Annotated in this window: 53 protein-coding genes and 1 other RNA gene (2 of these 54 running past the window's edge); 36 read left to right on the forward strand and 18 right to left on the reverse strand. The window is 63.1% G+C overall.

Annotation, left to right across the window (positions count from 1 at the left end; all coding sequences use genetic code 11):
• The 5 genes from QLG02_RS07205 to QLG02_RS07225 all read left to right on the forward strand — a co-directional run.
• Window positions 1-447: the 3' portion of a nucleotidyltransferase family protein gene (locus QLG02_RS07205; RefSeq protein WP_282464846.1), read on the forward strand. The gene continues 174 nt to the left of window position 1, outside the view; only the last 447 of its 621 coding nucleotides appear in the window; its start codon lies beyond the left edge, outside the window; the stop codon is at window positions 445-447.
• 70 nt (window positions 448-517) lie between these two features.
• Window positions 518-2,341 carry a SulP family inorganic anion transporter gene (locus tag QLG02_RS07210; RefSeq protein ID WP_011705399.1) on the forward strand — a complete coding sequence of 608 codons (1,824 nt, stop codon included), beginning with the start codon at window positions 518-520 and terminating at the stop codon, window positions 2,339-2,341.
• Between the two features lie 146 nt (window positions 2,342-2,487).
• Window positions 2,488-3,834, forward strand: coding sequence for an MATE family efflux transporter (locus tag QLG02_RS07215; RefSeq protein ID WP_039213156.1), 1,347 nt, complete (start codon window positions 2,488-2,490; stop codon window positions 3,832-3,834).
• 11 nt (window positions 3,835-3,845) lie between these two features.
• Complete coding sequence (locus tag QLG02_RS07220; protein ID WP_282464847.1) at window positions 3,846-4,436, forward strand: hypothetical protein; 591 nt, start codon at window positions 3,846-3,848, stop codon at window positions 4,434-4,436.
• 286 nt (window positions 4,437-4,722) lie between these two features.
• On the forward strand, window positions 4,723-4,938 hold the full coding sequence (locus QLG02_RS07225) for a DUF465 domain-containing protein (protein WP_011705396.1): 216 nt from the start codon (window positions 4,723-4,725) through the stop codon (window positions 4,936-4,938).
• A gap of 76 nt (window positions 4,939-5,014) precedes the next feature.
• Here QLG02_RS07225 and QLG02_RS07230 read toward each other — a convergent pair whose 3' ends face one another.
• A complete protein-coding gene (locus QLG02_RS07230; protein ID WP_282464848.1) occupies window positions 5,015-6,130 on the reverse strand; it encodes an AraC family transcriptional regulator in 1,116 nt (371 codons plus the stop codon).
• A gap of 187 nt (window positions 6,131-6,317) precedes the next feature.
• On the opposite strand from QLG02_RS07230, the gene QLG02_RS07235 reads away from it, so the two are divergent.
• Window positions 6,318-8,819, forward strand: a complete 2,502-nt coding sequence (locus tag QLG02_RS07235; RefSeq protein ID WP_282464849.1) for a penicillin acylase family protein — start codon at window positions 6,318-6,320, stop codon at window positions 8,817-8,819.
• A gap of 75 nt (window positions 8,820-8,894) precedes the next feature.
• Here the strand turns inward: QLG02_RS07235 and nifJ are convergent, their stop codons facing one another.
• Together nifJ and QLG02_RS07245 are read right to left on the reverse strand one after the other, a co-directional pair.
• The gene (gene nifJ, locus QLG02_RS07240) at window positions 8,895-12,470 is read right to left on the reverse strand and encodes a pyruvate:ferredoxin (flavodoxin) oxidoreductase (RefSeq protein ID WP_282464850.1); all 3,576 of its coding nucleotides are present in this window, start codon (window positions 12,468-12,470) and stop codon (window positions 8,895-8,897) included.
• A complete protein-coding gene (locus QLG02_RS07245) occupies window positions 12,467-14,113 on the reverse strand; it encodes an NAD(P)-binding protein (protein WP_282464851.1) in 1,647 nt (548 codons plus the stop codon). The genes nifJ and QLG02_RS07245 overlap by 4 nt, the downstream gene beginning before the upstream one ends.
• Window positions 14,114-14,503: 390 nt before the next feature.
• Here QLG02_RS07245 and QLG02_RS07250 point away from each other — a divergent pair, with 390 nt between their 5' ends.
• Together QLG02_RS07250 and QLG02_RS07255 are read left to right on the forward strand one after the other, a co-directional pair.
• On the forward strand, window positions 14,504-16,318 hold the full coding sequence (locus QLG02_RS07250) for a hybrid-cluster NAD(P)-dependent oxidoreductase (RefSeq protein WP_282464852.1): 1,815 nt from the start codon (window positions 14,504-14,506) through the stop codon (window positions 16,316-16,318).
• 222 nt (window positions 16,319-16,540) lie between these two features.
• On the forward strand, window positions 16,541-18,253 hold the full coding sequence (locus QLG02_RS07255; protein WP_282464853.1) for a methyl-accepting chemotaxis protein: 1,713 nt from the start codon (window positions 16,541-16,543) through the stop codon (window positions 18,251-18,253).
• Between the two features lie 59 nt (window positions 18,254-18,312).
• Here the strand turns inward: QLG02_RS07255 and htpX are convergent, their stop codons facing one another.
• From htpX to bioB, 5 genes are all read right to left on the reverse strand, one after another.
• Window positions 18,313-19,185: a protease HtpX gene (gene htpX, locus QLG02_RS07260; RefSeq protein ID WP_011705391.1), complete on the reverse strand. Its 873-nt coding sequence runs from the start codon at window positions 19,183-19,185 to the stop codon at window positions 18,313-18,315.
• 112 nt (window positions 19,186-19,297) lie between these two features.
• Window positions 19,298-19,978, reverse strand: a complete 681-nt coding sequence (bioD, locus tag QLG02_RS07265; RefSeq protein ID WP_282464854.1) for a dethiobiotin synthase — start codon at window positions 19,976-19,978, stop codon at window positions 19,298-19,300.
• A gap of 82 nt (window positions 19,979-20,060) precedes the next feature.
• Entirely contained in the window at window positions 20,061-20,861 is an 801-nt protein-coding gene (gene bioC / locus QLG02_RS07270) for a malonyl-ACP O-methyltransferase BioC (RefSeq protein WP_282464855.1), read from the reverse strand.
• Entirely contained in the window at window positions 20,854-22,050 is a 1,197-nt protein-coding gene (bioF, locus tag QLG02_RS07275) for an 8-amino-7-oxononanoate synthase (RefSeq protein ID WP_282464856.1), read from the reverse strand. Before bioF ends, bioC begins: the two co-directional genes overlap by 8 nt.
• Entirely contained in the window at window positions 22,047-23,135 is a 1,089-nt protein-coding gene (gene bioB / locus QLG02_RS07280; RefSeq protein WP_282464857.1) for a biotin synthase BioB, read from the reverse strand. The genes bioF and bioB overlap by 4 nt, the downstream gene beginning before the upstream one ends.
• Before the next feature lie 191 nt (window positions 23,136-23,326).
• Here bioB and bioA point away from each other — a divergent pair, with 191 nt between their 5' ends.
• Together bioA and QLG02_RS07290 are read left to right on the forward strand one after the other, a co-directional pair.
• Window positions 23,327-24,601 carry an adenosylmethionine--8-amino-7-oxononanoate transaminase gene (gene bioA, locus QLG02_RS07285; protein ID WP_282464858.1) on the forward strand — a complete coding sequence of 425 codons (1,275 nt, stop codon included), beginning with the start codon at window positions 23,327-23,329 and terminating at the stop codon, window positions 24,599-24,601.
• Between the two features lie 135 nt (window positions 24,602-24,736).
• Window positions 24,737-25,570, forward strand: a complete 834-nt coding sequence (locus QLG02_RS07290; RefSeq protein ID WP_282464859.1) for a HAMP domain-containing protein — start codon at window positions 24,737-24,739, stop codon at window positions 25,568-25,570.
• On the opposite strand, the gene QLG02_RS07295 is transcribed toward QLG02_RS07290, so the two are convergent.
• Window positions 25,567-25,917, reverse strand: a complete 351-nt coding sequence (locus tag QLG02_RS07295) for a hypothetical protein (RefSeq protein ID WP_026080362.1) — start codon at window positions 25,915-25,917, stop codon at window positions 25,567-25,569. The two genes, QLG02_RS07290 and QLG02_RS07295, sit on opposite strands and share 4 nt — an antisense overlap.
• Before the next feature lie 193 nt (window positions 25,918-26,110).
• Between QLG02_RS07295 and asnS the strand changes: the two genes are divergently transcribed.
• The 3 genes from asnS (at window position 26,111) to QLG02_RS07310 (ending at window position 30,023) form a co-directional block, all read left to right on the forward strand.
• Window positions 26,111-27,511: an asparagine--tRNA ligase gene (gene asnS / locus QLG02_RS07300; RefSeq protein WP_073349576.1), complete on the forward strand. Its 1,401-nt coding sequence runs from the start codon at window positions 26,111-26,113 to the stop codon at window positions 27,509-27,511.
• Window positions 27,512-27,887: 376 nt separating this feature from the next.
• Window positions 27,888-29,231, forward strand: a complete 1,344-nt coding sequence (locus QLG02_RS07305) for an anaerobic C4-dicarboxylate transporter (RefSeq protein ID WP_282464860.1) — start codon at window positions 27,888-27,890, stop codon at window positions 29,229-29,231.
• Between the two features lie 135 nt (window positions 29,232-29,366).
• Window positions 29,367-30,023 carry an adenine nucleotide alpha hydrolase gene (locus QLG02_RS07310; protein ID WP_282464861.1) on the forward strand — a complete coding sequence of 219 codons (657 nt, stop codon included), beginning with the start codon at window positions 29,367-29,369 and terminating at the stop codon, window positions 30,021-30,023.
• Window positions 30,024-30,114: 91 nt separating this feature from the next.
• On the opposite strand, the gene QLG02_RS07315 is transcribed toward QLG02_RS07310, so the two are convergent.
• Together QLG02_RS07315 and dcuC are read right to left on the reverse strand one after the other, a co-directional pair.
• A complete protein-coding gene (locus QLG02_RS07315) occupies window positions 30,115-31,254 on the reverse strand; it encodes a M20 family metallopeptidase (protein ID WP_282464862.1) in 1,140 nt (379 codons plus the stop codon).
• Between the two features lie 84 nt (window positions 31,255-31,338).
• On the reverse strand, window positions 31,339-32,715 hold the full coding sequence (dcuC, locus tag QLG02_RS07320) for a C4-dicarboxylate transporter DcuC (RefSeq protein ID WP_282464863.1): 1,377 nt from the start codon (window positions 32,713-32,715) through the stop codon (window positions 31,339-31,341).
• A 286-nt stretch (window positions 32,716-33,001) separates the two neighbouring features.
• Between dcuC and QLG02_RS07325 the strand changes: the two genes are divergently transcribed.
• The 9 genes from QLG02_RS07325 to QLG02_RS07365 all read left to right on the forward strand — a co-directional run bounded on the left by QLG02_RS07325 (window position 33,002) and on the right by QLG02_RS07365 (window position 41,428).
• Window positions 33,002-33,316, forward strand: coding sequence for a hypothetical protein (locus QLG02_RS07325; protein WP_024943845.1), 315 nt, complete (start codon window positions 33,002-33,004; stop codon window positions 33,314-33,316).
• Window positions 33,317-33,631: 315 nt separating this feature from the next.
• Complete coding sequence (locus QLG02_RS07330) at window positions 33,632-34,543, forward strand: LysR family transcriptional regulator (RefSeq protein WP_005298997.1); 912 nt, start codon at window positions 33,632-33,634, stop codon at window positions 34,541-34,543.
• Window positions 34,544-34,738: 195 nt separating this feature from the next.
• On the forward strand, window positions 34,739-35,089 hold the full coding sequence (locus QLG02_RS07335) for an ArsC family reductase (RefSeq protein ID WP_282464864.1): 351 nt from the start codon (window positions 34,739-34,741) through the stop codon (window positions 35,087-35,089).
• A 22-nt stretch (window positions 35,090-35,111) separates the two neighbouring features.
• Window positions 35,112-36,239 carry a succinyl-diaminopimelate desuccinylase gene (gene dapE / locus QLG02_RS07340; RefSeq protein ID WP_282464865.1) on the forward strand — a complete coding sequence of 376 codons (1,128 nt, stop codon included), beginning with the start codon at window positions 35,112-35,114 and terminating at the stop codon, window positions 36,237-36,239.
• Window positions 36,236-36,925: a M15 family metallopeptidase gene (locus tag QLG02_RS07345; RefSeq protein ID WP_282464866.1), complete on the forward strand. Its 690-nt coding sequence runs from the start codon at window positions 36,236-36,238 to the stop codon at window positions 36,923-36,925. The genes dapE and QLG02_RS07345 overlap by 4 nt, the downstream gene beginning before the upstream one ends.
• The gene (locus QLG02_RS07350) at window positions 36,922-37,068 is read left to right on the forward strand and encodes a hypothetical protein (protein WP_005298986.1); all 147 of its coding nucleotides are present in this window, start codon (window positions 36,922-36,924) and stop codon (window positions 37,066-37,068) included. Before QLG02_RS07345 ends, QLG02_RS07350 begins: the two co-directional genes overlap by 4 nt.
• Window positions 37,069-37,311: 243 nt before the next feature.
• Window positions 37,312-39,039 (forward strand): potassium/proton antiporter, encoded by a 1,728-nt coding sequence (locus tag QLG02_RS07355; protein WP_011705375.1) that lies wholly within the window; start codon window positions 37,312-37,314, stop codon window positions 39,037-39,039.
• A 42-nt stretch (window positions 39,040-39,081) separates the two neighbouring features.
• The gene (locus QLG02_RS07360) at window positions 39,082-40,185 is read left to right on the forward strand and encodes a beta-N-acetylglucosaminidase domain-containing protein (protein WP_282464867.1); all 1,104 of its coding nucleotides are present in this window, start codon (window positions 39,082-39,084) and stop codon (window positions 40,183-40,185) included.
• Window positions 40,186-40,219: 34 nt separating this feature from the next.
• Entirely contained in the window at window positions 40,220-41,428 is a 1,209-nt protein-coding gene (locus QLG02_RS07365) for a cation:proton antiporter (RefSeq protein WP_282464868.1), read from the forward strand.
• A 90-nt stretch (window positions 41,429-41,518) separates the two neighbouring features.
• On the opposite strand, the gene QLG02_RS07370 is transcribed toward QLG02_RS07365, so the two are convergent.
• Complete coding sequence (locus QLG02_RS07370; RefSeq protein ID WP_282464869.1) at window positions 41,519-42,307, reverse strand: DUF1460 domain-containing protein; 789 nt, start codon at window positions 42,305-42,307, stop codon at window positions 41,519-41,521.
• Between the two features lie 254 nt (window positions 42,308-42,561).
• On the reverse strand, window positions 42,562-43,194 hold the full coding sequence (locus QLG02_RS07375) for a LysE family translocator (protein ID WP_011705371.1): 633 nt from the start codon (window positions 43,192-43,194) through the stop codon (window positions 42,562-42,564).
• Between the two features lie 164 nt (window positions 43,195-43,358).
• Here QLG02_RS07375 and QLG02_RS07380 point away from each other — a divergent pair, with 164 nt between their 5' ends.
• The 3 genes from QLG02_RS07380 to QLG02_RS07390 all read left to right on the forward strand — a co-directional run bounded on the left by QLG02_RS07380 (window position 43,359) and on the right by QLG02_RS07390 (window position 46,015).
• On the forward strand, window positions 43,359-44,981 hold the full coding sequence (locus tag QLG02_RS07380) for a methyl-accepting chemotaxis protein (protein WP_282464870.1): 1,623 nt from the start codon (window positions 43,359-43,361) through the stop codon (window positions 44,979-44,981).
• A 178-nt stretch (window positions 44,982-45,159) separates the two neighbouring features.
• Window positions 45,160-45,690 (forward strand): DUF1523 family protein, encoded by a 531-nt coding sequence (locus QLG02_RS07385; RefSeq protein WP_016350163.1) that lies wholly within the window; start codon window positions 45,160-45,162, stop codon window positions 45,688-45,690.
• Window positions 45,691-45,718: 28 nt separating this feature from the next.
• On the forward strand, window positions 45,719-46,015 hold the full coding sequence (locus QLG02_RS07390) for a winged helix-turn-helix domain-containing protein (protein ID WP_029303501.1): 297 nt from the start codon (window positions 45,719-45,721) through the stop codon (window positions 46,013-46,015).
• Between the two features lie 178 nt (window positions 46,016-46,193).
• Here the strand turns inward: QLG02_RS07390 and QLG02_RS07395 are convergent, their stop codons facing one another.
• Both QLG02_RS07395 and rihA read right to left on the reverse strand, forming a co-directional pair.
• A complete protein-coding gene (locus tag QLG02_RS07395) occupies window positions 46,194-46,664 on the reverse strand; it encodes a hypothetical protein (RefSeq protein ID WP_016350162.1) in 471 nt (156 codons plus the stop codon).
• A 34-nt stretch (window positions 46,665-46,698) separates the two neighbouring features.
• Window positions 46,699-47,634: a pyrimidine-specific ribonucleoside hydrolase RihA gene (gene rihA / locus QLG02_RS07400; RefSeq protein WP_282464871.1), complete on the reverse strand. Its 936-nt coding sequence runs from the start codon at window positions 47,632-47,634 to the stop codon at window positions 46,699-46,701.
• A gap of 151 nt (window positions 47,635-47,785) precedes the next feature.
• Here rihA and QLG02_RS07405 point away from each other — a divergent pair, with 151 nt between their 5' ends.
• Window positions 47,786-48,550, forward strand: a complete 765-nt coding sequence (locus tag QLG02_RS07405) for an RluA family pseudouridine synthase (RefSeq protein ID WP_282464872.1) — start codon at window positions 47,786-47,788, stop codon at window positions 48,548-48,550.
• A gap of 117 nt (window positions 48,551-48,667) precedes the next feature.
• Here QLG02_RS07405 and udp read toward each other — a convergent pair whose 3' ends face one another.
• A complete protein-coding gene (gene udp / locus QLG02_RS07410) occupies window positions 48,668-49,423 on the reverse strand; it encodes a uridine phosphorylase (RefSeq protein ID WP_011705364.1) in 756 nt (251 codons plus the stop codon).
• Window positions 49,424-49,815: 392 nt separating this feature from the next.
• On the opposite strand from udp, the gene yiaY reads away from it, so the two are divergent.
• The 3 genes from yiaY (at window position 49,816) to QLG02_RS07425 (ending at window position 52,237) form a co-directional block, all read left to right on the forward strand.
• Window positions 49,816-50,967: an L-threonine dehydrogenase gene (yiaY, locus tag QLG02_RS07415; RefSeq protein ID WP_282464873.1), complete on the forward strand. Its 1,152-nt coding sequence runs from the start codon at window positions 49,816-49,818 to the stop codon at window positions 50,965-50,967.
• Between the two features lie 135 nt (window positions 50,968-51,102).
• Complete coding sequence (locus QLG02_RS07420) at window positions 51,103-51,441, forward strand: outer membrane protein assembly factor BamE (RefSeq protein ID WP_011705347.1); 339 nt, start codon at window positions 51,103-51,105, stop codon at window positions 51,439-51,441.
• 160 nt (window positions 51,442-51,601) lie between these two features.
• A complete protein-coding gene (locus tag QLG02_RS07425) occupies window positions 51,602-52,237 on the forward strand; it encodes an NAD(P)H-binding protein (RefSeq protein ID WP_269384030.1) in 636 nt (211 codons plus the stop codon).
• A 90-nt stretch (window positions 52,238-52,327) separates the two neighbouring features.
• Here the strand turns inward: QLG02_RS07425 and QLG02_RS07430 are convergent, their stop codons facing one another.
• Window positions 52,328-52,675 (reverse strand): RnfH family protein, encoded by a 348-nt coding sequence (locus QLG02_RS07430; RefSeq protein ID WP_017410004.1) that lies wholly within the window; start codon window positions 52,673-52,675, stop codon window positions 52,328-52,330.
• The gene (locus tag QLG02_RS07435; RefSeq protein ID WP_011705344.1) at window positions 52,668-53,102 is read right to left on the reverse strand and encodes an SRPBCC family protein; all 435 of its coding nucleotides are present in this window, start codon (window positions 53,100-53,102) and stop codon (window positions 52,668-52,670) included. Before QLG02_RS07435 ends, QLG02_RS07430 begins: the two co-directional genes overlap by 8 nt.
• A gap of 169 nt (window positions 53,103-53,271) precedes the next feature.
• Here QLG02_RS07435 and smpB point away from each other — a divergent pair, with 169 nt between their 5' ends.
• From smpB to QLG02_RS07470, 7 genes are all read left to right on the forward strand, one after another.
• Entirely contained in the window at window positions 53,272-53,760 is a 489-nt protein-coding gene (smpB, locus tag QLG02_RS07440; protein ID WP_011705343.1) for an SsrA-binding protein SmpB, read from the forward strand.
• 119 nt (window positions 53,761-53,879) lie between these two features.
• Window positions 53,880-54,239, forward strand: a transfer-messenger RNA (tmRNA) gene (gene ssrA, locus QLG02_RS07445).
• Between the two features lie 178 nt (window positions 54,240-54,417).
• The gene (locus tag QLG02_RS07450; protein WP_282464874.1) at window positions 54,418-54,969 is read left to right on the forward strand and encodes an integrase arm-type DNA-binding domain-containing protein; all 552 of its coding nucleotides are present in this window, start codon (window positions 54,418-54,420) and stop codon (window positions 54,967-54,969) included.
• A 39-nt stretch (window positions 54,970-55,008) separates the two neighbouring features.
• A complete protein-coding gene (locus QLG02_RS07455; protein ID WP_282464875.1) occupies window positions 55,009-55,335 on the forward strand; it encodes a hypothetical protein in 327 nt (108 codons plus the stop codon).
• A 170-nt stretch (window positions 55,336-55,505) separates the two neighbouring features.
• A complete protein-coding gene (locus QLG02_RS07460) occupies window positions 55,506-55,988 on the forward strand; it encodes a hypothetical protein (RefSeq protein WP_282464876.1) in 483 nt (160 codons plus the stop codon).
• A gap of 161 nt (window positions 55,989-56,149) precedes the next feature.
• Complete coding sequence (locus QLG02_RS07465) at window positions 56,150-56,329, forward strand: AlpA family transcriptional regulator (protein WP_348994622.1); 180 nt, start codon at window positions 56,150-56,152, stop codon at window positions 56,327-56,329.
• Between the two features lie 116 nt (window positions 56,330-56,445).
• Window positions 56,446-56,515 carry the 5' end (the start) of a helix-turn-helix domain-containing protein gene (locus QLG02_RS07470; RefSeq protein ID WP_282464937.1) on the forward strand. Its footprint extends 170 nt past the window's final position, so only the first 70 of its 240 coding nucleotides appear in the window; its start codon is at window positions 56,446-56,448; the stop codon falls past the right edge of the window.

The following is a 56,515-nucleotide window of genomic DNA, read 5'->3' on the forward strand; positions in this document are numbered from 1 at the left end:
GGTTTTATCCGCAACCTCATCTGGGATCACCTGCACCACAAAGCGGTGCCGACCGCCCTCAACGACATCGATCTTATCTATCTGGACAGTGCTGATCCCACTGGATTGCAGGAGGCCGATCACGAAGCCTGGCTCGCCGCCAGGACGCCGGGCCAGCAGTGGGAGGTACGCAACCAGGCCCGCATGCATGTGCGTCAGCTGGTGCCCCCGTTCACCAGCTCGCTCTCGGCCCTCAGCCACTGGGTGGAAGTACCCACCTGCATCGGAGTCCGGCTGCTGGCTGACGATTCATTCGAGTGGCTGGCCCCTTACGGCTTTGCCCCCAACTGGTCCCTGCAGGTGGATCCCAACCCGCGCTGCCGCCAGGAGAGCCGGGTCTTTACCGAGCGGGTCAAGGCCAAGGGGTGGCAACGGCTGTGGCCTGACCTGGTAGTGAACTGGCCATAACCTGATTGCAATGTTTCGATAACCTTGGGCACACTAAGGAAAAGCTGTTTGTAACTCAATGGGTTAAATAATGCGCGACTTCTTCTCACTCGAACGCTGGCTACCGGGCCTCGCCGCCCTGCTGCAATACCAGCGGGCCTGGCTGATGCCGGATATGCGCGCTGGATTGTCGGTGGCCGCCGTGGCCCTGCCCGTGGCCATCGCCTATGCGGAGCTGGCCGGGGTGGGGCCGCTGGTGGGCCTCTACTCCTGCATCCTGCCCATGCTGGTGTACGCCCTGTTCGGCACCTCCCGCCAGCTCATCGTCGGCCCGGACGCCGCCACCTGCGCGGTGATCGCCGCCGTGGTGACCCCGCTCGCCGCCGGGGATGCCACCCGCCACTGGCAGCTGGTGATGACCATGACCGCCATGACCGGCTTCTGGTGCCTCATCGCCAGCCGCTTCAAGCTGGGGGTGCTGGCGGACTTTCTCTCCCGCCCGATCCTGATGGGGCTGCTCAACGGGGTAGCCATCACCATCATGGTGGGCCAGCTCTCCAAGATCTTCGGCTTCACCTTCAGCGAACGCTACCTCATCGAGCGGATCGCCGGCGGCGCCAGCTACATCACCCAGACCCATCTGCCCACCCTGGCCATGAGCCTGACCGCCCTGCTCACCCTGCTGCTGGCCAAGCGCTTCAAGCCGGCCTGGCCCTCCTCCATGGTGGCCATGGTGGTGACGGCGGGACTGGTGTGGGCGCTCGATCTCGGCCAGTTCGGCATCGCCACCCTGGGCGCCATCGGATCCGGCCTGCCCGCCTTCCAGCTGCCGGAGTTTCCCCCCGGCCTGATGCGGGAACTGGTGCTGCCGGCGCTCAACCTGGCCATGGTGAGCTTCGTCTCCATGATGCTGACCGCCCGCAGCTTCGCCGCCAAGAACGGCTACGAGATCGATGCGGACAAGGAGTTTCGGGCCCTCGGCATGGCCAACCTGGCGGCGGCAGCCTCTCAGGGCTTTGCCATCAGTGGCGCAGATTCGCGCACCGCGGTCAACGACGCCAACGGCGGCAAGAGCCAGCTGGTCTCCATCATCGCCGCCGCCGTCATCGCCCTGGTCACCTTCTACCTGACGGCGCCGCTGCAATACATCCCCACCGCCGCCCTCGGCGTGGTGCTGGTGATGGCGTCTTTGTCCCTCACCGACTTTCGCGGCCTGTGGGCCCTGCGCCATTCCGATCGCTCCGCCTTCTGGCTGGCGCTCATCACCTTCATCAGCGTGCTGGCCATGGGGGTCATTCCGGGCATCACCCTCGCGGTGCTGCTGGGGCTGTTCCAGTTCCTGCGCAACGTGATGCGCCCCACCGACCAGCTGCTCGGCATGGACGACGAGGGGGTCGTGCGTACCCTAGGTGACAACGAGCAGGCCAAGGCCATTCCCGGCATCCTGGTCTATCGCTTCAACTCGCCGCTCACCTACTTCAACGCCCCCTACTTCAAGCGGCGGGTGCTGGCGCTGCTGGTGCAGGATCCCCACAGCCCCAAATGCCTGGTAGTGGATGCGGTGGCCTGCTTCACCCATCAGGACATCAGCGTGATGAGCATGCTGGGGGAGCTGCACAAGGATCTGAAACGACGCGGCATCCACATGGTAATGGCCGGCCGCCATGGCCAGATGAGCCTGTGGCTCAAGCAGGCCGGGATCCGGGTCGGCGACGAGGGGATCATCCTCTGCCCCGACATGTATCAGGCGCTGCGGATGACCCGCTGCTACCGCGAGCCGGTGTTCAAGGATGACGAGGTGGTGGAGAGCACCACCGAAGCCATTCTCTCGCGCTGGCCCCAGGATGACGCCCTGCCCGATTCGGCGCGCCTCACCCTGCCAAGCGAGCAGGAGGCGGGCGCCACCCCGGCCTGATCCCGAGCGGGCCCTGCCCATGGCGGCAGGGCCCGCGCTCTCTTCCCCTGCTTGGTCACCGCCGCGATTGCGCCTCGCCCCCGCTTGGTGTTAAATGCCCGTCCAGATGGCGCTGACGAGGGCCATCCCCAGTATTTGGACACCCCATGCAAACTCAATCCCACGCAGGTCCGGGCACCCTCTTCTCCCTGACCTGGCCACTGTTTATCGATCTTGCCCTGCACTTTCTGACCGGGGCCCTCAACACCTTCATGGTGGGTCACGTCTCCTATCAAGGGGTGGCGGCGCTCGCGGTCGGCAACCAGGTGTTCGATCTCGCCATCACCTTGTTCAGCTTCGTCAGCATCGGCACCAGCGTGGTGATCACCCAGTATCTGGGGGCCGGCGACAAGGAGAAGGCGCGCGTCGTCATCCACACCGCCATCGGTTTCAACCTGCTGGTGGGGCTGGTGGCCGCCGTCGGCGTCATCGCCGGGGCCAGTACCATGCTGGCGCTGATGAACCTGCCCGCCAACCTGATGAGCGATGCCACCCTCTACCTGCAGATCATCGGCCTGTGCCTGCTGCCGGAAGCGGCGGCGCTCTGCCTGGCCGCCACCCTGCGCGCCCACGGCCACACCCGTCAGGCGATGTACGTGACCCTCATCGTCAACCTCATCACCTTCGTCGGCAACCTGCTGCTGCTCTACGGCTGGTTCGGCCTGCCCCAGCTCGGGGTGGCCGGGGTCGCCATCAGCACGGTGGCGGGCCGCATCGTCGGGGTGGTGCTGCTGGTGTGGCTGGTGGCGCGCAAGACCGGCATCCGGTTGCGCCTGCCGGAGATCGTCAAACCCAGCCGGCTGATGCTGGGCAAGGTACTGCACATCGGCCTGCCGGCTGCCGGCGAGAACCTCTCCTGGATGCTGCAGTTCATGGTGGTGACCGCCTTCGTCGGCCTGCTCGGCGACAAGGCGCTGGCAACCCAGTCCTACTTCTTCCAGATCTGCCTGTTCATCCTGCTGTTCGGCCTCTCCATCGGCCTTGGCAACGAGATCATCATCGGCCATCTGGCAGGGGCCCGCCGCTTCGAGCAGGCCTACCGCCAGTTGCTCAAAAGCCTGAAGCTGGGGCTCGTCGTCACCGCCTTCATCGCCTTGCTGGCGGCCCTCAACGGCCGCACCATCATCAGCCTGTTCACCGATGACGCCGACATCATCACCCAGGTGGCGCAGCTGTTCTTGATAAGCCTCATTCTGGAACCCGGCCGTACCTTCAATCTGGTGGTGATCAACGCCCTGCGCGCCACCGGGGACGCCCGTTTCCCGCTCTACATGGCGCTCGTCTCCATGTGGGGGATTGCCGTTCCACTGGCCTATTTCCTTGGTATCATGCAGGGTTATGGACTGGTCGGTATCTGGTTGGCGCTCGCCTGCGACGAGTGGGTGCGCGGTCTGGCCATGTTCTGGCGCTGGCGCAGTCGTCGCTGGCAAAACAAAATTCTTGTTGAAACATAAGCGGAATCACAATGAAGAAGATAGGACTCTTGTTGGCGGCCATCCTGCTCAGCCCGCTCGCCATGGCGCAAACCGCCCCCGCCGCCCCCAAGGCACAGGCGGCCCAGACCTGGTACGTGGCCCCCATCGCCATCGATGAAACCAGTGAAGCGCAAAAAGCGCTGACCAAGGACTTCATGGCCCAGATGATCAAGACCATCAAGATCAACGAGTACCAGACCGGCAAGGCGGTGGGCAAGACCAAATCGCCCAAGTGGCTGATCCGCACCAAGCTGATGCCCGCCAGCACCGAGCCGCTGGTCGGCAAGAAGCACCCGCAGGGCCTCACCTACGGCAAGGGCATCCCCACCCAGGAGATCGTCGGCGAACTCATCATGAACGGCACCCTGGTGGCCCATGTGGGTCAGGGCTGGCGTGAGCCCATAGTCCCGGGTACCCCGGTGGCCGACCGGATCACCATCGCCAACTACCAGTACGCCATCGGCAACGAAGCCAAGGCCGCGGATCTGGAAGAGCTGGCGGCGCAGATCGGCTTCGAGGTGGGCAAGGTGATCGCCCGCGATGGCAAGCCGCTGCCCGAGAAGAAAAAGAAAAAAGAGTAAACGCTGCACCTGTTACCAAGAAGGGGCCCTGCGCCCCTTTTTGCTGCCCGCCCGGCGGCCACAAGCTGTCATCCGGTCGTCACAATTGTGATCCATCCGGCACTTTTCAGACTCTCTGCTTACCGATAAAAGTCTTATCAGCTTGTGATTCAAACAGTTAAAAATCGCCCAGCACATGCAGCAAATCATTGGTCCCGAATTGGAGCCGGATCACATTTATCTCGCGGGGGACGCGGTAGTTTGGTCTTGCAGGCACAATCAAACGAAACCAAGGAGGCCGCATTACATGTTCCCAGAGTACAGAGAGCTCATCTCGCAACTGAAGAGCAGTGATGTCCATTTCCAAAAGAAGTTTGACTTGCACAACGACCTGGATGTGGAGATTAGAAAGTTGGAAAAGCATCACGCCAGCGACTACAGCTCCGAGGTGAAGGATCTGAAAAAACAGAAACTTAAACTGAAAGAGGAGATCTACGACATCCTCAAACAACATCCACAATAGACGCCTCGACGAATACCTGGATAAGCAACTTATCCTGCCAGCCCGGCCCGACGCCGGGCTTTTTGTTGCCCGCTTATCAGGAGGCGACCACCGCTTGCGCCCCCTGGCGTCGAAACTCGCTGGGGGTCTGGCCGGTATGACGGCGAAAGGCACTGTTGAAGGTGGACTTGCTGTTGAAACCGGCCCGGTAGCAGACATTGGCCACCGTCTCGTCACTCGCCTGCAGCAGCCGCTTGGCCTCCTCCACCCGATGGCGGTTGAGCCAGTCGTAGAAGTTGCCCCCTGAACAGGCGTTGATGGCACTGGACGCCTGATGAAGGCTCAGACCGCACTCCTCGGCCAGCTTGCCAAGGGAGAGCGCGGGATCCCGGTAGGCACCACGCCCGAGCTGGCGTTCCAGCTCCTCGAACAGGGGGCGCAGGCCGTCATCTCGCACCGGCTCAGAAGCGGCGTCAGTAGCTCGCTCGCGCACGCCCCCCTCCAGCGTGCCGCCCTGCTGGGGCAAGCGGGCATGGGCCAGCACCTGCAGCAGCAGATAGGCGGTGACGGGAGCCTGCAGATAAACGGTAGAGAGCGGCCAGCCGAGCCAGCTCAAGACGATGCGGCCGAGCAACAGCAAGGCCACCAGCAGTTGCAGCCCCTGCAACTGAGCCACCCAGGCCCGCAGCGCCGGCTTGCGGCTGACCACCCCAAGGCGCTGCTGCTGCCACCAGTAAGCCAGCCCCAGCAGGGCGATACAGGCCAGATAGCGATTGCCATAGAGGGTCACCCCGGGCCACAGCGCATCCCCCTGCTTGCCAAGCAGGATCCAGCGCACCTTGTCGGCCCCCGGCAACAACCAGTAGGGCAGCGCCAGAGCGGCAACCAGCAGCATGGGCAAGCCGTGCACCAGCCGGTCACGCCAGCCACCGAGTACCGCCTCCCCCTGCAGAGCCCTGATATAGCCATACAGACAAAACGGCAGCATCACCACCAGGGGATCCGCCAGCTTGAGCAGGTGGGGCCAATGGTGGAACCACTGTTGCTGGTGATAGAGATATTCCAGCGCCTGCAAGCCGCTCAGGCTGAGCAGGGCCAGCAGATAACCGGCAGCGGCATCCCGCCGCATGCGGCGCAGCCAGCCGAGCGTGGCCAGCAGCAACATGCCGGTCAGGCTCAGACTGAGCACGGCGGCCACTTCTTCCCACTGCATATGCGTCCTCCTGCAGGTGCGGCTCCATCGAGCCGTACCTGCTTATCCTTGTTTTTATTGTGTTTTCCAACTCTCGACCGGTTCCATCCAGCGGGGCGACAGCAAACCGGGGCTGTTCTTAAATACCGTCACCTGCGGCTGAAAAGCAACAGAACCATAACAAGTCAGGACCACAGAAGGAACCAAGATGAGAACGCCCTTCCCCCTTACCCTGCTCGGCTGCCTCGCACTGGCCGGCTGCCAGGAGAACAGCAGCGAGCCGGATCCGGCTCGCCACTACGACGTCACCCTCACCTATACGGAGCAGGGTGTTCCCCACATCAAGGCGAACGACTACGCCAGCCTGGGCTTTGGCGCCGGTTATGCCCATGCCGAAGAGAACCTCTGTACCCTGAGCGAGCAGATCATGAAGCTGCGGGGAGAAAAATCCCGCTGGCTGGGAGCGGGGGAGCAGCAGCGCAACCTGCTCTCCGACGTGGGCTATCGTTCGCTCGACCTGCCAGCCCAGGCTGCCGCCCTGTATGGCAGGCTGGCACCGGATGCCCGTCATCTCATCGAAGGGTACGTGGCGGGGTTCAACCACTCACTCAGCAGTCGGGCCGGCCCGGCGGACTACCCCTCTCCCTGTCGCGGGGCCGAGTGGGTCGAACCCATCACCCCGCCCCAGCTGCTGGCCTATCACCTGGATCTCGCCCAGCTGGCCAGCGGCCGCAGCTTTATCGGCGCCATGGCCAGTGCCCAGCCACCCGGCAGCGGCGCACGGGCGCGCACCGCCCTGCCTGTGCCCGAGCAGGATCCCGCCACATTGCTGACCTCAGAGGGGATCGGCAGCAACGGCTGGGCGCTGGGGGCGGATCGCAGCAGCAACGCCAACAGCCTGCTGCTCGGCAACCCCCACTTCCCCTGGGATGGCGAACTCAGATTCTATGAACAGCACCTGCAGATCCCGGGGGAGCTCAACGTGACCGGTGCCACCATGATGGGCTTTCCCGCCATCCTGATCGGCTTCAACGAGCAGCTGGGCTGGACCCACACCGTCTCCCAATCCAAGCGCTTCACCCTCTATCAGCTCACCCTGGACCCCGCCAATCCGCTGCGTTACCGCTACGGCGACCAGTGGCGGGAGATGAGCCAGAAAGCGATCACCGTACAGGTACGCCAGGCTGATGGCAGCCTGCAACCTTATGTCCAGACCGTCTATGCCAGCCACTTCGGCCCCATGGTCAACCTCGCCTCACTCTCGCCCAGCCTGGGCTGGACCAGCAGCAGCGCCATCAGCTTCCGCGATGCCAACGCCGGCAACTACAAGATGCTGGAACAGTGGCTCGCCATGGCCAAGGCCCAGAGCACCCCGGCCTTCTTCGATGCGCTGGCCGAGCATCAGGGGGTGCCCTGGGTCAATACACTGCTGATCGACAAGACGGGTCAGGCCAGCTATGTGGATGCCACCCAGGTACCCCGCCTCGGCACCAAGGCGGAAGCCTGGTGGCGAGCAGCTTCCCAGACGCCACAGCTGGCCCCCATCTGGCTGGATGGCGAGGGCAGCGTGCTGCTGCCGGGCAACGACCCCGATTTCGAGTGGGTCGACAGCGGCCAGACTCGCGTCCCCGGCCTTGTCCCCCTGAGCCAGGCCCCCCGCCAGACTCGCAGCGACTACGTCTACAACGCCAACAGCAGCCACTGGCTGACCAACCTGGCGGCCCCGCTGGAGGGTTACTCCATCCTCTACGGGCCGGAGCAGACGGTGCGCAGCCCGCGAACCCGCTACAACGCCCAGCTCATCAGCACCCCCGACACCATGGGACTGACCGGGAGCGATCGGCGTTTCACCCTGCAGTCGCTGCAACGGGTACTGACCCACAACGGCTCCCTGTTTGCCCGTGAGCTCAGAGAACCCCTGCTGGCCCGCTGTCAGGCACATCCGCTGATCCAGCTGACCAGCGGCCCGCTGGACCTGACGCCGAGCTGCAATGCACTCGCCAACTGGGATGGCGAATATCAGCTGGAGAGCCGCGGCGCCCACCTGATGCGCGAATGGTTGACGGCGTTTCGCACCAGCGGCCACAGAGACATCAAGGATGCCCTGTTCGCCATCCCCTTCGATCCGGCCCATGGCGCCACCACGCCGAGCGGGCTGGCCCCCTGGAGCGGCGCACCGGACCTGGATCCCGCCCTGCTGGCGCTGGCCCAGGCCCAGCAGCGGTTGCAGGCGGCCGGTATCGCGCCGGATGCCGAACTCGGCGCACTGCAATTCGTGCAAAAAGCGGCCGGGCTGACCCCCATAGCGCTGCCGGGAGGCAACTCATTCGAGGGCATGTTCAACATGGTGCAGACCAATCTGCCTTCGCGCAGCAGCTCGGATCTCGCCAACATAGTGACCGGCAAGGCCGTGGCAGGCACCACGCTGCGCAGCCTGGATGACGACGGTGACGGCCAGCCCGAGCTGCGGTATCGCGCCAACTACGGTTCCAGCTTCGTGCTGGCCCTGCAGTTTGATGCCGCCGGCCCCAAGGCGGAGCGCTTCCTGAGCTACGGCCAGTCCCATGACCCCGAGAGCCCGCACTTCACCGATCAGACCGAGCAGTTCGCCCGTCAGCAGTGGCAGCCCATGCGATTCACCGAGCAGGAGATAGCGGCCCACCAGGAGCGCACCCTGCACCTCAAGGTGCTGCGTACAACCAGCCCCTGAGCGAGCCCTGTCAATCCAGTCATAAAAAAAGCGGGCCAGTGGCCCGCTTCGTTTTATGCAGAGTTAACCCCATCCTCACACCGGCGGATGGAAATGGCTGGCCTCGCGGGTGGCCATCTCCTCGTAGGTGGCCCACTTCTGCCACGCCACTTGTTGCGCCACCTGCATCAGCCGCTCGGCCTCCTCCGGATGGCTCTGGGCCAATATCCGATAACGGGTCTCCTCCTGGCGGTATTCGGCAAGCGGAATGGAGGGGCGCAGGCTGTCGAGGCTGAAGGGGTTCTGCCCCGCGCTGCGCAGTACCGGGTTGTAGCGCATCAGCGGCCAGTGACCGGAGGCCACGGCCCGTTTTTGCTGGGTCAGGCCAAACTCCATATCGATACCGTGGGCGATGCAGTGGCTGTAGGCGATGATCAGCGACGGGCCAGGATAGGCCTCCGCCTCACGCAAGGCCTGCAGTGCCTGCTGCGGGTTGGCACCAAAGGCGATGCGGGCAACATAGACGTTGCCGTAGGAGATGGCCTGCAAGGCCACATCCTTCTTGGCCAGCGTCTTGCCCCCCGCCGCGAATTTGGCGACGGCACCGAGCGGGGTCGATTTCGACATCTGACCGCCGGTGTTGGAGTAGACCTCGGTATCCATCACCAGCACGTTCACATCGCGTCCGGAGGCGAGCACATGATCGAGCCCCGCCGAGCCAATGTCATAGGCCCAGCCATCGCCGCCGATGATCCAGACCGAGCGGCGCACCAGCTGATCGATAAGCGACAGCAGCTCGCGAGCCTTGCCGGATTTCACCTCTTCCAACCGCTCCCGCACTTGCGCCACCCGGGTGCGCTGGGCGCGGATCTCCGACTCTAGCCGCTGCGGGGCGCTGACAAGTGTCTCCACCAGCTCGACCCCGATCTCCCCCTTCATCGCCTGCAAGGCTGCCACCGCCTGACCGTGATGCTGATCGGCGGTGAGGCGAAAACCAAAGCCGAACTCGGCGTTGTCCTCGAACAGCGAGTTCGACCAGGCCGGCCCCTTTCCTTCGCCATTCTTGGCCCACGGCGTGGTCGGCAGGTTGCCGCCATAGATGGAGGAGCAGCCGGTGGCATTGGCCACCAGCATGCGATCGCCAAACAGCTGGGTCAGCAGCTTGAGATAGGGGGTCTCGCCACAGCCGGCGCAGGCACCGGAGAACTCGAACAGGGGCTCGAGGAACTGGGTGCCGCGCACCGTGGAGAAATCCACCCGCTCGCGGGCCGGCCACGGCAGGCTCTCGAACCAGCGCAACGCCTGTTTCTGGCCAGCCAGATGCGGAGCCTTGTCCATCATGGCGATGGCCCGCTCCCCTTCATGGCTCTCATCCGCCCCAGCCCGAACCGGACAGGCCTGCACGCACTGACCGCAGCCGGTGCAATCTTCCGGATAGAGCTGCAATGTGTAGCGGCTGTCGGGGAAGCCCTTGGCGGTGACGGGCACCGACTGCGCCGCCTCGGGGGCGCTCGCCAGCCAGTCCTGATGGTAGAACTTGGCCCGCAGCGCCGCGTGGGGGCAGACGAAGACGCAGTTGCCGCACTGGATGCAGATATCGGAGTGCCAGATGGGGATCTCGCGGGCGATATCCCGCTTCTCGAAGCGGCTGGTGGCGGTGGGGTAAGTACCGTCCACCGGCAGCATGGAGACCGGGATGCGATCGCCGCGCCCCGCCAGCATCTCGCCGGTGACCCGCTGGACAAACTCGCTGCCACCCGGTGCCAGCGGCAGCGGATAGTCGCTGAGCTGCTCCTCACCGGCCGGGATCGCCACCTGATGGAGATGGGCCAGGGTGTCGTCCACCGCCGCGAAGTTGCGCGCCACCACCTCGGGCCCCTTGCGGGCATAGCTCTTCTCGATGCTCTCCTTGATGAGCGCGATCGCCTCGTCCCGCGGCAAGATACCGGCCAGGGCGAAGAAGCAGGTCTGCATGATGGTGTTGATGCGATTGCCCATGCCGTTGCGCTCGGCCACCCGATCGCCGTCGATGCAATAGAGCTGGATATCGAGGGCGCGGATGCGGGCGCGCAGCCGCTCGGGCAGCTCGGCCCAGACCCGGTCAGGCTCATGGGGAGCATTGAGCAGCAGGGTCGCCCCCTCGGCGGCGAACTCCAGCAGATCCACAGATTCGACAAAGCCCCACTGGTGGCAACCGATAAAGCTCGCCTGCTCGACAAGCCAGGGGGCGTCGATGGGCTCGGGGCCGAAGCGCAGGTGGGAGACGGTGCGCGAGCCCGACTTCTTGGAGTCGTAGACGAAGTAGCCCTGGGCGTGGAAGCCCTCCAGCTCACCGATGATCTTGATGCTGTTCTTGTTGGCACCGACCGTGCCATCGGCGCCGAGGCCGAAGAAGAGCGCCCGCACCCGACTGGCGGGCTCCAGATCGCCGATGGGGTGCCAGGCCAGACTGAGGCCCGACACGTCATCCACAATCCCCACGGTAAAGCGGGGGCGCGGCGCATCACAGGCCAGCTCCTCGAACACAGCCGCGCACATGGCGGGGGTGAACTCCTTGGAAGAGAGGCCGTAGCGGCCACCACTGAGCCAGGGCAGCCGCTTGATAAGACCGCGCTGCAAGCCGTCGATGAGGGCGCTCTGCACATCCAGCAGCAGCGGCTCGCCACCGGCGCCCGGTTCCTTGGTGCGATCCAGCACCGCCATGCGTCGCACGCTCTCGGGCAGCGCATCGAGCAGCGCCTGCACCGGGAAGGGGCGATAGAGGCGAATGACCAGCACCCCGGTCTTGCGATCCTGCCGGTTGAGCCAATCCACAGTCGTGCGGGCGGTGGCCGCCCCCGACCCCATCAACACGATGACGTCGGTGGCATCGGGGGCGCCGTGATACTCCACCAGCCGGTAGTGACGGCCGGTCAACTCGCCGAGGCTCTCCATGCACTGCTGCACCCGTGCCGGCACCGCCTCGTAGAAGGGGTTGACGCTCTCGCGGGACTGGAAATAGGTATCCGGGTTCTGGGCGGTGCCGCGCATCACCGGATGATCCGGGTTGAGCGCCCGCGCGCGGTGGGCGCGTACCCAGTCGTTGTCGATAAGGGCGCGGATCTCATCTTTGTGCAGCGCGACTATCTTGTTCACCTCGTGGGAGGTGCGGAACCCGTCGAAGAAGTGAATAAAGGGCACCCGGCACTGCAGGGTGACGCTATGGGCGACCAAGGCCAAGTCCTGCGCCTCCTGCACCGAGCCGGAGGCGAGCATGGCAAAGCCGGTGCTGCGCGCCGCCATCACGTCCTGATGGTCGCCAAAAATCGACAACCCCTGCGCCGCCAAGGATCGGGCCGCCACATGGAACACCGCCGAGGTCAATTCACCGGCGATCTTGTACATGTTGGGCAGCATCAGCATCAGCCCCTGACTGGCAGTGAAGGTGGTGGCCAGTGCCCCCGCCTGCAGGGCGCCGTGTACCGTACCGGCCGCTCCCCCTTCGCTCTGCATCTCCACCACCGTGGGGATGTTGCCCCACAGGTTGGTCTGCCCCTCCGCGGCCCAGGCGTCGGCCAGTTCGGCCATGGTCGAGCTCGGGGTGATGGGGTAGATGGCACACACTTCGCTCAGCTGATATGCCACCCGGGCCGCGGCTTCGTTGCCGTCGACCATGATCAATTCATGTTTCATTGGGACACCTCCGGTTGGCGCAGCTCGATGGCGTGGCAGGGACACTGGTCATGGCAGGCACCGCAGCCGGTGCAGAGTTCGGCATCCACCTGATACCCCAGACCCGGCCCCAGCTTGGCGATGGCCTGCTCGGGGCAACTGCCATAGCAGCCGTCGCACTCGAAGCAGTTGCCGCAGGAGTAGCAGCGCGCCGCCTCGTAGCGGGCCGCCGTCTCGTCCAGTCCGCCGATGACCTCGCCAAAGTCGTCCCGCGCCGAGGGCGGTTTGACCGGCTGGCTGCTGGCGGGGGCATGGGTCTGGAACCAGAGCTGCAACTGCTCGGGCCCCACCAGAGGGTAGGAGAGCGGCTTGTGGTAGAGGCGACCGCGCAGCCAGGCATCCATATGGCGCGCCGCCTTCTTGCCGTGGCCGGTGGCGATGGTGACGGTGCGCTCGGAGGGCACCATGTCACCGCCGGCAAACAGACCCGGCACATCCGTCATCAGGTTCTCGCCAACCTGCACCACCCCCTCCTTGTTGACCCGCACTCCAGGGATGCTCTCCAGCACGCTCAAGTCCACCTCCTGACCCAGCGCCAGAATGAGGGAGTCCGCTTCGAGGGTTTCAAACTGGCCGGTGGGCACCGGCTTGCCCTCGGCATCCAGCGCCATCACCTCCACTTCGATACTGGTGCTGTCGAGCTGGCGGATGGTGCGCAGCCAGTTGATCTTGATCCCCTCCTCCTCGGCCTCGTCGGCCTCGAAGGCGTGGGCCGGCATATGGTCCCGGTCGCGGCGGTAGATGATCATCGCCTCCTCGACCCCGAGGCGGCGGGCGGTACGGGCCGCGTCCATGGCGGTGTTGCCGCCGCCGTAGATGGCTACTCGTCGTCCCAGTTTGGGTGGCGGCAAGCCCTGTTCCTCCGCCAAGCTCGCCTGCTCGAGAAAGCTCACCGCATCGAGGATCTTGCCCGCCTCGCGGGCCGGAATGTCGACCCGCTTGGCCAGATGGGCGCCGATGGCCATGAAGACGGCGTCAAAGCCCCCCTCATCGCGCGCCTTGAGCACGTCTTCCACCTTGTGGTTGAGGGTCAGCGTCACCCCGGCGGCGACGATGCGGGCCACCTCCCTGTCCAGCATGTCACGGGGCAGGCGGTAGGCGGGAATGCCAAAGCGCAGCATGCCGCCGGCGAGCGGGCCCGCCTCGCGGATCTCCACCTGATGGCCGAGCCGGTTGAGGTGCCAGGCGCAGGAGAGGCCGGAGGGGCCGGCACCGATCACCAGCACCTTCTTGCCGCTGGCGGGCGCGGGCGGCGCAGGCTGCCAGCCACGGGCCAGCGCCTCGTCGCCGAGGAAGCGTTCGATGGCATGAATGGAGACGGCATCATCCACCTGGGCACGGTTGCAGGCCGTTTCGCAGGGGTGATAACAGACCCGCCCGTGGACCGCAGGCAGGGGATTTTCTTCGATCAGTCGTTGCCAGGCCGCCTCAAAGCGGCCCGCTTCGGCCAGGGCAAGCCAGGCCTGGATGTTCTCGCCAGCCGGGCAGGCATGGTTGCAAGGTGGCAGGGCCGGCCGCCAAACGGGTAGCCGAGTACGGACCGGGCCTGTTCCCGTTTTCTGGGAGAGATCCGGCAGTGGGGTCATATCCAGTTGTTTGCTCATACATTGCTTTCTTCTTTTTGTGTGACAGGCCCCATCCGAATGCGCTTGATACCGTTTTGCCTGGGCAGACGGTGGCCGGAGGGGGAAGAAGCGAAAGCGTTAGAAACTGGAAGCTGACTCGATAATGGACTGATTTGTGTACCGAATGACGGATCAGGATCAAAAAATGTTGCACTTTATGAGGTATGGAGTGCACAACGTGACCCGTGTAACATCTTGCCCGTCTGCAGGAGTCACTGCTCGGGCTCGCGCCCCGCAAGCAACACCACGCCGTTCTCCGGCCCCGTGAGCCGGGCGCATCAGGCCGCCCCCCTGCAACGATTGCTGCACGGAACAGCTCCCGTTATCTTGTCTCCTGCACTGGAACCACCACAGCACAAGGACCCGGCCATGCCCAAGCTCGCCAGCATTCATCTCTACCCCATCAAGTCGACGGCAGGCATGCCACTGACCCGCGCCCTGGTCACCGAAGAGGGGCTGCAGGGGGATCGCCGCTACATGGTGGTCAAGCCGGACGGCAGCTTCATCACCGCCCGCACCCATCCCCAGTTGCAGCAGGTAGTCGCCACCCCCCTCGAGGGCGGTCTGCAGCTGCGCTATCCGGGCCTTGAGCCCCTCATCCTGCAAGAGCGGGAGTTTTCCCGCACGCCCCGAGCCACCGGAGTCTGGAGCGACAGCTTCAGCGCCCTGCAGACCCAGCCCCAGGCCGATCAGTGGCTGAGCCAGGTGGCGGGGGAGCCGGTTCAGCTGCTCTGGCTCGGTGAAGAGTCCGCCCGCTTTCGGGAGAAGACCGGCACCCGGGTCAGCTTTGCCGATGGCTATCCGCTGCTGCTGATAAGCCAGGCTTCTTTGGAGGATCTCAACCTGAGATCCGACGCGCTGCACCAGATGAGCCAGTTTCGTACCAACCTGGTGGCGAGCGGCACCCTCCCCTTCGAGGAGGACGGCTGGAAACGGATCCGCATCGGCGAGGTGGAGTTTCGGATCGCCAAGCCCTGCAGCCGCTGCATCATGACCACGGTGGAGCCTGGCACGGATCGCTTCAATGCCCTCAAGGAGCCGCTGGCTACCCTCACCCGCTACCGGCGCGGTGAGGATGGCGAGGTCTACTTCGGCCAGAACCTGGTGGCCCTCAACGAGGGCTGGATTGAGGCGGGCAGCGAGATCGAGGTGCTGGAACGCACCCGCGCCCCCGTCTACCCCAACGCGGCCCCGAAAAAACGGGAGCTGGTGTGCGTGGCCCGCGAGCCACTGGCGCGGGATCTGGAGACCTTCTGGTTCGAGGCGGCCGATGGCGAGCCCCTGCCCGACTATCTGCCGGGCCAGCATCTGCCCATCAGTCTGGACATTGGCCTGGGTCTGCGGCGCGAGCGTCTGCAGCGCCGCTATACCCTGAGCTCCACCCCGGAGCGGCCCGAGCGTTACAGCATCAGCGTCAAGAAGGTGGGGGGCGGTCGCATCTCCCACTGGCTGCACCAGCAGTTGCAACCCGGTGACCGTCTGCTGGCCGCAGCGCCGGCCGGCGAGTTTCACTTAGGCACCGGGCGCTCCCTGCTGCTGCTCTCGGCAGGCTCCGGGGTCACTCCCATGCTCTCCATTGCCCGCACTCTGGCCTTGCGCGGGGAGCTCGGCGACGTGCACTTCATGCACCTGTGCCGCAGCGAGGCGGACATTCCCGCCGCCAGCGAACTGCACGCCCTGGCGCAGCAGGGGATGACCCTCACCCTGATCCTGAGCCAACCCGAGGCGCACTGGCAGGGGCTCAAGGGGCGACTCGGCGATGAGCACCTCAAGCAGGTCAAGCAGCTTGCCAAACGGGAGGTGTTTATCTGCGGCCCCCACGGCTTTATGGCCGATGCGGCCGCCAGACTGACCGACCTTGGCGTGCCCGCCGCACGGATCCGCCAGGAGAGCTTTGGCGGCGCCATCCTCTCGGTGGCGCGCCCCCACCAGGCGGTGCAACTGCGCATCGGCAAGCAGAGTTTTGCCGGCAACAATCAGGGTACCGTGCTGGATCAGGCCCACAAGCAAGGGGTGGATCTGCCCTGGAGCTGCCGCGCCGGCATCTGCGGCAGCTGCATGCAGACCCTGCTCGCGGGCGAGGTGGATCACCCCGATGCCCCGGCCATCACCGCCGCCGAACGGGCCGAGGGCAAGATCCTCACCTGCTGCGCCGTGCCGCTCACCGACCTTGTCATCAAATAAGGTGATCGAGCAGCGATAACCCCACCGGCCGGGTGCCCGCTCCCGGCCGTTTTCTCCCTGTTTTGGTACGTTTTCCCTCGCCTCCACCTTTTCGCCAAACCCCCGCAACCTTGCCGGGCCCCGCTCCTATACTCACAGCAACAACAACAAAACCCCTCCGACGTAGCGGCTTTTGCCGTCTGACCAAGGGGGTTATCCGGTGAGAATAAGGACGCTCAAACCATGGAACAGAACAGACCCGCCTTTCAGCTCAATCTGCTGCTCTCCGTCATCACCCTGATCCTGCTGTCGCTGGTGTTTTTCGCCTACAGCTGGTCGGGAAAACAGATGGAACAGAGCTATCAGCAACGCTACCAATCCTATCTGCTGGCCGATGAACTGCGGCAATCCTCCGACGATCTGACCCGCCTCGGCCGCACCTACGTGATCACCAAGGATCCCGCCTACGAGCAGCAGTACATGCGGATCCTGGCCATTCGCAACGGGGAACAGAACCGGCCACAGGGCTACAACCGCATCTATTGGGACTTCGTCGCCGCCAACGGCCAGAATCCGCGGCCCGACAGCCAGGTTCGTCGTGGCCTCATCGACCTGATGAAGGACACCGGCTTTACCGAAGAGGAGCTGGCCAAGCTCAACGAGGCCAAGAACAACTCGGATGCCCTGGTCAACACCGAGGTGGCCGCCTTCAAGCTGGTGCAGCAGACAGACGGCGATCTGGCCGCCAACCAGCAAAAGGCCATCGCCATGATGCATGACAAGGCCTATCACCAGAACAAGGGGCGCATCATGTCCCCCATCGACGACTTCTACATCCTGATGGAACACCGCACCCAGCAGGCGGTGGACGATGCCGCCAGCCAGTCCGCCATGCTGCGCTACCTGTTCATCGCGCTGGGTCTGGTGTTGATGTTCTTCCTCTGGCGCACCTACAAGGCGCTGCTCGACCTGGTCGGCACCTCGGTCGACCAGCTCAGAAGCGATCTCAACCACCTGGCAGAGGGGGACTTCTCCCAACCCATCAAGGTGCCGGCCGGTGCCAAGGAGAGCCTGATCGGCCTGCTCGCCACCATGCAGGGCACCCTCAAGGGGATCATCGCCCAGGTCTCCCACTCCAGCGAAGAGCTCTCCGGCTCGGCCGACAGCATCGCCCAGATAGCGGAGCAGACCGCCCAGTTCGCCACCTCCCAGCAGACCAGCACCCAGACCATGGCAGCCGCCATCGAGGAGCTGGTGGTGAGCATCAGCCACCTCTCTGACAACGCCACCCACGCCGACGAGCTGAGCAAGGTCTCCGCCAACACCCTGGCGGAAGGCTCCGGGGTCATCAAGCAGACCCTCGACAGCATCCAGAGCATCTCGGACACCGTCTCCAACGCCGCCAGCAGCATCGCGGATCTCAACAGCCACACCCAGCAGATCTCGGAGATCATCGAGGTGATCCGCGGCATCGCCGATCAGACCAACCTGCTGGCGCTCAACGCTGCCATCGAGGCGGCCCGGGCCGGTGAGCAGGGGCGCGGCTTCGCGGTGGTGGCCGACGAGGTGCGCAACCTCGCCAGCCGCTCGGCCGCCTCCACCCAGCAGATCACCGGTATGATCGGCAAGATCCAGAGCGGGGCGGATGCCTCCATCCGCAGCATGGAGAACACGGTCAACAACGTCTCCCGCGGGGTGAGCCTGGCCAGCCAGACCGGCGAGGCCATCGCCAGCATCCAGAACCACGCATCCAACCTGACCGGCCTGATGGGGGAGATCAGCCACACCCTGCGCGAGCAGTCCACCGCCGCCAACGAGGTGGTCTCCACCGTCGGCAACATCACCTCCCTCTCCGAGCAGTCGGGGGACGCTGCCCGCCACGTCTCGCAGGAGGCCGCCAAGCTCAAGCAGCTGTCACGGCTGCTGCGCCAGGAGATGGCCCACTTCAAGCTGTAGCTGCACGCACAAAGCAAAACGGCTGCCCGAGGGCAGCCGTTTTCATTGGTACGGTACGCTTAACCGCGCAGGGCGGCGATGCGCTGCTCGATGGGCGGGTGGCTCATGAACAGCTCGCTCATGGAGCGCTTGCCGTTGATGCCAAACGCCATCATGGAGCCTTCCAGCTGCGGCTCTGCACCGCGGGAGAGGCGCTGAAGGGCTGCGATCATCTTGTCGCGACCGGCCAGCTTGGCGGCACCGGCGTCGGCGCGGAATTCACGCTGACGGCTGAACCACATGACGATGATGGAGGCCAGCACGCCGAACAGCATCTCCAGCACGAACACGGTGATCATGTAGGCAAAACCACCGGTGCTGCTGCTCTCTTCGTCGTTGTTGGAGCTGAAGAAGTTGCTGATGACGCCAGCCACGATGCGGGCGAAGAACATCACGAAGGTGTTCACCACCCCCTGGATCAGGGTCAGGGTCACCATGTCGCCGTTGGCCACGTGGCTCACCTCGTGGGCCAGCACGGCTTCCGCCTCGTCACGGCTCATGCTGTAGAGCAGACCGGACGACACGGCCACCAGCGAGTCGTCACGGCGGGCGCCGGTGGCGAAGGCGTTCATCTCGGGGGAGTCGTAGATCCCCACTTCCGGCATCTTGATGCCCGCTTCACGGGCCTGACGGGCCACGGTACTGACCAGCCAGTGCTCGGTCTCGTTACGGGGTTGCTCGATGACCTGGACGCCATAGCTGCGCTTGGCCATCCACTTGGACATCAGCAAGGAGATAAAGGAACCCCCAAAACCGAACACGGCGCAGAACACCAACAGACCGGAAATGCTGGACTTGTTGATCCCCAGAACCGAGAACAGGATATTGAGTACCACCCCCAGCACCAGCATGACGGCCAGGTTGGTCACCAGGAATAGCATAATTCGCTTCATATTGACTCCTTGTGAGATATGGACGCGTGGCCCGTCACCAGTTCGCTGCCGGTCGGGCCACACCTGTCACGCATAATAGACAGTTTCTATGAATGTTCGCTGAATGTCGGATTCAGAGCAGGGGCGAAATGTCGAGTCGCCCGCGCAGATCAGCCTCGAGCGGATTGTTTACAAAGGGTATTTCACCCAAAAACGGAGCCGGCAGCAAGCCCCGCAGGGTGTCCAGATTCTCCTGATAGTGGCTCATGGAGCCGTGCAGCCGGTTGATGACCCAGCCCGCCACCGGCAGGTTGTTGTTACGAACGGCGGCGAAAGTGAGCAGGGCATGGTTGAGACAGCCCAGTTTGGCCCCCACCACCATGATGACTGGCATGTTCTCCTGCTTGACCCAGTCCGACAGCAGGTGCTTGCGATCGAGCGGCAGGAACCAGCCCCCCGCCCCCTCCACCACCACCAGCTCGGCCCCCGCCTGTTCAATCTGACGCAGCCCGTCCGACAACCCCTTCAGGGTAATGGCATCGCGCGCTTCGCTGGCGGCGATATGGGGCGCGATGGGCGGCTCGTAGGCGTAGGGGTTGACCAGATCGTAGGGCAGCGACAGGCTCGCCGCCTCCTGCAGCAGCACGGCATCAAGATTGCGCAGCCCGTCCGGGGTGCGGGCACAGCCGGCGGAGATGGGTTTGTAGCCGGCGCAACGCAGACCGTGCGCGGCGAACTCCAGCAACAGGGTACGGGCGACCAGCGTCTTGCCCACATCGGTATCGGTGCCGGTGACGAAGAAGGATTTGACCATGATGACTCCTCAATACGGGGCCGCTGCCCGGGCTCGCAATGGCGGGCAGCGGCTTCTCAATTCTCTCGGCCCATGAGACCGGTTAGCGGCGGATCAGCTGGCCGAGGCACACCTGATAGCTGGCGGCCAGCAGGCCGTCCGGTTGGCGATGGGCTTCATAGGCCTGGCTCAGACGCTGCAGACGCTGGCGGCTGCCAAGGCCGGTATGACGCTCGTCATTGACCTGGCTGGCGCCGATCCCCTTGAGATCGCGCAGCAAACCGTTGAGCTCGGGGTAGCCGAGCGACCAGGTCAGGCTCTCCAGCGCAGGAGCAACAAAACCGCCGGCGGCGATGGCATGCTGCAATTGTGGCAGGCTGAGGAAGCGATTGACATGATCACACTCGTCAACCGTGCGCCAGGCCTCACGCAATTGCCAAAGCGACTCGGCCAGCAGGGTGGAGAACAGCAGCCGGCCGCCGGGTTTGAGCACCCGGTGCAGCTCGGCAAAGGCCTGGGCCGGCCGTTCGCACCACTGCAGCGCCAGGCTGGAGAAGACCCAATCAAACGTCTCGTCGGCAAAGGGGAGCTGCTCGGCATCGCCGCACAGCAGGCGGGCGCCGCTGCCGCGAAGGGCCGCCTGCGCCAGCATGCCGGGGGCCAGATCCAGCCCGGTCAGCTCGCTGCAGCGCTCGGCCAACGCCGGCAGAAAGAAGCCGGTGCCGCAGCCCAAATCGAGCCCGCAGCCCCGACGCTCCTCACGTACACCAGCCGCGCTCATCAGCTCGAGCAGCGCCAGCCCCACCTCCTGCTGAAAACGGGCATGGGCGTCGTAGTGACGGGCCGCCGCCCCGAAACGGCGGGCGAGCTGCGCCTTGTCCACCGTTTGAAAACGCTCAGCCATGGCAAGCCTCCCCAACCGTTGCCGCTGCAGGGCAAACCCCCAAGGCATCAAGCAGGCGATCCACATCCAGCTCGCGGTGGGCTGCACTCAAAGTAATGCGCAGCCGGGCCGTACCGACCGGCACCGTGGGCGGGCGGATGGCGCTCACCCAGACGCCGCGATCCCGCAGTTGCTCGGCCAGCTGCAGGGTGGCTCTGCTCTCCCCCACCAGCAGCGGCTGGATCGGGGTATCGCTCGCGCCAAGCTGCCAACCCAGCGCCTGCCCCCCTTGCCGGAAGCGGGCGATCAGCTGACCAAGATGGGCGCGGGCCTCATCGGCGGCACGCACCAGCTCGATGCTTTTGCTGACTGCGCAAGCCTGCGCCGCCGGCATATGGGTGCTGTAGACATAGTGGCGGGCGAAGTTGACCAGATACTCCACCAGCTCGCGGCTGCCGCCGACAAAGGCACCGGCGACGCCAAGCGCCTTGCCAAAAGTGCCCATCTGGATGTGTACGCTGGCCGGGTTAACCCCCTGCGCCGCCAGGGTGCCGCGCCCCTCGGGCCCCAGCACGCCGAGACCATGGGCATCGTCGATCATCAGCCAGTTGCCGCTCTGGGCGGCCAGGGCGGCGAGCTCGCGCCAGGGGCCCTGATCCCCGTCCATGCTGAACACCCCTTCCGAAACGATCAGTCCGCGATTTGGCTCAAGCTGCCGTTCAAGGGCCGCCATATCGTTGTGGGCAAAGCGCTTCATCTTGCAGGGGAGCTGGCTGCCCATCTCCTGCAGGGAGGCGTGGTTGAGTTTGTCCTGCCACAGCAGGTGCTCCTTGCCAAGCAGCGCTTTGAGCACCGCCTGATTGGCCGAAAAACCGCAGTTGAAAAGCAGTACCGCCTCCACCCCGAGCCATTCGGCCAGGGTTTCCTCCAGCTGTTGGTGGGCACGGCTGTAACCGGTCACCAGCGGCGAGGCGCCGGCGCCCGCGCCATAGCGCTCAACCCCCGCTTTGAAGGCAGCCTTGATGGCTGGGTGATCCGCCAGCCCCAGATAGTCGTTGGCAGAAAAGTTGAGGTAGTCGCGCCCCGCCACCCTGAGCCGTCCGCCACTCGCCCCGTCGGTCACGACGCGGCTGCGTAGCAGGCCGGCCTGCTCGCGCTCGACCAGCGCCGCGCCCAACCCAAAGGGGCCCGTTACTGCAGGGCCGTTCATGACTGCGCGGCCCCGGCTCGGGGGCGGGTGGCGTCATAAAAGAGATCGCTTGGTTCGCTCTGGCGGCTCATCTCGGCCAGCAACTCCTCTTCTTGTACCTGATCCGGCTTCTGGGCCCGCTGGGCGGGACGAATGCCGAGCCGCTTGAACAGCTGCATATCGCTGTTTTCGTCCGGGTTGGGGGTGGTCAGCAGCTTGCAGCCATAGAAGATGGAGTTGGCGCCCGCCATAAAGCACATGGCCTGCATCTGCTCGTTCATCTTCTCCCGCCCGGCGGAGAGGCGCACATGGGAGGCCGGCATCATGATCCGCGCCACGGCGATGGTGCGGATAAATTCGAACGGATCGAGGTTCTCCTGATCCTCCAGCGGCGTCCCCTTTACCTTGACCAGCATGTTGATGGGCACACTCTCCGGGTGGCGCGGCAGGTTGGCGAGCGCCATCAGCAGACCCGCCCGATCTTTTGCCTGCTCACCCATGCCGACGATGCCGCCGGAGCAGACCTTCATACCGGCACTGCGCACATGTTCCAGCGTATCGAGCCGATCCTGATAGGTACGGGTGGAGATGATCTCGCCGTAAAACTCCGGCGAGGTGTCGAGGTTGTGGTTGTAGTAATCGAGCCCTGCGGCCCCCAGACGCGCCGCCTGATCGGCGGTGAGCATCCCGAGCGTCATGCAGGTCTCCATGCCGAGCCCGCGCACCTCCTCGATCATCCGGATGATGTAGGGCATGTCCTTCTCTTTGGGGTTGCGCCAGGCGGCCCCCATGCAGAACCGGGACGAGCCGTTGGCCTTGGCTTCGCGGGCCCGCTCCAGCACCTTCTCCACCTCCATCAGCCGTTCGGCCTCAAGGCCGGTGTGATAACGGGCGCTCTGGGGGCAGTATTTGCAATCTTCCGGGCAGGCACCGGTCTTGATGGAGAGCAGGGTGCTCACCTGCACTTCGTTCGGGTCAAAGTGGGCGCGGTGGACGCTCTGGGCCTGAAACAGCAGATCGTTGAATGGCAGGGCAAACAGGGCCTGAACCTCGGCGAGCGTCCAGTCATGACGAAGGGCGTGACCGCCCGTGGTGAGAGCATTCATACATGGCTTCCAATTGTTATAAGTGGGATCCTGCGCCGCCAGCTTGCATGGGCAAACACAGAAGCCGCCACCCGGCCTGCACCCGAGTCGGGTTGCACGCAGCCAAGTGGCTGAAATTGTTGGCTAGTGTAGAGAGCGCGCGTAGACTGTCAACACCGACCAGATCAAACCAATTGACAACAGAACATAAGATGACCAATCAAGAATTCGACCTGCACCACGTCTGGCACCCCTATACCTCCCTCACCTATCCCCTGCCCTGCTATGAAGTGGCCAGCGCCAGGGGAGTGACCCTCACTCTCAGCGACGGCCGCGAGCTGGTGGATGGCATGAGCTCCTGGTGGGCTTGCGTGCACGGCTATCAGGTACCGGAGCTCGATGCGGCCGCCACTGCCCAGCTTGGCAAGATGTCCCACGTGATGTTTGGCGGCCTCACCCACGCCCCCGCCGTCGATCTGTGCCGCAAGCTGGTGGAGATCACCCCAGCCAAGCTGGATCGGGTATTTCTGGCGGACTCCGGCTCGGTGGCGGTAGAGGTGGCGCTCAAAATGGCGCAGCAGTACTGGCACGCCAAGGGGACGCCCAGGGCCAAATTTGTCGCCCTGCGCGGCGGCTATCACGGCGATACCTTCGGCGCCATGAGCGTCTGCGATCCGGACGGCGGCATGCACGAGCTCTACAAGGGCTTCCTGCCCGAGCACCATTTTGTCGAAGCGCCGAGCTGCCGCTTCCACGCCGAGTGGGACGAGCAGTGCGTGGTGGAGCTCGCCACCCTGGTGGCGGACCATCACGAGGAGATCGCCGCCATCGTGCTCGAACCCATAGTGCAGGGTGCCGGCGGCATGCGCTTCTACCATCCCCGCTACCTGCAGTGGGTACGCGCCCTGTGCGACGAGTTCGGCCTGCTGCTGATTGCCGACGAGATCGCCACCGGCTTTGGCCGCACCGGCCAGCTGTTTGCCTGCGACTGGGCCGGCATCAGCCCCGACATCATGTGTCTGGGCAAGGCGCTCACCGGCGGCTACCTGACGCTGTCGGCTACGCTCACGACCGAGCATGTGGCTCGCTCCGTGTGTGACGGGAAGGCCGGCGTCTTCATGCATGGGCCGACCTTCATGGGCAACCCGCTTGCCTGCGCGGTGGCCAACGCCTCCATCGATCTGCTGCTGGCCTCGCCGTGGCAGGAACGGGTGCGCGCCATCGAACATCAACTCAAAACCGAACTGGTGGAACTGACCCTGCACCCGGCGGTGGCGGATGTGCGGGTGCTTGGCGCCATCGGGGTGGTGGAGATGAAGGAGCGGGTGGACGTGGCGCGCATCCAGCGCAAGTTCGTCGAACTGGGTGCCTGGATCCGCCCGTTTGGCAAGCTGGTCTATCTGATGCCCCCCTTCGTCATCAGCCCGGCACAATTAACCGTGCTGACCAACGCCATCACCGCCGCCATCCACAGCGGCGAGTTCTGAGTCAGACGTGGCAGGCCCTGCCCGACCAGGCAGGGTCTTTTGACTCTTTTTCATCAGAATGTGAGCGAGACACCAGACCCGGGCGGCCAAGACGCGTAGACTGCGCGGGTTTTACCCAACAGATGTACCGTTCCCATGCGCCTCTCCATTGCTGCCAAAATCAACTTCTTCCTGCTGTTCATCTTCTCCATGGTGCTGGTGTTCTCCGCCGCCTACCAGGCGGTGCGCGAGCGCGACCTGATCCTGACCCTCATCAAGGAGCAGAGCCGCGAGCAGACCGAGGCCTACTTCGACGGCCTCAACATGCTGATGCTGACCGGCAAGATGGATGCCCGCGACACCCTGCGCGGCAAGTTTCTCGAGCACGCCCACGTGGAGGATGCCCGCATCGTGCGCAGCGAGGCGGTGAGCAAGCAGTACGGGGTTGGCCACCAGAGCGAGCAGCCCAAGGACAGGTTCGATGAGCTGGCACTGGCGGGCAAGGGCAGCCTGGAGGTGGTGCACGACGGCATGCACAGCAAGCTGGTGGTGACCCGCCCGCTGCTGGCCAAGAAGGATTTTCGCGGCACCGACTGCACCAGCTGCCACCTGGTGCCGGAGAATACCGTGCTGGGGGCGGTGCGCTTTGACTACTCCCTCGACACCCTGTTTACCCGGGTCGAGCAGAACATCCTCACCTCGGCGCTGAGCCTCACCGTCATCTTCGGCCTGGGACTGCTGCTGACCCTCTGGGTCATCCGCACCTGGATCGTCCGCCCCCTCAACCAGCTGACCCGCTCCATGGAGGAGGCCACCGACCTGCACGACTTCGGCCACCGGCTGGAAGGGGATGAAGGGGACGAGATTGGCCGGGTGGCGCTGGCCTACAACCAGATGCTCGACAGCGTGGAGCGTCAGCTCGGCAAACGGCCCGTCGAGCCGATGGAGGGGAGCGAGCAGAAGGCGACAGAGAGAAGAAAAGAGGGCTAGCCCAGGTAGTAGAACAGCAGACTGGCGATCAGGATCAGCAGCAAGATGGTCAGGTGCACCCGCCCCGTATCCTCCTGCCGCCGGCAGCGTCGGCGCTCCGCCAGCAGCACCGCCAGGGTCAGCAGGCAGCAGCCCCAGAGCCCGTGCAGCAGCCAGGGGGTGAGCAGGGGATCCCAGCTCTGGCGAACCCTGACCCCGCCATAGACCAGAAAACCGTAGGCCGTCTGCGGTCTGGCGAAGTGGTAGAGGGAGAGCAGGACGATAAAGCCGCCCCAGCAGAGCATCACCAGCCCCTGCAACACCCGTGTCAGCCGGTCCGGCCCCCGTCGCCGCTCTTTCACGTCCATCCCCCGTTACATTGGCCCGCCAATCCGCCGATAGGCGCCGAAATCCCCCCCAGAGTCCGACATTTTTGCTTGTTTATCAAACCTGCGCGGGTAAGATTGACGGCTTAGTCTGCCATGATGGGCCAAGATTGCCCGGGCCAGACCCCAAGTGTTGCAAATAGCGCAGCAAGAACAAGCTGGAGACAATATTTCGATGACGCACGCATCCGTAGTAGATGTGCTGACCGGTAAGTATGCGGTCGGCACCACCCAGACAGTCAAAGGGTGGATCCGGACCCGCCGCGATTCCAAGGCGGGGATCTCATTTTTGGCCATCTCCGATGGCTCCTGTTTCCATCCGGTACAGGCAGTCGTCCCCAATACCCTGGCCAATTACGAGAATGAAGTGCTGCGTCTGACCACGGCTTGCTCGGTGGAAGTGACCGGTCTGGTAGTCGAGTCCCAAGGCAGCGGCCAGGCGTTCGAACTGCAGGCCACCGACGTCAAGGTAGTGGGCTGGGTCGAAGATCCGGATACCTACCCCATGTCCGCCAAGCGTCACAGCATCGAATACCTGCGCGAGCAGGGCCACCTGCGAGCTCGTACCAACGTGGTCGGCGCCGTGACCCGGGTACGCAACTGCCTCTCCCAGGCCATTCACCGCTTCTTCCACGAGCAGGGTTATCTGTGGATTGCAGCGCCGCTCATCACCGCCTCCGACACCGAAGGCGCCGGCGAGATGTTCCGCGTCTCCACCCTGGATATGGAAAACCTGCCGCGCACCCCGCAAGGCAAGGTGGACTATGACAAGGACTTCTTCGGCAAAGAGACCTTCCTGACCGTATCCGGCCAGCTCAACGTCGAAACCTACGCCTGCGCACTGTCCAAGGTTTACACCTTCGGGCCGACCTTCCGCGCCGAAAACTCCAACACCAGCCGCCACCTGGCGGAGTTCTGGATGGTTGAGCCGGAAGTGGCTTTCGCCGATCTGGAAGACAACGCCGCCCTGGCCGAAGCCATGCTGAAGTATGTCTTCAACGCCGTGCTGGCCGAGCGCCGCGACGATCTGGAGTTCTTCGCCCAGCACGTGGACAAGGACGCCATCGGTCGTCTGGAGCGCTTCGTTGCCTCCGACTTCGCCCAGATTGACTACACCGACGCCATTGAAGTGCTGAAAAACTGCGGCAAGAAGTTTGAGTTCCCGGTCTCCTGGGGTATCGACCTCTCCTCCGAGCACGAGCGCTACCTGGCCGAAGAGCACTTCAAGTCCCCGGTGGTGGTAAAGAACTACCCGAAAGACATCAAGGCCTTCTACATGCGCCTCAACGACGACGGCAAGACCGTCGCCGCCATGGATGTACTGGCCCCGGGCATCGGCGAGATCATCGGCGGCTCCCAGCGTGAAGAGCGTCTGGACGTGCTGGATGCCCGTCTGGCCGAGATGGGTCTGAACAAGGAAGACTACTGGTGGTATCGCGACCTGCGCCGCTACGGTACCGTGCCGCACTCCGGCTTCGGTCTGGGCTTCGAGCGTCTGGTGGTTTACGTGACCGGCATGGGCAACGTCCGCGACGTGATCCCCTTCCCGCGCACCCCGCGCACCGCCGAGTTCTGATTACAGGACTTTGCCTTAAAAGCCGACCTCAGGGTCGGCTTTTTGTTGTCCGTCCGGCTGCCGGACGGCCTTGCCAGCACCACAATTAATCACTCTTGCCGCCCTCGCCACGCCCCCTTGCTGACACACCCGCCCCACGCCAGCCGTTGAGCCCCATACGCTGCCACTTATTGCCCGCAAAATAACAAAAACGTTAATACGTGGTTTTTATGACGTTAAATCAAAAAGCGATGAGTTATTGAAGTACCTCAAATTTTTGCCCTTTTTTGGCAGGCACAATAACCACTAACCCTTTAGGGCTAAATAAAAAACAGACAATCCCGGTCCATGAGCCCAACACAGCACAGACATGGATTAAATAACGCGAGGTAATGGAATGATCTTCATGGAATTTTTGGTGGTACTCGGCTGCTTGCTGCTGGGTACCCGGTTTGGGGGCATGGGGCTGGGTCTCATCAGCGGCATCGGTCTGTTCCTGCTGACCTTCGTGTTCGGTCTCACCCCGGGCGAACCGCCGGTACAGGTGATGCTGACCATACTCGCGGTGATCGGCTGCGCCGCCACCCTGCAGACCGCCGGCGGTCTCAATCTGATGATGCAGGTGGCCGAGCGTCTGCTGCGCCGCCACCCCCAGTACATCACCCTGCTGGCACCGCTCACCACCTGGACCCTCACCTTCCTGTGCGGTACCGGCCACGTGGTCTACACCATGTTCCCCATCATCGCCGACATAGCGCTGCAGAAGAACATCCGCCCGGAACGCCCGATGGCGGTCGCCTCCGTCGCCTCCCAGATGGCGATCTGCGCCTCGCCGGTCTCGGTGGCCGTGGTCTCCATGGTCTCCATCCTCGCGGCCGGTCACGGCATCGGTCAGGCCTACAGTCTGCTCGACATTCTGATGGTAGCCATCCCCTCCTCGCTCACCGGTGTCATAGTCGCGGCCCTCTGGAGCCTGCGTCGCGGCAAGGATCTGGACAAGGACGAAGAGTTTCAGGCCAAGATCAAGGATCCGGAGCAGCGTGCCTTCGTCTACGGCGGCGGTGAAACCCTGCTCAACACCAAGTTCCCGAAAGAGGCCTACTGGTCGACCTGGATCTTCTTCGCCGCCATCGCCGCCGTGGTGGTGCTGGGGGCCGATGCCTCCCTGCGCCCGGTGTTCGAGATGGGCGGCAAGACAGGCCCGCTCTCCATGAACCTGGTGATCCAGATGATGATGCTGATCGCCGGTGCCATCATCCTGATGCGCTGCAAGGTCAAGCCGGGTGACATCTCCAACGGCGCCGTGTTCAAGGCCGGCATGGTGGCGATCTTCTCGGTATTCGGTGTCGCCTGGATGAGCGAAACCTTCTTCCAGGCACACATGCCGCTGCTAAAAGAGACCCTGGCCCACGTGGTGCAGGCGCAGCCCTGGACCTATGCCCTGGTGCTGTTCCTCATCTCCAAGCTGGTGAACAGCCAGGCCGCCGCCCTGACCGCCATCGCACCCATGGGGCTGGCGCTGGGGGTGGAGCCGAAACTGCTGATCGCCTTCCTGCCGGCGAGCTACGGCTACTTCGTGCTGCCGACCTACCCGAGCGATCTGGCCTGTATCGGTTTCGACCGCTCCGGCACCACCCGCATCGGCAAGTTCATCATCAACCACAGCTTCATCATTCCGGGTCTGATCGGGGTCGCCACCTCCTGTACCCTGGGTTATCTGCTGACCAGCATACTGCTCTAAGCAACAGGCACCATTCAGCCAGTCCAGCAGGCCCCCCTCGGGGGGCCTGCTGTTTTGCCCCCTGCCCCATCCCGCTTTGCCAACCGCCCGCACTCTGGGTAGCATGGCCCCTCTTTTCTTTGCGGAATCTCCCCCATGTCTCGCGTCATCGTGCTCTGGAGCGGCGGCAAGGATGCCATGCAGGCCCTCTGCCATGCCCGTGAAGCGGGCCATCAGGTGGTGGCACTGGCCACCTTTGCCCCGCCCGCCCCCCGCTTTCTGGCCCATCCCCTGTCGCAGGTGCGTCGGCAGGCGGCGGCCCTCGGTTTGCCCCATCTGCTGATCACCATCGAAGCGCCGTTCGATCTCGGTTATGAAACGGCGCTGGCGGCATTGAAAGAGGAGTGGCGCCTGGATGGGGTGGTCACCGGCGATATCGACAGCGTGGGGGGCGCCCCGAACTGGATCCGCGAGCGCTGCCGCCCGCTCGATCTGGCCGTTCACACCCCGCTCTGGCAACAAAGCCGCGAGGCGCTGCTGGCAGACCTGCTGACCCGCGGCATCGTCGCCCACCTCTCCTGCGTCGACACCCAGGTGCTGGCCCCCGAGTGGGTGGGGCGCACGCTCGATGTGGCCACCCTGGCCGAATTGCAGCAGCTGGCGGCAAGCCGGGGCTTCGATGCCTGCGGCGAGCAGGGGGAGTACCACACCATGGTGACCGACGGCCCGGGCTTTGCGACGCCGCTGGTGCTCGGCCGCTGGCAGGTTGCCCGTCAAGAGCAGCTCGCCTACCTGCTGGAGGATGAGGGGTAGCGACGCAGCGCCGTTCGCTCTCTCTGCACCGACAGGACAGATAAAAAACGGGAGGCGATGGCCTCCCGTTTTGCTTTTCTTTGACGCTGACCTATTTGACCAGCTTGCCCAGCACCCGCTGCAGCAGGCGGATGCGCGGCTCAATGCTGTCCAGCAGCAGGAACTCCGCCTCCGAGTGGAAACCGCCGCCCATGGGGCCGAAGCCATCGAGCGACGGCACCCCGGCTGCGGCGGTGAAGTTGGCATCCGAGCCGCCACCGGCCTCCAGCCAATTGAAGGAGATCCCCTCCTCTTTCGCAGCCGCAGCCACCAGCGCCATCAACGCCTCGGTGTCGCCACTCGGGCGCATCGCCGGCTTGAAGCTCTGGCGATCCACCTCGACCCGGCAACCGGCGAGAAAGGGGTTGTTGGCCATGAAGGTGAGTCGCTCGTGCACCGCTGCCGCTTCGTCATTGCTCCAGAAGCGCAGATCGACGATCGCCTCGGCATAGTCGGGCACCACGTTGACGCCGGTGCCGCCCTGTACCACGCCCACGTTCATGGTGGTGCCGGTGTCGAGGTTGACCTGCTCGTTGATGGCGAGCACCCAGTGGGCCAGCTCCGTGATGGCTGAAACCCCTTCGGTGAGGGCCGAGCCGGCGTGGGAGGCCTTGCCGTGGAAGGTGATGCGGTATTTGGCATTGCCCTTGCGGGCGCTGATGAGATCCCCGTTCGGGCGGGCCGCCTCGGCCACCAGCACGCAGCCACTCTGTTTGGCTTTTTCCACCAGCCACTCTTTGGACCAGGGGGAGCCAATCTCCTCGTCGCAGTTGCAGCAAACCAGCACCTTGAGCTTGGCCAGCACGGCCGGGTCCATCTCTTTGAGGGCATACCAGGTGGAGAGCAGGCCGCTCTTCATGTCCGAGACGCCGGGGCCAAAGGCCTGATTGCCTTCCACTTTCAGCGGGCGCTTGACCGCCGTCCCCTCCGGGAAGACGGTGTCCATGTGGCCCACCAGCATCACGTCGTAGTGAGCCGCCCCCGGCGCATTGGTTGCCTCGAGGCAGGGACCGCACTCGGCGGCAAACTGGTGGCGGGTCACCTGCCAGCCGATGGCCTCATATTTCTCGGTCATGATGTCGGCCACTTTCGCCACCCCGGCCGGGGTGCGGGTGCCGCAATCGAGATTGATGAGGGGGGCCAGATCCGCCAGGTAGGCGTCCAGAGAAAAAGCGTTGCGAGAGTCTGTCATTGTCATCTCCTGGGACGGGAGGGCGCACCTCCCGCCCGATAGCCGAATGAAAGGGGCGGACGGACCGTGCCGTCCGCCGCCCGGTTACATAAACAGCAGATAGTTGAGGGTGAGCGCCGTCACCAGCGCCCCCGCCATCGGCACGCAGGTACGCTTGACCACCACGAAGGGGGAGACTTTGGCGATGCCCGCGCAGGCGATCAGCACCGCCGCGATGGGGGAGACGGTGCGGCCGATACTGGAGGCGAGCTGCATCGGCAGCAGCATGGTCACCGCCGGTACGCCGAACTTGGCCGCCACGGCAGGCGCCAGGGTGGAGAAGCTCAGGAATGCCGCGTTGCCCGAGCCCATGATGACCGCCGCCACCATGATGAGACCTACCATCACCAGCGTCATCAGGCCGCTGCCGATACCGGCATTGCTGGCAGAATGCAGCAGGGTGTCGATGGCACCGATGGCCTTGAGAGATTCGGCAAACAGCTCGGCGCAGACGATGAGCGCCACCACCGGGCCAAATACTTTGCCCATGCCGTCGAGGAAGCTGGAGAGCCCGGCGAAGGCGGTGCGCACCGAGCGGGTACGCAGCAGCTCGCACAGCATGCCGATAAAGACCGACAGCAGCATGGCCACCTCCACGCTGACGCTGATGGTGGTCACCAGCAGCTTGGAGAAGGTCATCATCAGCACGAAGGGGATGATGGGCAGCAGGGCATACCAGGTGGGCGCCGCTACCGCCTCGGTGCCCTGCTCGTCCAGCTCGGCGTGTTCGCCGCGATGCAGGGCCGGATCCCAACCATCCTGGCGGTCACAGTGCCGCTGCCAGAAGAAGTGCAACACCATGGTCACCAGCAGCATGGGGGCCACCAGCCAGATTTGGTAATCGACGAAATAGCTGGTGGGATCCATGCCGGATTGGCCGGCGGAGAAGATGGCGTTGGTCTGGGTCGGGCCAATCTCGAACGCCTGGGAAGTGGCGATGACGCCGCAGGCGGAGGCCGGGCTGATGCCGAGGTTGCGCATCACCGGGTACATGGTGACCATCAACAGCAGGCCAAGGCCGGTGGCGGAGGTAACGAACAGGGAGACGAAGACCGCCACCAGGTAGCAGATGGCCAGCATCAGGTAGCTGGACTGGATGCCCGCCACCGGTTTGACCGCCACCCGCACCAGCGCCTGGGAGGCACCGATATGGGACATGTAGGTAGCAAAGCCGGCCACTGCCATGATGGTGAGGCCGAGGCCCGCCGCCCGGTAGGAGAAGATCCCCTTGAACACCTCGAACAGGTCGAACAGGGCGAAGCCGGTGCTCTTGTCGGCGGACAGAATGGGGTGCAGTCCCAGCCAGTAGGCGACGGTGAAGATGGCCATGCCGGCCAGTGCCAGCACCGCCTGCGGGTTGTAATCCTTGACGATGCCGTAGACCACGGCCAGCAGTACGAGCAAGACGAAGACGAGTTCCAAACATTCACTCCTGATAAAGTTATCGAGGAGCGGAATCTAGTGGTCTGACCGCGCTTTCCCATTGATCCCCGTCAAGAAAGATGGCTTGACCGCATCCCAATGAAACAAAATGCTACACACTTAACAAAAAACAGCAATTTAAACTAAAGGCAAACCTTTAGAATCCCTTTGCCACGCGTTCTGGCGAATAACCTCAGGCTTTTTTGCTTTGGATCAACGTCAGGGGCCAGTGAACTGGCCAAGATGCGCATCGACACACAGCGACCGTTTCGCGCCGGAGAGAGTTATGACAGACCGAGCCAACGCAGGCATGACGACCTGCGACTACAAGCTATGGGACATCCTCGTCGAGTCTGCAAAGGAACGCACCACCATTCGTTACTCCAAGCTGGCCAGGCAGGCCGGGCTGGAGAATTGCCAGGATGAGCTGCGCACGCTGCTGCAACGCATCCGCATGTACTGCACCGAGCACCAGTTGCCGATCCTCTCCGCCATCGTGGTGGACGATGTGGGCAAATATACCGGCCTCTCCTCCAGTCTGCCGGACGCCCCCTGGGAGCGTGCCAAGGTGTTTGACTACCAGTGGCCGGTTGCGCCCTGAGTCATCCACCCCTCACAATAACGCGCCCGCCGGCGCGTTTTGTACTTCTTTGGGCCCCCTTTTCCTGAACCGCAGGCAAAAAAACCCGCCGAGACGGCGGGTACTAAGCAAGCAACGCTCTGGATGACCAGAGTAAAGAGTTCAGGCTGTCGAATCTTGCCACCTCCGGCACCACGCGAAAGAGGTAACAGGACAACATGGGTTTGCATAAATCGCTGATTTATCCAAGCTTCATGCTGACCATCGACGGGAAATGAGACTAAAGTGAAGGCCCTGCTTAAGGAAATGATTTATTAGTATTCCATTATGCACAGAATGAATTTACGAGGCGTCGACCTCAACCTGCTGGTGGTGCTCAAGGCACTGCTGGAGGAGCGCAACACCACCAAGGCCGCCGAACGGCTCGCCATGAGCCAGCCGGCCGTCAGCCGGGCACTGGCCCGCTTGCGTCTGCTCTATGACGATCCCCTGCTGATCCGCACTCCCCAGGGCATGGAACCCACCGCCCGGGCGGAGGCCTTGCTGCTGCCGCTGCGGGAGATCCTGCACGACATCGAGCAGACCTTCAGCCCCCCCGAGCAGCTCGACCCCGCCCAGTTCGAGGGAGTGCTGCGCATCGGGGCCCACACCTATGTGGAGTACGTGATGATGCCGAGCCTGCTGGCCCGGCTGCAACAGCAGGCGCCCAACCTGCGCATCCACATGGTGCCGCTCAATGCGGACTACGAGAGCCAGCTCGACGAAGGGGTCATCAGCATGGTGATCAGCAAGCAGGACGAGGTGCCCGGTCGTTTTCGCCGCATCCCGCTGTTCGAGGACAAGCTGATCTGCGCCGCCCACCGCAGCCACCCGCTGCAGGGCCAGGTGCTGTGCATCGAATCCTTCGCCCAGGCCCAGCACCTGCTGGTCGCTCCCCGCGGCAGCGAAGGGGGCATCGTCGATGATCTGCTGGCCGCCCACGGCATGACCCGGCACACCCCCTTGATCGTGCAAAGCTTTCTGGCGGCCCCCTTCATCCTGCCGTGCGCGCCTCTGCTGCTCACCTCCCCCGCACGGGTACTGCGCCCGCTGATGCCGCTGCTGGATCTGGTGGAGTACGAAACCCGCTTCGCCCTGCCCACCTTCGAGGTGAGCCTCATTCGCCATCGTCGCGACGACAACAACGCCATGCTCAACTGGTTCGAATCCGAACTGCACCTCTGGTGTCGCACCCAGAGCGAACTCTGATGCCCGCCGGCGCGTCCCGCGCCGGGCACTTTTCCCCTCCCACCAGGCCCGACCAGCCCCTCGCCCCACCTTCCCCATGCGCATCGGCGTTGCCTTGAGATCGCCACAATGCCAGAATCGGGCCTCTTCTTGATTTCCCGTTTCAGGACTCAAGTTTCGGCTTTCCGGGCCCATGCCCGCAGACAAGGACTCCCCATGGCCACCACCCTCTATGGCATCAAGAACTGCGACACCATCAAAAAAGCCCGCAAGTGGCTGGAGCAGGCCGGCATCGACTACCGCTTTCACGACCACCGTACCGACGGCCTGAATCCGGCCGACCTCGACCGCTGGCTGAACCAGCTCGGCTGGGAGGCGCTGCTCAACAGCCGCGGCACCACCTTCCGCGCCCTGCCGGACGAGGCCAAACAGGGGCTCGACACCGCCAAGGCGCGCGCCCTGTTGCTGGAGCACCCGGCCATGATCAAGCGCCCGCTGCTGGATCGAGACGGCGAACTGACCCTGGGCTTCAAGGCCGATCACTACCAATCCCTCTTCTCTCGTTAAACTTTTTTACTAAGGAACGCTGATGTCGGATGTCATCGCACTGGCCAAGGATCTGATCCGCCGCCCCTCCGTTACCCCGCTGGATGAAGGGTGCCAGACCCTGATGGCGGAGCGCCTCGCCAAGCTCGGCTTCGTCATCGAGCCCATGGTGTTCGAAGACACCACCAACCTCTGGGCCCGCCGCGGCAGCGAGGGGCCGCTGTTCTGCTTCGCCGGCCACACCGACGTGGTGCCCGCCGGCCCGCTGGACAAATGGCACACCCCGCCGTTCGAGCCGACCATCCAGGATGGCGTGCTCTACGGCCGTGGCGCCGCCGACATGAAGGGCTCGCTGGCCGCCATGGTGGTGGCGGTCGAGCGCTTTGTGGCCGAGCATCCGGATCACTCCGGGTCCATCGCCTTCCTGATCACCTCCGATGAGGAGGGGCCCTTCATCAACGGCACCACCCGGGTGATCGATACCCTGGAAGCGCGCCACGAGAAGATCACCTGGTGCATCGTCGGCGAACCCTCCTCCACCGCCGTGGTGGGGGACGTGGTGAAGAACGGCCGACGCGGCTCCATCACCGGCGAGCTGCTGGTACGCGGGGTGCAGGGCCATGTCGCCTACCCCCATCTGGCGGACAACCCTATCCACAAGGCGGCGCCGGCGCTGGCCGAGCTCGCCGCCACCGTGTGGGATGAGGGCAACGCCTACTTCCCCCCTACCAGCTTCCAGATAGCCAACATCTCGGCTGGCACCGGCGCCTCCAACGTCATTCCCGGCGAATTGCACGTCCAGTTCAACTTCCGCTTCAGCACCGAACTGACCGACCTGGATATCCGCGAGCGGGTCGAGGCCCTGCTGGACAGGCATGGTCTCGATTACCAGATCGACTGGACCCTCTCCGGCCAGCCCTTCCTCACCGACACCGGCAAGCTGCTGGCGGCCGCGGTCTCTGCCATCGAGGCGGTGAATGGCCAGCAGCCGGCCCTGCTCACCACGGGGGGTACGTCCGATGGGCGCTTTATCGCCCCCACCGGCGCCGAAGTGATCGAGCTGGGCCCGGTCAACGCCACCATCCACAAGGTGAACGAGTGCGTGAAGGCGGACGATCTGGATCTGCTGGCAGACATGTACCAAGGGGTGCTCGCGAGGTTGCTGGCATGACCCAGGAGCAACTGCTGGGGTTGGATGGAGGTCACCTCATCCTGGTGGGGCAAGGCCCGCACCGGCTGACGGCCGCTACCGCGGCGGCCTTCAACGACATGCAGGTGGCCGCCGCCCACGCCGGTTTCAACCTGCAGCCCGCCTCCAGCTGGCGCGGCTTTGATCGCCAGCTCGCCATCTGGAATGGCAAGTGGCGCGGCGAGCGGCCGCTGCTCGATGCCCACAGCCAGCCCATCGACGCCCTGCAACTGAGCGACGAGGAGCGCCTCCACGCCATCCTGCGCTGGAGCGCCCTGCCCGGCACCAGTCGCCACCACTGGGGCACCGATCTCGACATCTATGACCCGGACTGCCTGCCCGCCGGCACCAGGCTGGCGTTGGAGCCCTGGGAGTATGAAGCCGGGGGCTGGTTCGCCGACTTGAGCGAGTGGCTTGAGGATCGCATGAACGACTTCGGCTTCTTCCTGCCCTATGCCAAACCGGTCGGTGCCGGCAGCGGGGTTGCCTACGAGCCCTGGCACATCAGCTTTGCGCCTGAGTCCCGCGAGCAGCGGCTCGACCCGGCCGCGCTGGCACTTTGCCTGCAACAGGCGGATATTGAAGGCAAGGGGACCATACTGGCCAACCTCGACGAGATCCTGGCCCGCTATGTCACCCTGGCCACCGATGAAAGGAGTAGCACATGAACCTCTGGCTCTGGATAGGCTTGCCACTGCTCTTCCTGCTCGGCCTGTTTCTCAACGCCATCAAGGACATGAAGCGACTGGAGAAAGAGCTGCCCCGCTACAAGGACAAGATCCGGGAAGTGAAGGACGACGAGGACGACTGACTCGCGTCCGCCAGACAGGGGCACCCACGGGTGCCCCTGTCGCTATCTGTCCACTTTGTGAACATGGTCACGTTGCTCGCCGCGCTGGCGACGCCGACGACCGCCTTTTGATGGCCAGAACCCTTCGCAGCCATGACACCAAAAATGTAAAAAACTGCAAATAAATGCACAATTAAGCCACACCGAGCCCAACAAACTGCATATAATGTGCCTGATTTGCATTTTGACAGAAGGAGTTCGCCATTGGATGCCGTCACCATCAACAGTTTTTTCCTCGTCGCGGCCTTGTTGGTGGGCGCCAGTGTCCTGTTGAGCGCGCTCTCCTCCCGTCTCGGTATCCCCATCCTGGTGATCTTCCTCGCCGTCGGCATGCTGGCCGGTGAAGATGGCCCCGGCGGCATCCACTTCGCCGACTACTCCATCGCCTATCTGGTGGGCAACCTGGCGCTCGCCATCATCCTGCTCGACGGCGGCATGCGAACCCGGGTCTCCTCGTTTCGGGTGGCGCTCTGGCCCGCGCTGTCGCTGGCCACGGTCGGGGTGGCCATCACCACTGGCCTCACGGGCCTCGCCGCCGCCTGGCTGTTTGACCTCAACCTGATGCAAGGGATGCTGATCGGCGCCATCGTGGGCTCCACCGATGCGGCAGCGGTGTTCTCCCTGCTCGGCGGACGCAGCCTCAACGAGCGGGTCAGCGCCACCCTGGAGATAGAGTCGGGCAGCAACGACCCCATGGCGGTGTTTCTCACCGTCACCCTGATCGAGGTGCTGGCCAGCGCCCAGCAAGACCTCAACGCCGGTTTTCTGCTGCTGCAGCTGCTCAAGCAGTTTGGGCTGGGCGCCGGCATCGGCCTTGGCGGCGGCTGGCTGCTGTGGAAGCTCATCAACAGCGCCAAGCTGGCCCCCGGCCTCTACCCGCTGCTCACCGTCAGCGGCGGCCTGCTCATCTTCGCCCTCACCACTGCGGTGGGCGGCAGCGGCATCCTCGCCATCTATCTCACCGGCCTCTTGCTCGGCAACCTCTCCCTGCGCAGCCGCAGCACCACCTTGTCGGTGCTGGATGGCCTGACCTGGCTCAGCCAGATCGGCATGTTCCTGGTGCTGGGGCTGCTCGCCTCCCCCCACAAGCTGCTGCCCATCGCCCTGCCGGCGCTGGCGCTGGCCATGTGGATGATCCTGTTCGCCCGCCCCATCTCGGTCTGGATCGGGCTGCTGCCGTTCAAGAACTTCGCCCCCCGCGAGCGCTGGTTCATCTCCTGGGTCGGCCTGCGCGGCGCGGTCCCGATCATCTTGGCGGTGTTCCCCATGATGGCGGGGCTGCCCAACGCCCAGCTCTACTTCAATGTCGCCTTCTTCGTGGTGCTGGTCTCGCTCATCTTGCAGGGCAGCTCGCTGCCGCTGGCCTCCAGGCTGGCGCGGGTGGAAGTGCCGGCGCCTCCCTCGCCCATCAACCGCTCCGGGCTCGAGATCGATCTCGACAGCCAGTGGGAGACCTTCGTCTATCGCCTGAGCGACGAGAAGTGGTGCATCGGCTCGCCGCTGCGGGATCTGCGCATGCCCAAGGGCACCCGCATCTGCGCCCTGTTCCGCGATCAGGAGCTGCTGCACCCCTCTGGCAGTACCTGTCTGCAATCCGATGACATCCTCTGCGTCATCGGCCACGAGCGCGACCTGCCCGCCCTCGGCCAGCTGTTCAGCCAGGCGCCGGAGCAGGATCTGGGCCCGCGCTTCTTCGGCGACTTCCTGCTGGAGGCGGCCGCCAACCTGGTGGATCTCGCCCCCCTGTACGGGCTGGATGTGAGCGAGGTGGCGGATCAGACCCTTGGCCATTTCATTGCCCACCAGTTGGGCGATAATCTGGTGGTCGGCGACCACGTCGAATGGCAGGGACTGATCTGGACCGTGGCCGAAATGGACGAGGGTGAGCCCCGCAAGATCGGGGTGCGCTTTCTGGAAGAAGATCCGGTCTGATCGTCGTTGTCTGCCTCGTCCTCTGCGAGAAGGGAGTTACCTATGCCTTACCAAACCCTGTTGTCCGGCTTGCAACCCCCTTCGCCCCAGCTGGGGGTGATCGAGGGCTTCTTTGGCAAGGGCTGGAGCTGGGAAGCCCGCGCCCGCTATGCCCAGTGGCTGCCCCGCCACGGTTACGGCTTCTATCTCTATGCCCCCAAGGAAGATGGCTACCTGCGCAAGCACTGGGCCAAGCCCTGGCCTGCCGCCCAGCTCGAGGCGCTGCGCCAGCTCGCCCGCCAGTGCCGCGACAACGGCCTCGCCTTCGGGGTGGGCCTGAGCCCCATGGGCGCGCACCACGACTATGCCCGCCAGCGGCCGGCCTTGCTGGAAAAGGTGCGGCTCATCGAGGAGAAGCTCAAACCCGACATCCTGGCCGTGCTGTTTGACGACATGAAGGGGGATACCCCGGATCTCGCCCACTGGCAGCTCACCATCGCCCACGACATCGCGGCCCACACCCGCGCAGGCCGCTTGCTCTTCTGCCCCAGCTACTACAGCACGGACCCCGTGCTGGAGAAGGTGTTCGGCGCCATGCCGCCCCACTATCTACAGGATCTGGGGCAGGGGCTGGACAAGCGCTTCGACATCTTCTGGACCGGCCCCAAAGTCTGCTCCAGCGACTATCCGGCGGCCCACCTCAAGCAGGTGGCCGAGTGGCTGCATCGCAAGCCGTTCCTGTGGGACAACTACCCGGTCAACGACGGCAGCAAGGCCAGCAGCTTCCTGCACCTGCGCGCCTTCGAGAACCGCCCGGCGGAACTCGCCGAGCTGACCTCGGGCCACGCGGTCAACCCCATGAAGCAGGCGGCGCTGTCGGTACTGCCGCTGGCCACCCTGCCGATGAGCTACAAGCTCGGCAAACAGTACGATCCGGACAAGGCGCTGCACACCTCCCTCAATGCCACCTGCGGCCCGCAGATCTCCGCCATGATCCTGGCCGATCTGCCGCTGTTTCAGGACATAGGGCTGGCCCAGCTGACCCCTGAGCAGGTGGCCCATCTCAAGGCCCGCTACCTGCCGTTTCGCGACCAATCTTGCGTCGGCGAGATCCTGCGCTGGCTGGATGGCGAATACGTGTTCGACCCGGACTGCCTGACCGACTGACCCCCACCACAGAGACCCTGCCACAGGAGGCTGCATGGATGCGTCCCTGATTTACCAGAACCTGGCGGTGATCGCCGCCTTTCTGCTGGTCTATAGCCTGATCGCCGGGCGCTTTGAATCGCGCCTCGTCAACGGCCCCCTGCTGTTTTTGCTGATGGGCTGGCTGCTGGGGCCGGGCGGCATCGAGCTGCTCTCCCTCTCCATCGACAGCGACGGCATCAAGCTGTTGGCGGAGCTGACCCTGGTCATCGTGCTGTTCAGCGACGCGGCCAACACCAACTGGCAGGTGTTGCTGGCCAACCGTGCCCTGCCCATCCGGCTGCTGCTGATCGGTCTGCCGCTCACCCTGGCGGCCGGCGCCCTGTTCGGCCACTGGCTCTTCCCCGACCTACCGCTGCTGGAGATGGCGATCCTCTCCACCATACTCGCCCCCACCGATGCGGCGCTCGGCAAGGCTGTGGTGAGCAACCCGGCGGTGCCCGCCCCCATCCGGGAGGGGCTCAATCAGGAGAGCGGCCTCAACGACGGCATCTGCGTGCCTGTGTTGCTCCTGTTGCTCGCCCTCATCGCCCCCACCGAGCAGCACAGCGGCACCGGCCTGCTGGCTCTCACCCTCATGCTGGAGGAGATTGGCATCGGCCTGCTGGTGGCCTGGGGGCTGACCAGCCTCACCCTGCGCCTGCTCAAGACCTCCTACCTCAACGGCTGGCAGCTGCCGCTCTGGCGCCAGCTCACCATGCCGGGGCTGGCCCTGCTCTGCTTCGCGCTGGCCCAGACCCTGGGCGGCAGCGGCTTCATCGCCGCCTTTGTCGGCGGCCTGCTGATCGGCCGCAAACTGGGGGAGCACAAGCACGCCTATATGGACAGCTGCGAGGGGTACGGCGATCTGCTCTCGGTGGTGATCTGGATGGTGTTCGGTGCCACCCTGATGCCCATGCTGACGGAGCTGTTGCACTGGCAATACTGGCTCTATGCCGCCGCCAGCCTCACCCTGCTGCGCATGGTGCCGGTCTGGCTGAGCCTGCTCGGCACCGGCCTCAAGCTTGAACTCAAGCTCTTCATCGGCTGGTTTGGGCCACGGGGGCTGGCTAGCATCGTCTTTGCGGTGATGGTGCTGCAAAATGAGCCGGCCCTCCTCGGCCAGCGCCCCATCATCGCCACCGTGCTCTGCACCATCATACTGAGCGTCATCCTGCACGGTCTCACCGCCAATCCCTGGGTCGCCCGCTTCAAACCCCGTTGAGGAAGCACCGCCAACAAAAGAGAAGCCCCGGGCACTGTCCGGGGCTTTCTTTTATCGGACGCAAGGCGTCCATCTCGGCCAGGGCCCTCCCTAGGAGCTCGAGTCCTCAGCCTGAGGCCGATAGACCAGGATCCCCGGCTTGTTCTGCACGTACTCCAGGAAGGGGGAGTCCACCACCTGCATCTTGCTCGAGAGGGAGGAGGCATTGCGCAGCACGGGGCCGTTCTCGCCACGGATGAAGATGCCGGTATGGGTCACGTCGAGCCCGGCGAGATCGGTGTAGATGCCGATGTAGTCCCCCTCTTCCAGCAGACTCAGGGTGTTCTCGTCGATGCTGGCGGAGGGAATGTAGGTGATGTCCCGCGCCGTCACCCCCAGCCCCGGAATGTAGTGGCCGCCGTCGGCCTTCTGGTTGAGCAGCTTGGCGGTGGTCACCGCGGCGCCCCCCACCAGATGGGTCACGTCGTTCACCTTGTTGTCGCCATGCACCCAGTCGGAGAAGAAGTGCTTTCTGGTCAGGTAGTTGACCTCACCGTTCACGTAACGAGTGTGCATCAGGTTCTCGATGAAGTGATGCACACTCGTTGCGCGACGCAGCGACTCGACATAATCCAGATAGGTGAAGCAATCGAGCCCGCCAAAATCCACCACCAGCTTCTCCTGCACCTCGTTCGACCCCACCAGCCGGTTGGCCACATAGGGATTGCCCAGAAACAGGCTGGAGAAGGTCTTGATCGACTGACCCGGCGCCCCCTGCTGACGGGCAAACAGCTCGATAAGCTGCGGCTCCTTGATGTTGTAAAAATCGAGGTTTCTCTCTTTGCCGGCGACTGCCGCGCCGGCAAACAGCAGCAATGCAATACTGGTCAGCCTCATCATCCTTAAATCTCCTTGCTCGGAATGTTAATAAACGGACCCTGTGCACTCTCTCGCAGGCGCAAGAGAATGCCATTCGAGACTGACGGCATCCCGGCCGTTTGCAAACCGGATAAATGTAAGCAAATGTGGCCGACCTTCCCCATCCCGCCTTGGCGACCGTATTCATGGTCGGTCCTTGTATCCGCAGACATCACGAAAAAGCCCCGCTGGGCGGGGCTTTTCGGCAGAGTCAGGCCAGCTGGCAAGCGATGGCATCAACCCAGCGCCAGCCAGACCCCGACACCGAACATCAGGGAGCCGGCAATCCGGTTCATCAGGGTGACGTTGCCGCTCTTGGCAAGGAAGTGGCGCAAGGTGCGGCCACCGCTGGCGTAGAGCAGCAGGCAGGAGAACTCGATGACCAGGATCAGGGCCACCAGGGCACTGATCTGCGGTGCCATCGGCTTGGCCGCGTTGATGAAAGGGGGCAGTAGGGAGACCATGAAGGCCCACCCCTTGGGGTTGGCGATGGCGGTGACGAAACCCTGCATGGCCAGCGCCAGGGGACGGGTCTCCTGGGCCGCCGACAGATCCGCCGGGATGGCCAGCTTGCCTTTGGCCTGCCACATCTGGATGCCGAGCCAGATGAGATAGGCGCCGCCCACGTATTTGAAGGCGGCAAACAGCGCCGGGTAGTTGAGCATGACGGCCGCCACCCCGATCACCGACAGTACCGACACCAGGCCGACCCCGATGAGCTCCCCCCACATCATGTGCAGGGTGCGGCGTACCCCCAGACTCATGCCGAGGGTCATCGCCAGGGTCATGCACATGCCGGGGGTCACGGAGACAAAAAAGAACGTGGGAATAAACAGCGCCAGAATGGCGGGATCGATCCAGTCGGACACACTACACCTCCATGGTAACAGACCGACGATCTTGCCTATCACATTCATTTAACACAAGAAAAAACCTTTTCGTTCAGCATGATTTCAGCCATAAAAACCTGTGACAAGGTTTGTCGCGCCTGTGTAAGATGCCGCCTTGTTCCTCTTCTGGGCCAGGATCTTTCATGTCATTGAATAATCTCTCTATCCGTCTGCAAGTACTCATTCCTCTCCTGCTCGCCAGCCTGCTGATGATCCTGATGATCGGGATCGGCAAGCAGGACATCGACAGCGCCATCGGCGACATGAACGACACCACCGTCAGCGTGACCCGTCACAAGGACGACATCGCCACCCTGATCCACGCCACCTACCGGCTGCGCACCACCGCCATCTATGGCCTCTACGACCCCGAACGCTTTGCCACGCTGCCCGGTGATCTGACCGCCGCCGAGCAGGAGATCGGCGCCATCCTGGCCAGACTGGTCATCACCGGCGCCGAGCAGGACAACAGCCGGGTGGCAGCCGCCCTGCAGGCCTACCTTGGCCACACCCGCAACAACATGCTGCCGCTGCTGGCCGCCAAACACCAGGGCAGCGGCGATCCCGCCGCCTACGAGCAGGCCCGCCTGCGCTTTCGCGAGCTGGGGGAAGATCTCATCAAGCAGATCGATGCCATGTCGGCGCACATCAACCAGCTGATCCAGGATGAGATCGCCCAGGAACAGGCCCACTACCACGCCACCCTGCTGCGCACCCTGCTGCTGATGGGGGCTGCCCTGCTGGCCGCCCTGTTTGGTGGCTGGTGGCTCTCCGGCCGGATAGTGCGCCCCATCGGCCAGCTGCAGCAGGTGATGCGCGCCGTGGCCCAGGGCCGCTTCAACGTGCGTGCCACCACCGACGGCGACAACGAGCTGAGCCAGCTGGCTGCCGACATCAACCAGACCCTGACCCAGCTTGGCAACACCATCCAGACCCTGACCGGCATCAGCGGCAACGTGGCCTCCGCCGCCACCGAGCTCGCCGCCGTGATGACCCAGTCCGAAGCCAACGCCCAGCAGCAGCGCAGCGAGACCGAGCAGGTCGCCTCCGCCGTCACCGAACTGGCCAGCACCGCCGACAACGTCAACCACAATGCCGCCCTGGCCGATGAGCTGGCGCGCGATGCCAACGACAGGGTCGAGCAGGGGCTGACGCTGTTTGCCGAGAGCATCCAGGCCAACAGCCGCATGGCGGGCAGCCTCGAGAGCGCCGCCGCGCAGGTGGCCAGGCTCAAGTCCCAGTCCGAGCAGATCGGCAAGGTGATCGAGGTCATTCAGGGGATTTCGGAGCAGACCAACCTGCTGGCGCTCAACGCCGCCATCGAGGCCGCCCGCGCCGGCGAAACCGGCCGCGGCTTTGCGGTGGTGGCCGACGAGGTACGCATGCTGGCGGCCCGCACCCAGGACTCCACCAAGGAGATCCAGGCCATCATCGAGCAGTTGCAGAGCCAGTCCCAGTCGGCCAACAGCGGCGTGCAGGAGACCCTCGCCATCCTGGCCCACAATCAGCAGCTCTCCGGCGAGGTGCAGGCGCTGCTGGGCGGCATCACCGAAGCGGTCAACCAGATCAACGGTGCCAACGCCCAGGTGGCTACCGCCGCCGAGGAGCAGTCCTGCGTCACTGCCGACATCAACCGCAACATCACCAACATCCACGAGATCGTCAACCAGAACGCGGCCGGCATCAGCCAGAGTGCCGCCGCCAGTCACGAACTGTCACAGCTCGCCGAGCAGCAGCGCAAGCAGCTGGCCCAGTTCCAGTTGTAACCACGCCCTCGTGAGCGCAGACCAAGGCCCCGGATCCGGGGCCTTGCTGTTAATGAAGCTGACGGCTTGTTGTTGTTTTAAACGCTCTTTTTTATAACATGGCTTCATTGGGGGCTGGGCTACCTCACCAAATGTGGGTATGGTAGAGGCACGTCACTCCCCCTCATGCGAGATCATCATGAAGCTGTCCTTCAAGAAACCGGCCTTCATCGGCCTCGGGCTCATCGCCCTCGTCTCCGCCATCTGGCTCGATTTCTATCTGCCGGAGCACACCATCGCCACCATCACCGGGGTCGAGGTGAAACGCACCGACAAGGATGGCCCCATCAGCCAGAAGAACCCGGCCGACGGTCCCACCACCGACGTCTACTACATCTATACCGAGCGGCCCGGCGAGAAGATCCGCGTGTTCCGCAACGAAGACACCGAGTGGGGCTGGCCCTTCTACTTCAAGTTCAACGCCGCCGACGTGCAGGCCAAGGCCAAGTCGATGGAGTTCGAAAAACGGCTGGCCATCATTACCTCCTACGGCTGGCGCATCAACATGTTCTCCATGTTCCCCAACGTCACCAAGATTGAGAGCACCGAGCCCGACGCCTCCACCTGGAGCTTCTTCCGCTGGTTCTGGTTCGGCATCTGGGCTCTGGTGATGGGTAAGGCTGCCATCGCCACCTGGCGCTACTTCGATCGGCTCGAGGACGAGATATGAGCGAAGCCGCTTGCCGGAGGAACGGACAATGAGTGAGCCGAGCAAGACGCGCACCAGCTTCTATCGCCGTCTCTACGTGGCCTGGCTCATCAGCCAGGGCACGGATACGGTACCGGCCATCATGGAGGCGACCGGCATGCCGCGCCGCACCGCGCAGGATACGCTCAGCGCCTTGGCCGAGCTGGACATCAGCTGCGGCTTCGAGCAGACCGAGGGGGCTCGTCATCTGCAGGGGCACTATCGCATCAGTGACTGGGGGCCCATCAATCCTGCCTGGATCGCGGCGCAATTGCCTGCCATCAAGGAGACGCTGGGTTACCCCTGAGGTCGTCTGTGACTGGGGGACAATCCGAGCAATCCTGCCTGGATAAAGGCCCAACTGCCGGCCATCAAGGAAACCCTGGGGTATCCCTAATCAGGTCTCTGCCCACCAAAATAAAAGAGGGCCAGCCTTGTAGGCTGGCCCTCTTTTATTTATCTGTGCCAAGGCTTCGGCCTTGCACCTATTCGGGGAACGGCTCCTCCGGCAATGGATCCTGGGTCTCCCCCTTGGTGCAGTCGATGATGGAGCGCTTGGGGTTGTTGGGGTCGCGCAACAGCAGGGGAGCCAGCCCGGCGTCGTGCTGCTGCTCGTCGGAAAACTCGCTGCCATAGGCGTTGTGGGTCAGACGCCGCGCATTGGCGATGGGGGTATCCACGAACAGGGCATGCACCTCGAAGGTGGACGAGGGGATGAGAAAGCCGCTGATGGGCAGACCATGCAGATCCTGGCGGGTCTTGTACCAGGCAAAGCCGTCCGTCACCTTGTAGGGGGTGAAGTGTTTGAGCTGCGGGTGCACCGGCTGGCCGGTCTCGCTGTCGAGATAGAGATCGTCCAGCTCGCAGGTCGCCAGCCCCTGCCACATCGATTCGAACGGCGTGGCACACCCCGTCAGTTGCAACCCGGCCAGCAGTGCCAGCCCTGTCTTCCACATCGCTTCGCCCCTTCTTGCAAGAGTGGAACTGCTTTCAGTCAAAGGCCCGCAGCCGCGTGACCAGCAGATCGATAAAACCGGCCCGATCCAGCCCCAGCAACACCAGCGCATTGGCCGGCTTGCCGGTCAGACCGTAGCGATCCACCACCGTCATGCCGCTAGTATGGGTGCCGCCGGTCTCGATATCGACCCGGCACTCGACCCCGTGAAACAGTGCGGGGGCCAGCAACCAGGCAATGGTACAGGGGTCGTGCAGCGGCGCGCCAGCAAATCCCCACTTGGGATCCCGGTGGTAGATCATGAAAAAGTCGAGCAGGCCTGCCACGCACTGGGCCACCGGATTGGTGATGGCGCGCACCCGTTCGATATCATCGTCCATCACCTGCGCCTCGTGGGTCACGTCCAGCCCGCACATGGTGATGGGGAGCCCCGACTTGAACACCATATCGGCCGCTTCCGGGTCCACATAAATGTTGAATTCTGCCGCCGGGGTCCAGTTGCCTGGCCCCGCCGCGCCGCCCATCAGCACGATACGGGCGATCTTCTGCTTTAGCTCGGGGTGGGCCGCCAGCAACAGGGCGATATTGGTGAGCGGGCCGGTCGGCACCAGGGTCACGGGCTCCGGGCTCTCGCGCAGGCACTTGGCCATCAGCTCAAGGGCAGTCATGGCCACGGGGGCAAAGCCCGGATCCGGCAGTGTGGGGCCATCGAGACCCGATTCGCCGTGGACGTTGTCGGCAATGATAAGCTCCCGGGCCAGCGGCTTGGGGGCCCCTGCCGCCACCGGGATGTCGTCACGCCCCAGCAGGGTCAGGATGCGCAGGGCATTGTTGAGGGTCTTGTCCGGCGTCTGGTTGCCGGCGCTGGTGGTGACCGCCAGCACCTTGAGTTCGGGGCTGGCCAGCGCCAGGATGAGGGCGATGGCATCATCGTGGCCGGGATCGCAATCGAGAATAACGGGCAACGCCATGGACGGACTCCTTACAACATGACAGGGAGCCATACCTTAGCAAGCTGTCGCAGGATTAACTCTGGAGGGAGTCACAAAACGCCTTGGCCAAACAGATCAATCACTTGCCGGCAGCACTCAAGTCAGTTCGCCGCGCTTCGCCGGTTCGGGTATGATCCCCCTCCCTTTTCAGATCGTGCGTCCCATGTCCGTCATCATCGACACCTTCATCGCCCCGCCCTGTGCGGCCACCATCGAGATCCTGTTCGAGGATGAGCACCTGCTGCTCATCAACAAGCCGAGCGGCCTGCTGAGCCTGTCGGGCAAGAACCCGCAGAACCTCGACTCGGTGCACCATCGGCTGGTGCAGGCTTACCCCGGCTGCGCCCTGGTCCATCGCCTCGATTTTGGTACCTCGGGCATCATGCTGGTGGCCAGGAACAAGGCCATCAACGCCCTGCTCTGCCGCCAGTTCAGCCAGCGCACGGTGAGCAAGGCCTACAGCGCCCTGCTGTGCGGTCATCTGGCCAAAGACGAAGGGGTGATCGATGCCCCCATCGCCAAGGATCCAGCGCTGTTTCCGCTGATGAGCATCTGCGCCGTCAACGGCAAACCCGCCCGCTCCCGCTATCAAGTGATTGAACGGCTGGAGCAGCAAATTCAGGGACAGACAGTGCCGCTGACCTCGGTGCGACTGGTGCCGGAAACCGGCCGTACCCATCAGCTGCGCATCCACAGCCAGCAGCTGGGCCATCCCATCCTCGGTTGCGATCTCTATGGCGGCCTGCTGCCGCCCGGCTGCGAGCAGGCGCCGCGGCTGATGCTGCACGCCTGTGAACTCGATTTTGTTCATCCGGTCAGCGGCGAACCGATGCAGATCCGCTGTGAGGCACCCTTTGCGCAGGCGCTGGCGGCCATGACGGGGCAACCGGGGTAACCCGAAGCAGGGAAACAAGGGGCAGGCAAGCAGAAGAGGAGCAAAACGGTAAACGGCGGATAAAGATAGGGGCCGTGCTTTCGCAACGGCCCCCACCCCCCACTCGGTGTGGTGCTATCAGATCAGCTTGCGGGCAGCGCCCAGTACGATCTTGATGGCATCAGATTCGGTTTTCGCCATGGTCTCGGCGTTCGGGATTTCCTGCTGGGTACGGTTGACGATGACGCCAGCCACCATACCGGCGCGCAGGCCCTGGCTGGTGCACATGGTCAGCAGGGTGGCAGATTCCATCTCGTAGTTCAGCACGCCCATGGCTTGCCACTCTTTCATGGAACCCTGGAAACGGCTCACGACGCGGCCGGATACGGTGTCGTAACGCTCCTGACCCGGGTAGAAGGTATCGGAGGAGGCAGTCACACCGATGTGCAGCTTGGAACCCAGCTCTTTGGCGGTGTTGACCAGCGCGGTGGTGCAGTCGAAGTCGGCCACGGCCGGGAACTCCATCGGTGCGAAGTGCAGGCTGGCACCGTCGAGGCGCACGGAACCGGTGGTGACGATCACGTCGCCCACGTTCAGGTGCGGCTGGATGGCGCCGGTGGTGCCGATGCGCAGGAAGGTACGGATGCCCAGCTGAGCCAGCTCTTCCACCGCGATGGAGGTGGACGGGCCGCCGATACCGGTGGAGCAGATGATCACGGCCTTGCCGTCCATCTCGCCGCGCCAGGTAGTGAATTCACGATGGCTGGCCAGGTGCACCGGGTTATCCAACAGCTCTGCGATGCGCTTCACGCGCTCGGGATCACCAGGGACGATCGCCAGGGTGGCGCCTTGCAGATCCGCTTTCTTCAAACCCAAGTGAAATACATCAGACATAGTGGACTCCTGGTTGCTCCCCACCAGCATGGTCAGGGCGCAAGTTAAGATGATTCTTTATGGTACTTTCAAGCCTTCACTCCCCTCGTCAGGGAGGCGCCAACTATGGTCGAAAGCGCTTTCCAATTCCTTGAAGCATCTCACACTTCCTTGCATTGACAGTGACAAATTCGGCGCAAAACGTTTGCTAACCTGATGAATTAATTGAAAAACGTTTTTCTGCCCGCGAACGGGCAAGGACCCTTGTCAATCCCTGTCGCGCCCCATGTTTCCGGTACGTGATCGAGTCCATAAAGTTGCAAAGCAGATACCATTGACCCCTTTTCATCCCCTCTGACGATGTTATGTTGGCGCCCGTATACCACTTAATGGCTAATAAAACGGAGTCCATCATGGCGACATTCAAGTTCTACATTCCCGCAATCAACCTGATGGGAGCAGGCTGTCTGCAAGAGGCGGCAGCCGATATCAAGGGTTATGGCCATCGCAAGGCGCTGATCGTCACCGACAAGATCCTCAACCAGATCGGCGTGGTCGCCAAGGTCGCCGGCCTGCTGGCAGAACATGGCATTGAAAGCGCAGTTTTCGACGAGACCAAACCCAACCCGACCATGACCAACGTGGAAGCGGGCCTGGCCATGCTCAAGGCCAATGGCTGCGACTGCGTCATCTCATTGGGCGGCGGCTCGCCCCACGACTGCGCCAAGGGCATTGCCCTGGTGGCCGCCAACGGTGGCAGCATCAAGGATTACGAAGGGGTGGATCGCTCCGCCAAGCCGCAGCTGCCGCTCATCGCCATCAACACCACCGCCGGCACCGCCTCCGAGATGACTCGCTTTTGCATCATCACCGACGAGGCCCGCCACGTGAAGATGGCCATCGTCGACAAGCACGTCACCCCGCTGATGTCGGTCAACGATCCCGAGCTGATGCTGGCCAAGCCGGCCGGCCTCACCGCCGCCACCGGCATGGATGCGCTGACCCACGCCATCGAGGCGTATGTCTCCACCATCGCCACCCCGGTCACCGATGCCAGCGCCATCATGGCCATCCAGCTCATCGCCAAGCACCTGCGCACCGCGGTCAATCAGGGCGACGATCTGCACGCCCGCGAGCAGATGGCCTACGCCCAGTTCCTGGCCGGCATGGCTTTCAACAACGCAAGCCTGGGCTACGTGCACGCCATGGCCCACCAGCTGGGCGGCTTCTACGACCTGCCGCACGGGGTGTGCAACGCCGTGCTGCTGCCCCACGTACAGGCCTACAACGCCCAGGTGTGCGCCGCTCGCCTGAAGGACGTGGCCCGTCATATGGGGGTTGACGTGAGCGCCATGAATGACGAGCAAGGGGCCGCCGCCGCCATTGCCGCCATCCAGCAGCTGGCGCGCGACGTCAAGATCCCGGCCGGGCTGGAGCAACTCGACGTCAAGGCCGATGACTTCAACCTGCTGGCCGAGAACGCCCTGAAAGATGCCTGCGGCTTCACCAACCCGAAACAGGCGAGCCACGCCGAGATCGTCGCCATCTTCCGCGCCGCCATGTAAGGGCGCAATCGGCAGAAAGGGTCGCATGGCGGCCCTTTTTATTGGCTGATGGATCAATGGCTTTTTACTTCCGTAGAGGGAGCCGGTATGATTTGCCGAGCTTAAAAAGACTTGAATGGATGATCTGAACTCGATATGCGGATGAAACACCTGATTGCCGCGGCCCTGACCGCCCTCACCCTGTCTGGTTGCAGCCTGGTCTATCGCATCGATATTCCTCAGGGCAACTATGTGGAACAAAAACAGGTCGACAAACTGCGCCAGGGCATGACCCGTGAGCAGGTCGAGTTCGTGCTGGGCTCCGCCATGCTGCGCGATGGCTTTGACCCGAACACCTGGTATTACCTCTATGAATTCCAGCCGGGGCGCGGCGAGAAAGAGCGCAAGGAGCTCACCCTGACCTTTGCCAACGACAGATTGGCCACGGTCACCGGCGACTTCCCGCTGCCAGCGGCCTTCCATACCCCGCTCTGATCCCATCCACAAAACCGGCCTCGCGCCGGTTTTGTTTTATTTGACCACCACCATCCCATCTTAGCGAGAGAGCCTCCATGCACCAGCCCAAGAATCCCCATACCCACGGACGACTCGATGGCAAGACCTTGGCAGCCCTCGTTGAACTTGGGAGGCCAACATGAGCCGGTTCCTGATCGCCGGAGCCAGCGGCCTCATCGGCCGCGAGCTGGTGCGACAGCTACCAGCAGAGCACCAACTGACCCTGCTCTGCCGCAAGCCTGGGCAGCCGCAACCCGCCCACCACTGGCTGCCGGTCAATTTCGATATGCTGGCCGCGGTGAATCTGCCCGAACCGGTGGATCTCGCCTTCTGCTGCCTTGGCACCACCCGCAAGGAAGCCGGCTCGGCCGAGGCCTTTCGCCGGGTCGATCTTGACTATGTGCTGGCCTTTGCCGAGCTGGCCCGCCGTCACGGCTGCCAGCGACTGGTGGTGGTCTCGAGCCTGGGGGCCAACCCGCACTCCCCTGCCCTTTATCCCCGCACCAAGGGGGAGATGGAGCAGGCTCTGCTGGCCCAGCCCTGGCCGCGACTCGCCATCGTGCGCCCCGCCATGTTGCTGGGCGATCGCCAGCCGCCGCGCCGCTCGGAGCAGTTTTTCCAGGCCATCTACCCGTTGCTGAAGCCGCTCCTGGTTGGCAGGTTGCGCCGCTGGCGCGCCATCGAGGCCGGCCAGGTGGCCCGCGCCATGATCGCCCTCTCCCGCCAGCCCGCCGGCTGCGAAGTGGTCGAGAACGAGCGACTGCTCCAGCTGTAGCGAAGCGCTTCGACTTGGCGGGTAGATAACGGGATCAAAAAAGGCGCCAAGGCGCCTTCTTTGTATGCGGTGTCGTGCCAGTGCATGCACTCAGTCAGAGTGTTTGCGATTGGCATTGGGACGGCCACCCGTGACCACGTCGGCACGTCCCTCTTCCTTGGCCTTCTCGGCGCGCTTCTTGCGCATCTCCTTGGGATCGGCGATGAGCGGACGGTAGATCTCGATGCGATCGCCATCTTGCAGCAACTCGGAGCCCTTGACCGGTCGGCTGTAGATGCCGAACTTGTTGACCGCCAGATCGATCTCGGGGTGTTTTTGCACTATGCCGGATTGCTCGAGGGCGGCCAGCACCGAGGTCTGTGCAGGCACCCGCAGCCGCAGCACCGTCTGCCGCTCGGGCAGGGCGTAAACCACTTCGATGTTGAGTTGATCAGGCACCGTACACCACCTTGGCGCGGTTGGAGAAGGCGAGCACCATGGAACTCACCAGATCGCGGAAGATCTGGCCGAAGGCCAGCTCGATGAGTTTGGAGGTGAACTCGAAGTCGAGATCAAACTCCACCTTGCAGGCATCCACGTCCAGCGGCGTGAAGGTCCACCAGCCCGCCAGCTTGCTGAAGGGCCCCTCCACCAGCTCCATCTTGATCTGCCGGTTGGCATCGAGCAGATTGCGGGTGGTAAAGGTCTTGGCAATCCCGGCCTTGGCCACATCGACCGAGGCCGTCATATAGTCATCGCCGGTTTCGTGGACACGGCTGCCGACACAACCGGGCAGGAACTCCGGATAAGCGTGAACATCATTGACCAGCCTGAACATCTGTTCGGCGCTGAACATCACCAGGGCACTGCGAGTAATACGGGGCATGGCTTTTCCTCATCCAATCGCCGCGATTTTATCATCATGTTTCATCTTGTGGAGGTAAAACCTCGGTCAAACTGCTCATAAAGCCATCAGTTGACCCGCTGCGCGTTTTACAGCCGCCCTTGCCCACGTATAATGCCCTCCTCCCAGTCATTGCCGGAAATCGCCCGTCATGAGCAAAAAAAACAGTAAAAACAAAGCCGGGTCCAACACCATTGCACTCAACAGAAGCGCGCGCCACGAATACTTCATCGAAGAGAAGATCGAGGCGGGTCTGTCCCTGCAAGGGTGGGAAGTCAAATCTCTGCGGGCGGGCAAGGCCAACATCAGCGAAGCCTATGTCATCTTCCGCGATGGTGAGGCCTACCTGTTCGGATCCAGCTTCCTGCCACTGCAAGCGGCCTCCAGCCATGTGGTGTGCGACCCGACCCGAACCCGCAAACTGCTGCTGAGCCGTCGCGAACTCGACAAGCTCGAGAGCCTGATCGCCCGCCAGGGCTACACCGTCGTTCCCCTCGCCCTCTACTGGAAACAGTGCTGGGTCAAGGTCGAGATCGGCCTGGTGAAGGGCAAGAAAGAACACGACAAGCGTGAAGACACCAAGGCCCGCGAATGGGATCGGGAAAAAGCGCGCATCATGAAGAACAAGCACCGCGGTTGATGGTGCGCCGCCTGCCGGGCGCCGCCCAATAAACCAGCAATCGACCGGCCAAGGCCGGTCGATTGCCATCAACGCCTTGCCATGGCAGGATTTTTGCGTACAATCCCTCTTAACAACTTGGGGCTGATTCTGGATTCGACAAGATTCACGAAACCCAAGGTGCATGCCGAGGTGCGGTAGGCCTCGTTAATAAACCGCAAAAAAATAGTCGCAAACGACGAAAACTACGCACTCGCAGCTTAATAACCTGCGCTGAGCCCTTCTACCCTAGCTTGCCTGTGTCCTAGGGAATCGGAAGGTCATCCTTCACAGGATCGTGTGGAAGTCCTGCTCGGGGCGGAAGCATTAAAACCAATCGAGCTAGTCAATTCGTGGCGTGTCTCTCCGCAGCGGGTTGGCGAATGTAAAGAGTGACTAAGCATGTAGTGCCAAGGATGTAGTAATTTTGGACGGGGGTTCAAATCCCCCCAGCTCCACCAAACAATGTTCCGGCCGGGAACGAAGAAGTACAGAAACCCGCAAGATTCAACGTCTTGCGGGTTTTTTGTTGTCCGAAGAAGTCCCTCCTGTTCGACTACAGCCGGCTCAAAGAGTAACATCCATGGTAACATCGGACTGGTAACACCAATTTCAGTGTTACCATTGGAGGGTAACACCATGAGCACGAACAAGCTGACTGACTCAAAGCTGAGGACGGCCAAACCCGAGGAAAAGGAGTACAACCTCGGAGATGGAGAAGGGCTGTCCCTGAGGGTCAAACCCAACGGCGCCAAGTTATGGCTCTTCAACTACTACCGACCTGGCGATAAGAAGCGTGCCAACATCAGTTTTGGCCCCTACCCCGATGTCACGCTCGCCATGGCGCGCGAGCGGCGGAGCCAGGCTAGGGCTCTGTTGGCCGAGGATATCGACCCTCAGGTCCACCAGCAGGAGCTCATCGCCACGGCCCAGGCAAAGCGCGAAGCCACCGGCAACACCTTCGAGCGGATGGCCACGCTTTGGCTGGATATGAAACGCCACGACGTGTCAGAAGACTATGCCAATGACGCATGGCGTTCTCTTGAGATGTATATCCTGCCCTTCCTCGGTGCGGTGCCGATCAGTGAGATTCGAGCCCCCAGGGTCATTGAGCTTCTGCGCCCTCTGGAAGTCGATGGCAAACTCGAGACAGTGCGCCGCCTCTGTCAGACCCCTGCTCGCAGGCCCTGACATCCTAATCAAGCGAGCAGACAACGAGAAAGACCTTCGATGACTACAAAAGTAAAAACAGGAAACCAACCCATCCTGCATCCTCTACTTCCACTTGAATATTACACAGTAGAGCGTGCATCTCGATTACTTGAATTTGAGGTTGAAGATCTACTTCACTGGGCTAAGTTAGGCTTCATTCATCTCTACATAAATTTCGATCGCTCGTTTCCATACTACTGCCCACGAGTAAAGCTCAGGGGCGGCGTTAATTCCCGCGATCTTATACGTGCCAGCTTCGGTTTCGATTTAGAACTAAGTTTAGAACTAGAAAACCATCCATTCTCCTCTCCCAAAGATGATCTCGATAAAAAAATAAACCCATAAAACCGACGTGGAGAACAGGGCCAACACCATTCCCAACCGAATTATCACCTTGGCATCTGCAAGGCTTATGGGGAATAACCTGCAATGATGCATCTAGTTACATCAAACAATATCTTTCTGGTATTACGGGAGCGCTGCATTCCTTCGGTGTTATGGGAAAGGAATCAGCCATGGGATATTCGGAAATCAGATTCTTCGCCGAGCAGAAGCGTTTGTCAGGAGTTGTAAGCTATGACGCTTTCGCCACTGTGAAGCTAAAAGATGGCCTCATTCCACCAGCTCCATTACTCATTTACGAAGATCTTGCATTTCTACACCAGCGAATTCATTCAGGAGAAAGGTTGGAAGTTAAAAAGATTTTAAATTACTCGCTATCTGAGGAAGAGAATGATTCTGTTCACATTGAGAAGCCACAACATCATTCTGCTGTGAGTTGGGATAATGCGAGAGCTGATATTCTTGCTGCTGCTCTACACCTCGTAGCAAAGAATCCAGACATCTTAAAAACTGTAGGACAACTGGCTGAAGGTGCTCGAATTCACAAAGCGGCCATGTGTGGAAAAAAAGGCGGGCGTAATATTCAGCCCCCTGGGGCTCTCGCACTGATTGAGGAAGCGATAAATACGGGGAAGGTGTATTTCAACAAACGGTAGAAGTAAGGCTACTTCCCAAGGAAGTAACCTTACTTTCAGACTGTTACCTACGTCACCCACTCCCCCCTGTGCTTCAATGACCTCCTCGAAAATAACGACCATAGAGGAAAGTTATGGAAGCACATACCCCACCCACTCCCCCTCAGTTACGCCTCATCCGCATGAAGGAAGTGATCCAAAAGACCGGCTTGAGCAAGAGCAGCATTTACGACCTGATCGCTCGTGACCAGTTACCTAGACCCGTCCGTTTATCACCAACGGGAGGGAGATCTGTCGCCTTTGTGGAATCCGAGATAGACACTTGGATTACGGAGCGCATTGCCGCTCGCCATGCGGAATAGGGGGGACTAAAAATGACCAAAAAAAAGCCGCACCGCAGAACGGTACGACCCAATTTAAACTCCCGAAGAATATCACCTTATGTGCTGGCCCAACAGTTACCGGGCAGCTCGCACAAGTGCTGATTATCCTTCGGCAGGGACCAGCTTCTAGCTTGGGCTTCATCCATGAACACAATATTTTGAGAG

Source organism: Aeromonas sp. V90_14 (genome assembly GCF_029967615.1).
Lineage (GTDB): Bacteria > Pseudomonadota > Gammaproteobacteria > Enterobacterales > Aeromonadaceae > Aeromonas > Aeromonas hydrophila.

Coding starts and splice junctions, on each gene's coding strand:
- QLG02_RS07210 (WP_011705399.1), top strand. CDS start 518: ATGCGCGACTTCTTCTCACTCGAACGCTGGCTACCGGGCCTCGCCGCC.
- QLG02_RS07215 (WP_039213156.1), top strand. CDS start 2,488: ATGCAAACTCAATCCCACGCAGGTCCGGGCACCCTCTTCTCCCTGACC.
- QLG02_RS07220 (WP_282464847.1), top strand. CDS start 3,846: ATGAAGAAGATAGGACTCTTGTTGGCGGCCATCCTGCTCAGCCCGCTC.
- QLG02_RS07225 (WP_011705396.1), top strand. CDS start 4,723: ATGTTCCCAGAGTACAGAGAGCTCATCTCGCAACTGAAGAGCAGTGAT.
- QLG02_RS07230 (WP_282464848.1), bottom strand. CDS start 6,130: ATGCAGTGGGAAGAAGTGGCCGCCGTGCTCAGTCTGAGCCTGACCGGC.
- QLG02_RS07235 (WP_282464849.1), top strand. CDS start 6,318: ATGAGAACGCCCTTCCCCCTTACCCTGCTCGGCTGCCTCGCACTGGCC.
- nifJ (WP_282464850.1), bottom strand. CDS start 12,470: ATGAAACATGAATTGATCATGGTCGACGGCAACGAAGCCGCGGCCCGG.
- QLG02_RS07245 (WP_282464851.1), bottom strand. CDS start 14,113: ATGAGCAAACAACTGGATATGACCCCACTGCCGGATCTCTCCCAGAAA.
- QLG02_RS07250 (WP_282464852.1), top strand. CDS start 14,504: ATGCCCAAGCTCGCCAGCATTCATCTCTACCCCATCAAGTCGACGGCA.
- QLG02_RS07255 (WP_282464853.1), top strand. CDS start 16,541: ATGGAACAGAACAGACCCGCCTTTCAGCTCAATCTGCTGCTCTCCGTC.
- htpX (WP_011705391.1), bottom strand. CDS start 19,185: ATGAAGCGAATTATGCTATTCCTGGTGACCAACCTGGCCGTCATGCTG.
- bioD (WP_282464854.1), bottom strand. CDS start 19,978: ATGGTCAAATCCTTCTTCGTCACCGGCACCGATACCGATGTGGGCAAG.
- bioC (WP_282464855.1), bottom strand. CDS start 20,861: ATGGCTGAGCGTTTTCAAACGGTGGACAAGGCGCAGCTCGCCCGCCGT.
- bioF (WP_282464856.1), bottom strand. CDS start 22,050: ATGAACGGCCCTGCAGTAACGGGCCCCTTTGGGTTGGGCGCGGCGCTG.
- bioB (WP_282464857.1), bottom strand. CDS start 23,135: ATGAATGCTCTCACCACGGGCGGTCACGCCCTTCGTCATGACTGGACG.
- bioA (WP_282464858.1), top strand. CDS start 23,327: ATGACCAATCAAGAATTCGACCTGCACCACGTCTGGCACCCCTATACC.
- QLG02_RS07290 (WP_282464859.1), top strand. CDS start 24,737: ATGCGCCTCTCCATTGCTGCCAAAATCAACTTCTTCCTGCTGTTCATC.
- QLG02_RS07295 (WP_026080362.1), bottom strand. CDS start 25,917: ATGGACGTGAAAGAGCGGCGACGGGGGCCGGACCGGCTGACACGGGTG.
- asnS (WP_073349576.1), top strand. CDS start 26,111: ATGACGCACGCATCCGTAGTAGATGTGCTGACCGGTAAGTATGCGGTC.
- QLG02_RS07305 (WP_282464860.1), top strand. CDS start 27,888: ATGATCTTCATGGAATTTTTGGTGGTACTCGGCTGCTTGCTGCTGGGT.
- QLG02_RS07310 (WP_282464861.1), top strand. CDS start 29,367: ATGTCTCGCGTCATCGTGCTCTGGAGCGGCGGCAAGGATGCCATGCAG.
- QLG02_RS07315 (WP_282464862.1), bottom strand. CDS start 31,254: ATGACAGACTCTCGCAACGCTTTTTCTCTGGACGCCTACCTGGCGGAT.
- QLG02_RS07325 (WP_024943845.1), top strand. CDS start 33,002: ATGACAGACCGAGCCAACGCAGGCATGACGACCTGCGACTACAAGCTA.
- QLG02_RS07330 (WP_005298997.1), top strand. CDS start 33,632: ATGAATTTACGAGGCGTCGACCTCAACCTGCTGGTGGTGCTCAAGGCA.
- QLG02_RS07335 (WP_282464864.1), top strand. CDS start 34,739: ATGGCCACCACCCTCTATGGCATCAAGAACTGCGACACCATCAAAAAA.
- dapE (WP_282464865.1), top strand. CDS start 35,112: ATGTCGGATGTCATCGCACTGGCCAAGGATCTGATCCGCCGCCCCTCC.
- QLG02_RS07345 (WP_282464866.1), top strand. CDS start 36,236: ATGACCCAGGAGCAACTGCTGGGGTTGGATGGAGGTCACCTCATCCTG.
- QLG02_RS07350 (WP_005298986.1), top strand. CDS start 36,922: ATGAACCTCTGGCTCTGGATAGGCTTGCCACTGCTCTTCCTGCTCGGC.
- QLG02_RS07360 (WP_282464867.1), top strand. CDS start 39,082: ATGCCTTACCAAACCCTGTTGTCCGGCTTGCAACCCCCTTCGCCCCAG.
- QLG02_RS07365 (WP_282464868.1), top strand. CDS start 40,220: ATGGATGCGTCCCTGATTTACCAGAACCTGGCGGTGATCGCCGCCTTT.
- QLG02_RS07370 (WP_282464869.1), bottom strand. CDS start 42,307: ATGATGAGGCTGACCAGTATTGCATTGCTGCTGTTTGCCGGCGCGGCA.
- QLG02_RS07380 (WP_282464870.1), top strand. CDS start 43,359: ATGTCATTGAATAATCTCTCTATCCGTCTGCAAGTACTCATTCCTCTC.
- QLG02_RS07385 (WP_016350163.1), top strand. CDS start 45,160: ATGAAGCTGTCCTTCAAGAAACCGGCCTTCATCGGCCTCGGGCTCATC.
- QLG02_RS07390 (WP_029303501.1), top strand. CDS start 45,719: ATGAGTGAGCCGAGCAAGACGCGCACCAGCTTCTATCGCCGTCTCTAC.
- QLG02_RS07395 (WP_016350162.1), bottom strand. CDS start 46,664: ATGTGGAAGACAGGGCTGGCACTGCTGGCCGGGTTGCAACTGACGGGG.
- rihA (WP_282464871.1), bottom strand. CDS start 47,634: ATGGCGTTGCCCGTTATTCTCGATTGCGATCCCGGCCACGATGATGCC.
- QLG02_RS07405 (WP_282464872.1), top strand. CDS start 47,786: ATGATCCCCCTCCCTTTTCAGATCGTGCGTCCCATGTCCGTCATCATC.
- udp (WP_011705364.1), bottom strand. CDS start 49,423: ATGTCTGATGTATTTCACTTGGGTTTGAAGAAAGCGGATCTGCAAGGC.
- yiaY (WP_282464873.1), top strand. CDS start 49,816: ATGGCGACATTCAAGTTCTACATTCCCGCAATCAACCTGATGGGAGCA.
- QLG02_RS07420 (WP_011705347.1), top strand. CDS start 51,103: ATGCGGATGAAACACCTGATTGCCGCGGCCCTGACCGCCCTCACCCTG.
- QLG02_RS07425 (WP_269384030.1), top strand. CDS start 51,602: ATGAGCCGGTTCCTGATCGCCGGAGCCAGCGGCCTCATCGGCCGCGAG.
- QLG02_RS07435 (WP_011705344.1), bottom strand. CDS start 53,102: ATGCCCCGTATTACTCGCAGTGCCCTGGTGATGTTCAGCGCCGAACAG.
- smpB (WP_011705343.1), top strand. CDS start 53,272: ATGAGCAAAAAAAACAGTAAAAACAAAGCCGGGTCCAACACCATTGCA.
- QLG02_RS07450 (WP_282464874.1), top strand. CDS start 54,418: ATGAGCACGAACAAGCTGACTGACTCAAAGCTGAGGACGGCCAAACCC.
- QLG02_RS07455 (WP_282464875.1), top strand. CDS start 55,009: ATGACTACAAAAGTAAAAACAGGAAACCAACCCATCCTGCATCCTCTA.
- QLG02_RS07460 (WP_282464876.1), top strand. CDS start 55,506: ATGGGATATTCGGAAATCAGATTCTTCGCCGAGCAGAAGCGTTTGTCA.
- QLG02_RS07465 (WP_348994622.1), top strand. CDS start 56,150: ATGAAGGAAGTGATCCAAAAGACCGGCTTGAGCAAGAGCAGCATTTAC.